We start from the raw sequence: 57,001 nt of genomic DNA on the forward strand, positions 1-57,001 counted from the left end.
GATGTCCCGGGCCCGCTCCATCTCCTCGCGACGGATCTTGGCGAGGTTGGCGAGGACCTCCGGGCGCTCCATCTTGGGGTTGAGGATCGAGCCGCGCTCGCCGCCGGTACAGGTCACCACGAGGACTTCCACGCCCTCGGAGACGTACCGCGCGGTGCTGGCGGCGCCCTTGCTCGACTCGTCGTCGGGATGGGCGTGCACGTGCATGAGCCGAAGCTGCTCGGGCGATCGCACCGTGGTCCTCTCCTCCATGGGTCAGGCTCGGTCCAAGCCTCAGGCGAGCACAAGGCTAGGAAGAGGCTAGAGATCGGGGTGGTGTCGCCTTCCCGTGGGTTGCCATGACCCGTATGGTGGAGATCAGGGCCCGACGAGCGCCGCACACCGCCCCCTGGACGACCGTACCGGGCGCATTCAACCGGCCCTGGCGCTTCGGGGCCCGACGTCCTGTCCCGCCCCACAATGGCCGGATCAGGAGTTCATTGTTAGCCTCGTGGCTCTGTCCGTACAGTTCCGGGCACACAGCGAGACCGAGACGGAAGCAGGCCAGCGCGAGGATCACGGCATTCCGGGACTACGGATGTCCGCACGATCAAGGAGCGAATCACCGTGACGCAGTCCACCGATGAGAACATCATCTGGCTCACCCAGGAGGCCTACGACCGCCTCAAGGCGGAGCTTGAGCATCTCATGGGTCCTGTGCGCGCTGAGCTCTCCCGACGCATCGCTGAGGCCCGCGAGGAAGGCGACCTCCGCGAGAACGGCGGCTACCACGCCGCCAAGGAGGAACAGGGGAAGACCGAGGCCCAGATCCGCAAGCTGCAGGACATGCTGCGGCGGGCTCGCGTGGGCGACACTCCACCGGACGATGGCATCGTCGAACCCGGGATGAAGGTGACGATCCGGTTCGAGGGTGAGGACGAGACCGAGACGTTCATCCTGGGCTCTCGGGAGCTTCTCTCGCTCGACTCGTCGGTGGACATCGAGGTCTACTCGCCTGACTCGCCGCTCGGCAAGGCCATCAGCGGAAAGCGGAAGGGCGACACGGTGACCTACACCACTCCCAACGGTCGCGCGGTCACCGTCGAGATCGTCGACACAGTCCCCTTCGGCGCATGATCCCCTTCGGCGCCTGACCGATCCGGGTCCCGGCGGCACCGTCAGCTATGAAACCTGGGCTGGTACCTCGAGGTACCAGCCCAGGCGCACAGTGGACCGTGCCTGGCCCAGGGGATCAGTCGAGGGCGCGGCGGAGCTGCTCGGCCGCGGTGTCGACGTCGATCTCGCCCCTGGCCAGACGGTTGAGGATCTCCTCCCTGCTCGAGCGAGGTTCGGGCGCGTTCGGCGCCGGCTCCAGGCCAAGTTTCGCCAGAAGATCGGCGTAGCGCTGGCGCGCGGTCGGGTAGCTCACGCCGAGGTGCCGCTCGACCTCGCGCATGTTGCCGCGTGAGACGAGGAACACCCGGAGCAGCTCACGCTCGGCGTCGGTCAGACCGCAGAACGCGCAGGACTCGAAGACGCCCGAGAGCTCGCTCCCGCAGGAGCCGCACCCCAGCCGGGTCACCCGCAGCCCGGATCCGCACACCGGGCAGTCCCTGGGCGGACGGTACGCGGGCGGACCTGCCTCGGGGTGGTAGCCGGCCGTACCGCTCACGGCGCCTCTTTCACAGTCGCCATCCCCATCACGACCTCGAGGTCGACGGTCGCGTCGCCGAGGCCGACGACGTGCTCCTCGCGGTCCTTGCCGGGGGGATCCCACTGGACGCGCCCAAGCTGCACGTCGGGTCGGATCCGGACGCTGGACTGCGGGAGCAGCCGGAGCTGGAGCGATCCGGACTCCACCCGCAGTCTGGAGCGACCCTTGGTGATCTTCCCCTCGACCTGCGCCGACCCGGCCTGGACCAGCAGGTCCACGGGCCCCACGACGTCACGGACGCGGGCCGACCCGGCAGTCACCCGAACCTGCTCGAGCTTGGGGATGCGCTCGGCGTTGACGCTGCCCGCCGTGACCTCCACCTCGACGGTCAGGCTCGGGTTCACCCGGACCGACAGCTCCCGACCCAGCTCGAAGACGCGGTCCTGCAGGTCGCGCAGGGAACGCGTCCGCATCAGGGTGAACCCGTCGATCGAGGCGCCGAACTCACCCTCGCTGCTGACCAGGAGCGTGTCGCCCTCCTGGCGGACGACGTGCGGACCGTCGACGGCGACCGTGGAGACGAAAGGCTCGCCGATGATCCGGACGCGGCGCCCCACGGCGCGGACGCGGAGGCGGTTGGCGGTCGCGGGCGCCGGCGCCGACGGACCGGCCTCGCTCGTCGAGGTGGTGTCGGTCGTGGTCGTGCTGCCACTCACCTCGTCGATGCGGGCCTTCGCCTCCTCGGGCGTGAGCCGTCCCGCCGCGACGTCCTCGAGAATCGCGCGAATCGTGTCCCCGGCGGATCCTGCCGCGCCGGCTGCGCCCTCCGTCGGCGACGTCGTCCTGTCGGCCGACGACGTGGCGCCCGCGGTCTCCGACCGCGAGTTCTCGGCGGTCTGGGACGTGCCGGTCTCGGACCTGGTGGTCTCCGACGTCGTGGTCTCAGACGGGGTGGCCTCGCTCGGCCCGCTCGCCGCGGGCTCACCCGAGTCCGCCGACACGGCACCGTTCGCACCGGACGCGCGCGAGGGGCTGTCGCTCGGAGGGGCGCCGTCGCTGGGAGAGCCGACCGGGTCGGTGGCCTCCTCCCATGGGTCAGGAGATGTCTGCTCCGACATGGGGTCCTCCCCTGGTCTCTGTGGTGGCGGGAGCTGACCCCGAAGGACCCGACCTCTCGCACGCCGGTTCCTCGGGGATGGTTTCTAGGGTCTAGGTCGATTCCATCCCGGACCAGCATCGAATGTCAATGTGATCTTCATAGATTGTGAAGATCGGTTACGAAAAACTGACTGGATAGCCGATCTTGCCCAACCGTTTGAGAATCTCCTCACGGTGGTGCCGGCCCCTGGTCTCGACCTGGAGCGCCACCTCGACCTCGTTGAGGTGCAGACTCGCGGAGGTGCGCTCGTGGACGACGTCCAACACGTTGGCGTCGGCCGCCGCGAGCTCGGTGAGCAAGGCGGCCAGCCCGCCAGGCTGGTCGGGGACCCGGACCCGAAGGGACAGGTAGCGCCCCGCCGCCGCCATGCCGTGGCGGAGCACGCGCATGAGGACGAGCGGGTCGATGTTCCCGCCGGAGAGCACCGCCACCACCGGCGGCTCCACGTCGAGGCTGGCCTCCAGCAACGCGGCGACGGGGGCGGCGCCCGCCGGCTCGACCAGCAGCTTGGCGCGTTCGAGCACCAGCAGCAGGGAGCGCGACAGCGCCTCCTCGCTCACCGTCACCACGTCCGAGACGTACCGCCGGATCAGCTCGAACGGCGCGTCGCCGGGACGTCCGACCGCGATCCCGTCGGCCATCGTCGCCATCGACTCCAAGGACACCGGATGCCCCGCGGCCAGGGACGGCGGATACGCGGCGGCACCGGCGGCCTGGACACCGATCACCCGAGCCCGTGACCCACGCGCCGCGAGAGCCGCGGCCACTCCGGCGGCCAGCCCGCCGCCACCGACCGGCACGAGCACGGTCGCGACGTCCGGACACTGCTCGAGGATCTCCAGGCCCAGCGTCGCCTGCCCGGCGATCACATCCGGGTGATCGAAGGGATGGATGAGCACGGCCCCGGTCGCCTCCGCGTAGGCCGTCGCCGCCCGGAGCGCCTCGTCCACCGTGGCGCCCTCGAGGACGACCTCCGCGCCGTAGCCACGGGTGGCCTCCTCCTTCGGGATCGGGACGCCCACGGGCATGAAGACCGTGGCCTTGGCTCCGAGCAGGCGGGCGGCCAGCGCCACACCCTGGGCGTGGTTGCCGGCGCTCGCCGCCACGACCCCCCGCTCACGCACCTCCGGCGCGAGCCGGGCGATCCGGACGTACGCCCCGCGAATCTTGAACGAGCCGGCACGCTGGAGGTTCTCGCACTTGAGGAAGACCGGACCCCCGATCCGGTCCGACAGCCAGCGCGAGCTCTCGAGCGGGGTGACGCGGGCGACGTCGCGCAAGGTCACCGCGGCGGCCTCGATGTCGGACAGCAGCCGCGACGGCTCGGGCGGTGCGCCTGCGACCGCCGACCCGGGAACCGTTGAGGACTCCGGATGGGGACTCATGCTCGCAGTCTTGCACCGCCGCGCTCGGTCCCCGCGACGGTGAGCCCCTCGTCGGGGCCGTGATGACGCCGCGTGATCCGGCGTCCCGCATCCGCGCTCGCGCGCGTGACATGTGACGAGAGTCGCGTACAACGAAGTCATGGAACGGACTGCCGCGTCGCGCCGGCGGGTACGCCGCCCACCGGGCCCGTCGGGCGTGGCCGTCCTGGGCGGGTTACTCCTTCGCCGAGACCCCCTCACCCTGATCGACCACGTCGTGCGCGAGCATCACCGCCTCGCGTACGTGCGGCTCGGCTCGGAGCACGTCTACCTGCTCAGCCACCCCGACCTCGTCCACGAGCTGTTCGTCACCCGGGGACGGCAGCTTCGCAAGGGGCGCGCTCTCGAACGCATCCGCCTGCTCCTCGGCGACGGCCTGCTCACCAGCGAGGGAGAACGGCACCGTGCCCAGCGGCGGCTCATCCAGCCCGCACTCCACGGTGACCGTCTCGCCACCTATCTCCCGGTGATGGTGGCGACGGCGCGGCGGTACGACCGCCGGTGGCGGGACGGCTCGGAGATCGACATGGCGCGGGAGATGTCGACCCTCACCCTCGAGGTCGTGGGTCGGGCGCTCTTCGGTTCGGATCTGACCGACATCGCCGATCCCGTGGCGAGCGCCTTGGGCACTCTCCTCGACGGCTCACCTCGACATCTCCTTCCGGGCATCGACCTGCTCCTGCGCGTGCGAACGCCCGCGCAGGCTCGCCTGATGCGGGCGGTCGACACGCTCGACCGGATCGTCCGCGAGGTGATCGCCCGTCGACGCGCCGCCCCGGCGGGCACCGACCTCCTCGCCACGTTGCTCACGCAGATCGACGACGACACGCTCGTGCGGGACGAGGCGATGACGCTGCTCCTCGCCGGACACGAGACCACCGCGACCGCGCTGACCTGGACGTGGTGGCTGCTGGCGAAGCACCCAGAGGTCGCCGCGTGGCTGCACGAGGAGCTGGACCAGGTGCACCTAGGCCACCAAGGACCGGACCATACCGGGTGCTCGGGCGCAACCGACCAGCAAGCCACGAACCTCGCGACGCGGGCGGGCCCTCCAGCCGCCGTGACACGGCCCGGCCCCTCGGCGCTCCTCGACCGCCTCCCTCGGACCCGCGCCGTCCTCGCGGAGGCGATGCGGCTTCGGCCGCCGTCGTGGATTCTCGGCCGTCGCACGCTCTGTGACGTCGAGCTCGACGGCTGGACGTTGCCGGCCGGGTCGCTCTGCGTGGCGAGCCAGTGGGCGCTCCATCGGGACCCGCGGTTTTGGTCCGAGCCCGAGTCGTTCCAGCCCCAGCGCTGGCTGACTCCGGACGGCCACTTCGACGAGTCCGCGCCGGGCCAACCGCGGGCGGCGTACCTCCCATTCGGGCTCGGCGCCCGGATTTGCGTGGGCCTGGCGTTCGCGTGGACGGAGGGGACGCTCGTGCTCGCGACCCTGGCGCGACGCTGGGCGCCGACTCCGGTGCCCGGCCAGGTGGTGACGCCGCGGCCCGCCGTGACCCTCCGGCCGAGCGCCATGCGCATGGTGCTGCGGGCGCGAACTTAGTTGCATGACACAAGCAACCCCCTATACTTGCGTCGTGCAAGGAACTGGAGTGACCGCCGACCGCGCCCAGCCGGAAGACTCCACCCGCGACGCCACCGAGACGCTGTTCGTCGCCCTGTGTCGGATGTTCCGGTTCTTCAAGCGCGTCCCGGGCACATCGATCGACCCGGCGCTCCAGTACGTCCTCCACGCCATCGGCGGGCGGGGACCACTGCGGCTCTCCGATCTGGCGAGCCTGGTGCAGCTCGACGTGTCGACGGTGAGCCGGCACGCGCGGGCGCTCGAGGAGGCCGGCTACCTCCACCGCACCGTCGACCCCGACGATCGGCGGGCCAGCCTCGTGTCGATCACCGAGGCGGGGCGGCAGGTGCTGGCCGAGATCGCCGATCGCCGCCGCGCCCTGCTCGACGCCGCTCTCGTCGAGTGGCCCGACAAGGACCGTCGAGACCTCGCTCGGCTGCTGACCCGTCTGTCCGACGACCTCGACTCGACAACACCCAGCTCGTGACCCGGGCCTACGCCACGGCCCCATCCGACGAACCATCCGGAGTTCGCCTCGATGACCAACGACCAACAAGCGGCGTCGTCCGCCCCCGCGGCCACACCGCGAGCGGACGACGCGCCCACCTACCTCCCCCACCGCCAGATCCAGATCGTCCTGATCGGGCTCATGGCCGGCATGTTCCTCGCCGCGCTCGACCAGAGCATCGTGGCGACGGCGCTGCCGCGCATCGTCAGCGATCTCGGCGGACTCGACCACCTCTCCTGGGTCGTCACCGCCTACCTGCTCACCTCCACCGCGTCGACGCCGCTGTGGGGCAAGATCTCCGACCTCTACGGGCGCCGGCTGATCTTCCAGGTGGCCATCGGCACCTTCCTCGTCGGGTCGGTGCTGGCGGCGCTCGCCCAGACCATGCTCCAGCTCGTCGGGTCGCGGGCGGTGCAAGGCCTCGGCGGCGGCGGTCTCATGGCACTCGCCCTCGCCGTGATCGGCGACGTCATCCCGCCCCGTGAGCGTGGCCGCTACCAGGGCTACGTGGGTTCGGTCTTCGGCATCTCCAGTGTCGCCGGCCCGCTGCTCGGCGGCTGGTTCACTGACGGACCCGGGTGGCGCTGGATCTTCTGGATCAACCTGCCGGTGGGGCTCGTGGCCCTGCTGGTCACGTCGTTCGCGCTGCGGATCCCCAGGATCCGCCGAGATCATCGCATCGACTACCTCGGCGCCACCACCATCGTCGCGGCCGCCTCGTGCCTGCTGCTCTACCTGAGCTGGCGCGGCGTGTCGTACGGCTGGACCGAGCGCGGAGCACTCGCTCTCCTGGCCGCGTCGATCGCGTTGACGGGGCTGTTCGTGTTCGTCGAGGCGCGGGCGGCGGAGCCCATCCTTCCGCTCGGGCTGTTCCGCGGCGCCGTCTTCTCGATCGGCAGCGCCTTCACCGTGCTGACCGGGTTCGTCATGCTCGGCACGGTCATCTACCTGCCGTTCTACCTCCAGGTCGTCAAGGGCATGTCCCCCACAAGGTCCGGCCTGGCCATGCTGCCGGCGGTGCTCGGCATCTTCATCGCATCCGTCGGCTCCGGCCAGCTCATCACGCGCACCGGCCGGTACAAGATCTACCCGGTCGCGGGCGGGGCCATCATCGCCGCGGGCCTGTGGCTGCTGTCGCACCTGCACGCCGACAGCACGATGTGGACGATCAGCGGCTACCAGTTCTTCATCGGGATCGGGCTGGGCCTGACCATGGCGACGGTCATGGTGGCCGTGCAGAACGCCGTCCCCCAGCGCGACATGGGTGCGGCGACGAGCGCGATGACCTTCTTCCGCTCCCTGGGCGGGGCTGTCGGGACGGCGGTCTTCGGCGCTGTCCTCACCAGTCGACTGAGCACGCACCTGAGCGAGACGGTTCCGCCTCAGGTCGCGGCCCGGGTCCCAGCCGGCACCACGCAGGACGTCCAGGCGATCCACGCCCTCCCGGCGGAGGTCAAGGCCCCCGTGATCGAGGCCTTCGTGCGAGCCCTGGACGACGTCTTCCTCACCGGGATCCCCTTCGCGCTGGCCGCATTCGTCGTCGTGCTGTTCCTCAAGGAACTTCCCCTGCGTACGGGACGAGGCGCAGAGGGCCAGCACGCGCCGATGGGCTGAGTGACCGACACTCGGTCGCGGTGCGCGCACCCGCTGGCCCTCGCGAGGTCGCGGGTGCGCGCACTGGTCAGACCTCCACGTCGCTCCGCTCGTTGGCCAGGTGGAAGGCGACGGCGTTGATGAAGGCCGTGAGCGGGACAGCGAACAGGGCGCCGACGATACCTGCCAGATAGGCGCCGGTGGTGATCGCCAGCAGGATGGCCAGCGGATGGATCCGCACGAAGTGGCCCATGAGGAAGGGCTGCAGGATGTGCGCCTCCGCCTGCTGGACCAAGAGCACGCCGCCGAGCATGACGATCGCGATCACGGGGCCCTTCACGACCAAGGCGAGGAGCACGGCGACCGCGCCCGAGACCAGGGCACCCACGATCGGCACGAACGACGTGAGGAACACCAGGACGCCGATCGGCACGACGAACGGCAGGCCGAGGATCAGCGCCACCAAGGCGATGCCCACCGCGTCGACAGCCGCCACCATGACGGTGGCTCGGACGAAGGCGGTCAGCGACATCCAGCCACGGCGCGCGGAGGAGTCGACCCGCCCGCGTGCTCGACGCGGGAACAGGCGCACGACCCACGCCCAGATGCGCGCACCCTCGTACAGCAGGAAGTAGGTCGCGAACAGCGTGAGGAGCAGGCCGGCGACGATGTGGCCGAGCGTCGTGCCGACCTGGAGTGCGCCCTGGGTGAGCTGATCGGTGGTGACGAGCGCTCCGAGGGAGTTGAACGCCTCATCGATGTCCCGTTCGGACAACCCGAGCGGTCCCCGGATGAGCCAGAGCTTGATCTCGTTGAGGCCGCGCACGAGCTGACGAGCCAGCCCGGCGTAGCCCGCGGCGACCTGTTGACCCACGAGCGCCAGCAGACCGAGGACTAGGAGCACGAGACCGAGCAGGGTCAGCCCCGCGGCGACACCTCGGGCGATCCCGACCCTGGACAGCGCGTTCGTGACCGGGACGATGAGCGCGGTGATCAGCACAGCGACGAGGAGCGGGACCACCACGACGCGTAGCGTCAGCAGCAACCAGCCGAGCAGCACGACGGCGAACCCGATGAGCAGCAGGCGCCACGACCACTCGCTCGCGACGAGGATGGCGGGCGGCAGCTCGACGGTGGGACGCTCGGGTGGGCGGGCGGAGCCCGCGCCAGGAGCGCCCATCCCACCGCGGGCGCCCTCGCCCGTTGACGGAGCACCGGCGGGTGCCTCGTGCGCCTCCTCGGGCGTGCTTGGTGGCCGCCGCCGGAGCCTGCGCAGCCACGTCGACGGCCGCTGGCGCCTCCCCGGGGTGATCACAGTCCGGCTCATACCCCGGCCGGCGAACGGCCAACGCCGCCGAGGCTCGGCCCTTATCCGGCCGAGCGCGAAAGGTCAGACCACCGGAGCTCGAGGCTCGATCACCCGGCTGACCAGTACCGGTCGCCCGCGAGGATGAACGCCGCCGCTCCCACGATGCCGGCGTCCTGGTCGAGCCCCGCGCGCACGACCCGGACCGTCCGGGCGAACTCGATGCGGGCGTACTGGCGGAGGTACCTGTGGAGCGGGTCGAACAGCAACGCGCCGACCTGCGAGACGCCTCCGCCGACCACGACCAGCTCCAGGTCACACAGGGCCACCGCCGACGCGATGCCGATCCCGAGGGCCCGCCCGGCGCGGTCGAACGCCTCGCGCGCGATCGCATCCCCGGCGAGCGCGTCGTCGGCGAGCGTCTTCGCAGTCGCCGACGCGTCGTCGGGACGCCAGCCTTGCTCCCGCGCCCACGCCACGAGGCCGGGTCCGCGCGCGATCGCCTCGACACATCCTCGGGCGCCGCAGCCGCACTGCGGGCCGTCGGGGTCCACGATGAGGTGTCCGACGTGTCCGGCGTTGCCGCTGCGGCCGTCGATCAACCGCCCGCCCAGGATGAGGCCCCCACCCACGCCGGTGGAGACCACCATGCCGAGCATGTTGTCGACACCGCGCCCGGCGCCACGCCAGTGCTCGGCGACGACGACGGCCACGGCGTCGTTGTGGACCCGCACGGGAACGCCGGGATAGGCCTCGGCGAGCCGCTCCCGGAGCGGGAAGTCACGCCAGGCGGTCAGGTTGACCGGCGACACCAGACCGTCCGGCCAGCGCATGGGTCCACCACAGCCGACGCCTACGCCGCGCACGCGCGGATTCCCAGCCGTGTCGAGGACCTCGTCACACAGCTTGCGCAGTCGGCCGAAGATCGTGTCGGCGTCGTCCGCTCCGACGGTGGTCGGCGCGCGCCGACTCGCCAGGACCTGGCCGTCGGCGTCCACCAGCCCGACGGCGAGTTTGGTACCGCCGATGTCGATGGCCAAGACGGGACGGCTGGGGTCGGCGGCTGGGGCGTCCGCTGTCTGGTCGGTCATGGGACGTCATCTTGCCCGGTGCGGTCCTGGACCGCGCGAGGAGGACCGCGCCCACGGACGGCGGGACGCGACCGACGTTCGAGCCGAAACCAGCCACCGGGTTCACACTGGGGCCATGCGGTGGGACAGCGGACCCGGCGACTCGCCCGTCGACATCGCCGAGATCGGCGGGCCGTCGCGACGGACCTGGCCCCGTTGGTTCCGGTCGGTGGCCCTAGGGGTGGCGGCGGTCGGTGGCGCCTGGCTGCTGCTCGCCGCCCTCACCCGCTCCGACGTGACGACGGCGGTGGAGCCGCCTCGCCTCACCGACCAGTTTCGGGCAGAGCTCGGCGTCACGGTCCGCAACGCCGGAGACGAGCACCAAACGATGACCTTGCTCGCCGTTCCCGAGCTGCCAGGGCTGTCCTTCCGCGGCGTCCGCGACAGCGCGGGCGAGACACTCCAGGACGACCTGCCCGACCTTCCCCCGCACGCGAGCGTCGCCTTCACCCTGCTCTGGCAGGTCGAGGACTGTGCCGCCGCGCTCACCCTGGACGACGCTCCCGTGCGCCTCGACCTCAAGATCGGGACGGGCTTCGGTGTGTCCGAGGTCGTCCACGTCACCGGAGGGCCGCGCCGAGAGCTCGTCCCCGCTGTCTGCCGGCGACACCCCGACCGAGGAATCCCCCAGGCGGTCGACCGGATGGTGACCCCACGCTGGAACACCGTGGACGTCCACATCACCGTTCGGAACGTCGGTGGCCGTGGGCTCGTTCTCCGCTCCGCCGAGCTGCCGGCCGGCTGGGACGAGGCCGGTCAGGTCACCGACCGCAGCGGCGTCCGCCACCTTCCCGTCGGTGAGGAACGGACCTTCGTCCTGCGGTTCCACGCGCACGACTGCGCGGCGCCGGTCCAGGGCCCGGCCCGACTGACGCTGCGGTTCGACACCGAGGGCTCCCGCCGGACCGAGGAGCTCGAGGTCGTCGTGGCCGACTCCTGGCAGAACGTCCTCGGCGTCTGCGCGGGGCCGTCGTAGCCGCCTCCGCGGCATCAGGGGGTCGACGCGGTCCCACGCGCCGCTCTCCGCGTGGCGACCTCGGCCATCACCGCAACGGTGGCGGTCACCGTGCCCGCTCGTCCACGTCGCGGGGGTCTGAGGAGGCACCCGCCTCGGGGGAGCGCATCGCGTTCACCATTCCCGCGTTGACAGGCCCCGCGTTCACGGGCCCCGCGTTCACGGGCATGCCGGTGTCCGCCACCTCCGCGGGGATCCCGGTCTCCGTCGACATCCCGACCCCGGGTGGCGCGCCGGCCGCGACGCCAGGCTCACCGCCCACGTCCGGGTGGCTCTGCTCCATCGCAAGCGGAGGTCCCTCGAACTGCGGCAGGTCGACGATCTCGACCATGGGCCGTGCCGCGCCGCGGGTGCGCCGACGCGCCGCGTCGACCGCCAGGTCGGCGACGTAGGTCGCGAGTCGCGCGTTGCGCAGCCGGGGATCCGGCGGGCGCGTGGCGAGGAGTTCACCGGCCCAGCGAGCCGTCTCCTCTGTCGTCGTCGCGCCACGCTGCTCGACGACTCTGCCGAACACCACCGCGTACTCGCTCGCGTCGAAGTCGTGGGTGCGGACCACCCGCCACCACGCGGCGAGGGCCGGGCTGACGTCGACCATGCGGCGGTAGCCGTCGCTCGCGGCGAAGGCCACGATCTGCAGCGCCGACCCGTGCACGCTGATCAGCCGGTGCAGCTCCGCGGCGAGCACCGCGCCGTTGTGCGGCCGGGCGATGAGCTGGTCGATGCCGTGGATGGCGAGCAGACGTCGTCCCAGGCAACCTTCGACGCACGCCCGTAGCTCGGCGACCGCGGTCGTCGGATCGGCGTTGGCGAAGTGCTCGTGACGGAGCCACACCGCCGTCCCGTCGAAGCCACGGACGGTGAGTGTGCGCGCGGCCACCTCGACGGCGAGGCTGCGGCCGGTCCCGGGCGGGCCGGCGACGACGAGCCGGATGTCGGCGTCCGGGTTCATGACGATCTCGCGGAGCGCGGACACGAGCGCCGCCTGGCCCACGATGCGGTCGATCAGCGCCATCGCGCGCGCTCGCGGGCTCATCCGCTCGACCCTGCCGTTGGCTTGGCCCGGCGACGGACCCAGCGGCGCGGCGCGGACGGCGCCCTCCGGCGTCCCGGAGGGACCCGGCGACCACACCTCCCCTGGTCCCGCGGCGGTGTCGTGGCCGTTGGGCCGGTGACCGGCCTGGTGGTCCGTCACGACATCAGGCCGCGGCGACGGTGGAGTCGCGGCACCGGGCCAACCATCAGCTGACACGGCACCAGCGAGGTTCGACCCGTCCTCACCGCCATACGTGGGGTCCGCGGCTCCCCACGAGTCCGCTCGGGCGGAGGGTGGGACGAGCTCAGACGACGCAGGCTCGGCCCGGCTGGTGGACTCGCCGTGAGCCTCCTCAGCCACCCCGACGCCCTCACCGTCAGCTCGACCGTCGGCATCGGCCCTTCCGTCGGTGGACGCCACGCCATTGACGCCATTGGTCGCGGTGGCGGGCTCGACATCGGCGCCAGGCTCGCCGCCGATGTCGGGCATGCCGCTGCCGCCGGGCACGCCGTTGGTGCTGTGCTCACGACGGGCGCTGTGCTCGCCACGACGATGAAGCTCGCCGCGGCGATGAGGCTCGCCCGGGGGATGGGACTCGCCGCCATAGACGCCAGGCACGTCGGTGACGCCGGTGACACCGACGACCGCGTCGGGATCGGCCACGCCGTTCGTGTGGGCCGGTGCCGCAGGATCTCGTGGCCCCTGGACGTCCCCTGGCTCCTCGATGTCCGGTCCCTCGGCGAGGGTGGACCCCTCCACCACGGGACGCTCCTCGACCGGCAGCGCCACCTCCACTCGTGCGGTCTCCGGTGGCGTCGGCGACGCGCCGTCAGGAGCGCTGTGCGACCCTGCAGCCGTCCCGGCCGGCTCTCCGCCGGAGGCGCCACCCGACTCCGGCTCGACGACGACCGGCGGGGCCGTCTCGGCTCCCTCCGCGCCGGGCCGCCGCGACTCGGCCTCGGCCGCTCCCGTGGGACGCGGCCGAGACCCCAGGGATGCACCCGGCGAGGCCTCCGCCTCGACCGCACGCACGTCGTGCTGAGTGCCGTTCACGGTGCCGTTCGCTCGGGCGCCGTTCGCTGATGTCGCGGCAGGCTCGCCCACCTGCGCGACGTTCGCGGCACCGGCGTCCGTGTCACCGTGCACAGGATCACCGTGCGGAGAATCACCGGGCAGAGAATCGCCGTGCAGAGAAGCACCGGGCGCAGGATCTCCGGGCGCAGGGTCGTGGCGCGCGGCGTCGTGGTGTGCGTCGTCGTCCCGGTGCGCAGCATCCTCCTGACCGGCATCTTCCTGGCCGGCATCCTCCTGGCCGGCCTGCTCGTGGCCGGCATCCTCGTGCGCGACGTCGACGTGGGCGGTGTCGACGTGACCGGTGTCGTGGTGACCGGTGTCGTGGTGGCCGGAGTCGTGGTGGGCGGTGTCGTCCGACGCGGTCTCGGCCACGTCCTCCGTCGTCACGCCGCCCCGCGCGGACGCCGCCTCGCCTTCGTGTCCACGCGTCTCCGGCGGCGTGTCCTCTCGTGTCGGGACAGCCTCGCTTGGTCGAGCGTCCTCGTCATCGGCCGACCGAGAGGGGGTGGCCACACCGGCGTCACCGACCTCACCTGGCCGCTCAGCCGGTCCCGCGTGTTCGGCCGGTCCTGTCTGGTCCTTCACCCCGGCCTGTGCGGCCGTCGGTGCGGCCACTCCAGCCTCCGTGGAGGGCCGGGACTGCTCGGAGGGCGAGAGCTGCTCGGCTGGGTGAGCCTCGCGCCCTGCGTTCGCCCCCGCCTCGTTCGCCTCTTGCCGCGGCTGTGCCGCGCGAGGACCTTCCTGGCTCGCTCGTACGACACCCGGTGCGGGGCCGAAGGGGAAGGCGTGCTCCACCGCCACCCATCCCGGCATCGCTGCCCCGCCCGTCAGCGGGTGCCGCACCCGGCGCACTCGCGTCAGCCGGCGTACGTCCTCCTGGAACGCGGTGACGGGCACCCGACAGTCGCGTGGCGTGACGGGTGTGCCGGGCAGCCCTTGCACGACGCCGGTGAGCCGGACCGCCAGGTCGAGCCAGGCCCGACACAGCTGGAACTGACCGGCGACCAGTGCACGAGACAACCAGGCCCGGATCTGACGCTGCCACGGCTCCGGCTTCCACTGGCGAGCCCGCACCGGCAGCTGGTCGCGGACGGACGCGTAGAGCTCGCCACGGATGCCGACCGCCAGCTCGGCGGGCGGCTCGACGACGCCCGCCTGAATCAGCAACTGGATGAAGGCCGCATCCGCGTCGCCCCCACCCGGGACCATCGCATTGAGGCGCTCGTGGGCGGCCATCCATCCGTCGACGATCCAGCTCAGGTATCCCACGGGACCGGTCAACTCGGGGACGAGCGCGACGACCTCGTCGTCCGCCGCCTCGGCCCACCGCTCCTCGAGGAGAGTCCAGTCCGGCGATCCCTGTGGTGCGGTGAGCGTCGCCTCCACCAGGTCGGGGTCGCGACGAGCCGCGGTGTGCAGCCGGAGCAGCGCCTCGCGGCGCGGCTCCAGCGGTGCCAAGCCTTCGAGGCGTCGCAGCAGCTCGATGGTGAGGTCCCAGGCGACCTCACGGCGTGCCCGGTCGTCCCCCGCGGCACGGAACAGCTGGCCCCCTGGCGGACGCCACGGCGCCGCCGGCGCGATCCAGCCCTGAGCGGGCAGGCTGTCCGCATTCGGCCCGAGGCGGAACCGGCGCACGACGTCGACGTCGATCCGCATGCGCGAGCCCGCCCTGATCGCGACGTCTCCGCACAGGAAGGCGACGATTCCTTGGGCGTCAGCAACGACGGCCGGCACCGGGGTCCGCAACTCGGGATGTTTGCTGACGGTGAACTGGGAGGACCGCTCGTCGGCTACCAGCGCGTCGATGCGGGCGGACAGCTCCTCGACGAGCCCGTCCCGCACCCTCCACGGACCGTAGGAGTACAGGTCGATGACGGGTTCATCGCCGAACAGCAGGTCGAGAGCTCCGCGCAGCCCGGCCTCACTCATGACCACCCTTGTCCTTCGTGCCTGCGGCGTCGCGTCGTCCGCGTCGAGTGCGCTTTTCCCGGCACGATCGAGGCGCGGCGACCATGATCCGCGGGCAGCCTAGCGAAGCGCGACGGCGAGATCATGTGGCGTCGTTCACGGTCACCGACGCCGACGACACCGGTCAACCGTCAGGCCGACGACGCCGACTCACCGTCGCCCGACGGGACCGGCCGAGCGTCAGGACGCGGCACCGGGCTCACAAGGTCGGGCTGGCGAGGATCGCCGCGAGCAGGGCGGTCCGGTCGACCAACGAGGACACCAGGATCGACTCGTGCACGGCGTGGGCGCCCGCGCCGTCCGGCCCGAAACCGTCGAGCGTCGGAACGCCAGCGGCGCCGGTGAAGTTCGTGTCGCCGGCACCCGTGGCCGGACGACCGCCGAGCCGCTGCCCGAGCCGCTCGGCGATCGCGACGACGGAGTCCAGCAGGGGGTTGGGGTCCGGCGCCGTCCACGCGGGGCGGTTCGACAACAGCTGGACGGAGACTGTCGCGTCCTGTCGTACCGGGGCGAGCGCACGGATCTTCGCCAGCACCGCGCGTTCGACGTCGAGGTCGGTGAAACGGAGGCCGAGCTCGGCTTCCGCGTGGCCCGCGACGACGTTGGTTCGGGTTCCCCCGGCGATCCGACCGATGTTGAGCAGGGTCGTCCCGTCGTCAGGGACCAGGGCGCGGATGGCGGCGAGCTGGTCGAGGAGCTCGTCGATCGCGGACACCCCCCTCGTCGGGTCGAGCGCGGCGTGAGCTTCCCGGCCCGTGACGTCCAGCCGCACCCGGGTGCTCCCCATGCGGCCGGTCTTGAGGATGCCGCGGCGATGCGGTGGCTCGAAACCGAGGACGGCCCGTGCGCCGACCAGGTGCTCCCGCACGACCCGACCGCCGTCGGGGCTACCCACCTCCTCGTCCGCGACGACCACGGCCCGCACCTGTCGGGCTAGTGGGATGTCGAGGGCGGCCAGCGTCCGCAGCGCGGCCTCGATGACGACCAGGCCACCCTTCATGTCGTAGGTCCCCGGTCCGCTGATGCGCGTGCCGTCGTCGGCGTAGGGCATGCGCGCGAGCTGGCCGACCGGCCACACCGTGTCGTAGTGGCCGAGCAGCATGAGGTGCTCGCCGTCGTCGGGTCCCCACCTGGTCACCAGGTGGTCGCCCGCGGGTCCGGGGACGCGTTCGGTGCGACCGCCGACCTCACGGTGTCCCCGCAGGATGAGGTCCGCGCAGGCGGCGAGGGCGGCCGCGTCGCCGGAGGGGGATTCGGCGAGGACGTAGGTCCGCAGCCGTTCCCGCGCGAACGGCAGCTGCTCAGCCGCCGCGGCGGCCAGGTCCGCGTAGGGCAGGTCGTCGTCGAGCCGGGCCGGGTTCGGCAGCGGGTCAGTCATGGCGCTCCCAGGACGCTAAGGGCGGTGGCGTCACGCCCGTGCGACACGAGCGTGTGGGGGTCGTCGCCGGATGGTGGGCGACATCGCCGGGTCCTAAGGACTTGGCCCGGGCCCCCACCGTGAGTGTGTACGAGCCGGCGAGGACGACACAGGTTTCGTCGCCGGCGTGGCGTCCCGGGTGTCCCTCAGGCGGCTCTGGCCCTTCGACCAGCGTGGCCCGCAACGAGACGGCACCCAGCGCGGTCCACTCCCGGACCCGGAAGCGATGGGGAGCCGGCAGGCCGCCCGCTCGTCCAGCGTCGGGACGCTGCGGCGCGGGAACGGCAGTCGACGGCCGGCTTGACCCTGTCATGCGGCCGATGTTACAAACCGGCGCGACAAACAGTTCAAATTTTTCGGTGATCTTTTACTTTCAACGAAAGAGTTGGATGTACCCATGACCACACCCGCCCGCGTCGTCGTCCGCCCGCTCGAGACGCCGGAGGAGATGCGGACCGGTGTCGCCCTGTACCGGCGGGTCCTCCGGCTCGCAGCGACCGACCCGGCGGTCAGCCCTCGACTGTTGTGGGCGCTGCGGCGGAATGGCGGATCGGTCATGGGGGCCTTCGCCGGAGAACAGCTGATCGGTTTCGCCTACGGCTTCCTCGGCAAAGACCCCGAGTCGGGCGAGCTGTACCACTACTCGCAAGCCGCCGTGGTCGACGACGACTGGCAGGGACGCGGCGTCGGCCGTGCCCTCAAGCTCGGTCAGCGCGACTACGTTCTCGCCACGACGGGGATCACTCGGATGCGCTGGTCCTACGACCCGGTCCGAGCCGCGAACGGCCACTTCAACCTCGACGTCCTGGGCGCCCGGGGCCGGTGGTTCGTCCGGAACCTCTACGGCGTCGACGACATGGGACGAGACATCGGTCACCCCAGTGACCGGCTCATCGTCGAGTGGGATCTCGCCGGGGAGCCCTCCCCGGCCGCGACCGGTCGCGTGCCGAGCCGCACGCCAGGCTGGGGCGAGACCACGGTCGAGGGCGATGACCTGTTCATCGGTGTTCCCCGGGTCTGGTCCTCCGTCGCGGGCGACCATGAGCGAGCGCTGGCGGTTCGGGCGGCGGTCAGCGCGGCGTTCGAGGAGGCGATCGCCGCCCGCTACGTCGCCGTCTCGTGCCGCGTGGCGGACGAGAGCTCCGCCTGGTACCACCTGCGGCGGACGTCGACCGACGCTCAGCCCTCCGCCGACGCCGGCTCCGGCGCATCCACCGGGACGACCCGGCCATGAGCATCCCACGGGCAGGATGGTCTTTCGTGAACGCTCCTCTCGCGACCGCCGACGCCGCCCGCCTGGCCAAGGTGGAGGCCTTTCGGGTCCGCCTGCCGCTCGTCCACGAGTTCGAGACCAGCTCGCACCGCAAGGCGTGGCTGGAGCACATCCTGGTCCGGCTGGAAGACGCCGACGGCGCCGTCGGCTGGGGCGAGATCGCCTCGCCAAGCGACCCGTACTACTCGTCGGAGACCGTCGACACCTGCTGGCTGCTGCTGACGCGCTACCTCGCGCCGGCGATCCTCGCCCACCGCTGGACGCACCCCGACGAGGCCGGACGAGCGTGGGAACGGATTCGCGGTCACCACTTCGCGAAGGCGGGCGTGGAGATCGCTTGCTGGGACCTCGCCTGCCGGCGCGCGGGCATGTCGTTGGCCCGGGCGCTGGGCGGCAGCCGGGCGACCGCCCCGGCCGGCGTGAGCCTGGGCATCGAGCCGACCATCGACGATCTGCTCGCCCAGGTGGAACGTCACGTGACCAGCGGCTACCGCCGGGTCAAGCTCAAGATCGCGCCCGGCTGGGACACCGAGCCCGTCCGCGTCGTCCGCGACACCTACCCCGACCTCGCCCTGCAAGTGGACGCGAACGGCGCCTACACCGAGGACCCCGACCACCTGCGTGCCCTGCGCGCGCTCGACGCGTACGGGCTCTTGCTGATCGAGCAGCCTTTCGCTCCGGGGGCGCTGTCCGCGCACGCCCGGTTGCAGGCTCAGCTGGAGACCCCGCTGTGCCTGGACGAGTCCGTCGACGACCTGGACCAGCTCGACACCGCGATCACCCTCCGGGCGGCGAGGATCCTCAACATCAAGGTCTCCCGCATGGGCGGGCTCTCCACGGCACGCCAGGCCCACGACCGCGCGCTCGAAGCGGGCTGGCAGGTGTGGTGTGGAGGGATGCACGAGTTCGGCGTGGGCCGGGCCGCCAACGTGGCGCTCGCCAGCTTGGCCGGCTTCAGCCTGCCCAGCGACGTGTCGGGTTCCGACAAGTACTACGAACGTGACGTCGTCGACCCGCCGATCAGGGCGTATGACGGCGAGGTCCCCGTGCCGTACGACCGACCCGGCATCGGTCACGAGGTCGACGAGCCGTTCGTCCGGTCACTGGCCAGCGACACCTTCGTCCTGACCTGACGGACGAGGCGGAGCCGGGCGCGGGACGCGACCTGCCGTCGCCACCGCGCACAGGGCCGGCACCCGCGCCACGTCGGCGAGACGGTCGGGGTCCACCACACCCGTGACGCGCCGCGACACCGGCTCGCGATCCACCCACGGTCAGTGCCGAAGCGATGGCGACGGCTCGTCGGCTCCCGGCTCGCCGATGCGCCGCGAGCACGGTATGACTGCCTCATGACGTCCAGGACCCCGATGCGCGTAGGCATCAAGCTCTCACCTCAGCACACCACCATCGACGAGCTTCGCGCCGTGTGGCGGCTCGCCGACGAGGCGGGCTTCGACAGCTGCTGGACCTTCGACCACTTCGCGTCGATCGGCAGCGACGACCCCAGCGGAGACGTGTTCGAGGGATGGACGCTGCTCGCCGCCATGGCCGAGGGAACCGAACGCGTCCGGATCGGCTGCATGGTGACCGGAGTGACCTACCGTCACCCCGCTGTGCTGGCCAAGATAGCCGTGACCGTCGACCACCTGTCCGGCGGACGTCTGGACTTCGGTCTGGGCGCGGCCTGGGCCGAGGTCGAGCACCAGATGCTCGGCTTGGAGCTGGGCAGCCTGCGCGAGCGGATGGACAGGTTCGAGGAAGCCTGTCAGATCATCACCTCGCTGTGGACCCGTCCGACCACGACGTTCTGCGGCCGCTACTACCGGCTGACCAACGCGTTGTCCAACCCCAAGCCCGTCCAGCGCCCCTACCCTCCGTTCTGGATCGGGGGCAGTGGTCGCAAGCGCACCTTGCGGATCACCGCGCAGTACGCCGACGCGTGGAACGCCTCGGGTGGGTCGCCTGAGGAGGTGGCCGAGCTGTCCGCGGTGCTCGACCAGCACTGTGCCGACGTCGGTCGAGACCCGAGCGAGATCAAGCGGACGGTCCAGCTGCGCTACACCGGCGACGCGGACGAGCTGCTCACCACGGTCGAGCGGTTCGCTCAGGTCGGCATCGGCGAGGTGATCGTCATCCTCCGCGGTGGCGAGGCGATCGCCCAGGCCGAGCAGGTGGCGGCCTTGCTTCCTCGGTTGCGCGCGGTCGGCTGACGCGGTCGACGGAGCGCGGGCCAGGGTCAGTCGAGGGCTTGGGCGAGGTCGTCGAGCAGGTCGTCCACCGTCTCGATGCCGACCGACAGGCGCACCAGGTCGTCCGGCACCTCCAAGGGGGAGCCGGCCGCGCTCGCGTGGGTCATCCGGCCCGGATGCTCGATCAACGACTCGATCCCGCCCAGCGACTCGGCGAGGGTGAACAGCTTGGCCCGTTCGCAGACCCGGATGGCCTCCTCCGCGCCACCACGCACACGGAACGACACGATGCCGCCATACCTGCGCATCTGCTTCGTCGCGATCTCGTGGCCTGGATGGTCAGGCAAGCCGGGATAGAGCACCTGGCGCACCTTCGGGTGCTCGGCCAGGAAGGCCGCGACCCGCTCGGCGTTGTCGCAGTGCCGCTCCATGCGCACCGCGAGCGTCTTCAGCCCGCGCAGCACCAACCACGCGTCGAAGGGGCCGCTCACCGCGCCCATGGCGTTCTGGTGGAACGCCAGCCGCTCACCCAGCTCGGCGTCGGCGGTGATGAGCGCGCCGCCGACCACGTCGGAGTGGCCCCCGGCGTACTTGGTGGTGGAGTGGACGACGACGTCCGCGCCGAGGGTCAGCGGCTGCTGCAGGTAGGACGAGGCGAAGGTGTTGTCGACGACGAGCAGCGCGCCCGACTCGTGAGCGACCTCGGCGAGCTGGGCGATGTCGGCGATCGTGAGGAGCGGGTTCGTCGGCGTCTCGACCCACACCATCGCGGTGGGACGGCTGCGCACCGCCGCGCGCACCGCGTCGACGTCGGAGATCGGCACGGGGGTGTGACTCACCCCCCACGGCTCGGCGACCTTCGCGAACAGCCGATACGTCCCGCCATACGCGTCGTTCGGGATGACGACGTGGTCGCCGGGCCGGCAGACGGTCCGCAGCAGGGTGTCCTCAGCGGCCATGCCGCTGGCGAACGCCAGCGCGCGGCTCCCTCGCTCCAGCGCCGCCAGGCATTCCTCCAACGCGGTGCGCGTGGGGTTCTGCGTGCGGGAGTACTCGTAGCCCTGCCGGGGGCGTCCGACGCCGTCCTGGCGGTAGGTGCTCGTGGCGTAGATCGGCGTGATCACCGCCCCGGTCGTGGGGTCGGCCGGTTGGCCCGCGTGGATCGCGAGGGTCTCGAAGCCGTGGTGGCGCTGCTCGCTCATGCGCTGAGGCTATCGCCGCTGGTCACCGGGGTTGTGGGACGCGCCGGCGGACGCGGCGCCACGGTGCACAGCGGAAGCAGGACGTGGACGAGAGGACCGATGGTGAACGCGTAGAGCAGGGTGCCGATCCCGATCGTGCCGCCGAGGAGCACCCCCACCACGACCACGCTCAGCTCGATGGTGGTCCGCACCAGTCGGACCGATTTGCCGGTCCGTCGGACGAGGCCGGTCATGAGACCGTCTCGGGGCCCGGGACCGAGCCGCGCGCCGATGTAGGCCGCGGTGGCCACGGCGTTCAGCACGACGCCGCTCACGACCAGCACGCCACGGGCGAGGAGGGACGTGGGCGTGTGGAGCACGGCGAGAACCACATCCGCCACGAGCCCGATGACGACGGCGTTGCAGATGGTGCCGACGCCCGGCCACTGGCGCAGCGGGATCCAGGCCAGGAGCACCACCACGCTCGTGAGAATCACGATCGTCCCGAACGACAGGGGCACGTGGTGCATGAGGCCCTGGTGGAGGACGTCCCACGGGAACAGACCGAGGTCCGCTCGCACGAGCAGGGCGAGCGACACACCGTACACGCCGAGCCCGACGAACAGTTGGGTGAGCCGGCGGACGAGGCGTCCTTCCCGCAGCGTGGCCAGCGGTGACGCCGCGAAGTCAACGTCGGAGGTCGCAGTCGACATGACTCCGATCCTGGGCGAGAACTGGCCTGGATTCCCAGAGCCAGTTGTGAAAGAGTGGCCTGGTGGTGGACCGATCCGCGAGTGCCACGTACGTCGTGAGACTGCTCGGGAGCTGGCGCGGCGCCGGCCCGTCCTACCGGGCCCTCGCCGAGCGGATCCGCGCCCTCGTCCTCGACGGCCGGCTGCCTCCCGGCACTCGCATGCCGAGCGAACGCGAGCTCGCTCGCGCGCTGCCCGCCAGCCGCACGACCGTCGCCGCCGCCTATGCGCTGCTCCGCGAGTGGGGCTTCCTGGCCAGCCGGCGTGGCGCGGCGAGCCGCGTCGTCATCCCACCCGGCGCCGGGACAGGCGGGCCCTATCCCGGAGGGGGCGCGATCGTGCCGGTGTCGGACCCGGACGGGGGCGTCCTCGACATGTGCGCGGCGGCGTTGCCGGCCCCGCCCGGTCTCGCGGAGGCGGTCGACGCGGCGACCCGCGCGCTGCCCGCGTACCTCGGCGGGCACGGGTACACGCCGCTCGGCGCGCCCGGCCTGCGGGAGCTGCTCGCCCAGCGCTACAGCGCGCGGGGTCTGCCGACCACACCCGACCAGATCCTCGTCACCGGCGGAGCCCTGCAGGCGTTCGGCTTGATCCTCCGCACCTTCGTCAGCCCAGGGGACCGGGTGCTCGTCGAACACCCGACCTACCCCAACGTCTTGGAGGCGGTGCGCCAGGTGCCAGCGCGCGCTGTGCCGGTGCCCTTCGGCCCGGACGGGTGGGACATCGCGATGCTGGAGGCGACGTTCCGCCAGGCGGCACCCCGCCTCGCCTACCTCGTGCCGGAGTTCCACAACCCGACCGGATCGCTCATGCCCGAGGCGACCCGAGAGCGGGTAGCCGCCGTCGCCGCCCGCACCCGCACGCTCACCGTCGCTGACGAGACGCTGGTCGACCTCTCCCTCGACGTCGACCAGACGCCGCCTCCGCTCGCCGCGTACGACCGGAGCGATCGGATCCTGCTCATCGGCAGCGCCAGCAAGTGCTTCTGGGGCGGCCTCGGCGTCGGCTGGCTGCGCGCACCGGCGTCCCTCGTCCCCACCCTGCTCAGGGTTCGCGCGGTGACCGACCTGGGAACGTCGCTGCTCAGCCAACTCACGGTCGCCGAGCTCCTGGCGCGCGAGGCGGCGATCCTCGCCGAGCGCCGGGCGCTGGTGCGGGCCCGACGCGCGAGCCTTGCCGCCGCGCTCGCCCAGCACCTGCCACAGTGGCGGTTCACCATGCCGGCGGGTGGTCTGAGCCTGTGGTGTGAGCTCGAGGCGCCGGTCTCGAGCACGCTCGTGGCGCTGGCCCGACAGCACGGCGTGCGGCTGGTGGAGGGACCGCGGTTCGGGCTGGACGGCGCCTTCGAACGGTTCATCCGGCTGCCGTACACCCTCGCCGAAGCCGATCTCACGCGGGCCGTCGAACGCCTGGCGATGAGCTACACGGCGCTCGCATCCACCACCGCGGGCGCTCCCGACACCACCGTCACGACCGGCCGTGCCACCAGCGACCCCACTCCCGTCGTCACGTGAGCAGTCGTCACGTGAGCATCGCCCGCGACCCTTCCAACCTCGAGCCGCCCATCCAGCCGGCCGCGAGAGGCCGACCGGCGAGGTCGTCGCGTGAGCCCAGCGCCTTCATGAGGGACGGAATGGGTCGGGCGGACCTCGGGTTGACAATGGGGGAGTACGCCGATGAACCCGAGTGAGGCCACCGTCATGATCTTCCAGCGTCGGACACCCACGATGCCCACACAGGACGAGGCGCTGCCCGGCCGGGCCGAGCGTCCGTTCACGGTGCCGGAGCGCCACGAGGTCCTCGGCACACCTCTCGAGGGCCCGGTGCCCGAGGGCTACGAGCTCGCGGTCTTCGGGATGGGCTGTTTCTGGGGTGTCGAGCGGCTCTTCTGGCAGACGCCAGGCGTCTGGTCGACCGCCGCCGGATACTCAGGTGGTTTCACCCCGAACCCGACGTACGAGGAGGTCTGCACCGGCCTGACCGGGCACGCCGAGGTGGTCCGGGTGGTCTTCGACCCCGCGAAGGTCACCTACGCCGACCTGCTGCGGATCTTCTGGGAGAACCACGACCCCACCCAGGGGTACCGTCAGGGCAACGACGTCGGCACCCAGTACCGCTCGGCGATCTACTACACCAGTGACGCCCAGCGCGAGGCCGCGGAGGCGTCGAGGAAGGCTTACGCGGAGCGGCTCGCCGCCGCCGGCTACGGCGCGGTCACCACCGAGATCGCCCCGCTCGGCGACTTCTGGCTGGCGGAGGACTACCACCAGCAGTACCTGCACAAGAACCCCGACGGCTACTGCGGCATCGGCGGCACCGGGGTGAGCTGCCCCGTCGGGCTGGCGCTCGGCGAGTCCTGACCCGCCGCCTCGGCGAGTCCTGACCCGCTGGTCCGCGGCGTTCGAAGCTGGCCGGTCAGGACGTCCCACGCGTACGCGGCGCGGTCTGGTCCCGCAGGTCGAACAGGGCCAGGTCGAGCTGCTCACGGGTGAGCGGCGGTCGGGGAAGCGGGTGCGCGGCCTCAGGCCGCAGCCCGTCGAGGATGAGGCCGAGCTGCCGACGCCACAGGTCAGGGGCCACGTTCTTGGTCGCCGCGGTGAGCCGGGAGATCGACCAGATGATGAGGACGATGTCGGTCGGCGCGAAGTCGGCCCGCAGCACACCCTGCTCGCGCGCGCGACGGACGAGGCGGTCGCCGGTGTCGTAGACGCGCTGTGTCGCCGCGGTGAGCGTGGTCGCTTCGGGGAAGCGCATCGACAGCAGGTCGCTGAGTCCGCGGTCGGCGGCGAGCAGCTCGCAGATCCGCTCCAGGCACCACACCAGCCCCTGCCAGGCGTCCTCCTGCAGCAACGCCTCCTCGACGATGCACTGGAACGTCCCGACCATGTCGACGAAGGCCGCTTCGATGAGCGCCTCCCGGGTGGGGAAGTGCCGGTAGAGGGTGGCGTTTCCGACACCGGCGCGGCGGGCGATCTCGTCGAGCGACGCCCCCAGACCGTGCTCGGCGAAGGCGGCCCGGGCCGCGGCGAGCAACCGCTCCCGGTTGCGCCGGGCGTCCCGCCGAGCCGGCCTTCCACGCTCACGGCTCATGGTCTCGCACTCTACAAAACGTGGACTACTCCCCGCTTTACCGCTACCGTGTGGGACAGAAGTGGGGATGACTCCCCGCTTTGTCGTCTCGCAGCCACCGGAGTGCGTGATGAAGATCGGGCTCGCCCTGTATCCACGGCACCTTCCGTACCGCCCGGAGCCGCTCGAGGAGCTGTACGGGTCGTTCCTCGACAACGCCGTGTACGCCGAGGAGCTCGGCTACTCCCACGTGTGGATGGGAGAGCACCACTTCTCCCCCGACGCCTGGCCGCCCTCCACGCTCGTGCTGCTGACCCACGTCGCGGCACGGACGAGCCGGATCCGGCTTGGTACCGGCATGTTGCTGATGCCGTTCCACCATCCGTTGCGCGTGGCCGAGGACGCCATCGTCTTGGACGTGCTCTCACACGGTCGGCTCGACCTCGGCTTCAGCGTCGGCTCCGCGTTCCACGAGTACCGGACGTTCAACGTGCCGATGTCGGAGCGACTGGGGCGAACCCAGGAGGGAGTGGAAGTCGTCCGCCGGTGCTTCACCGAGGACCGCTTCGACCACCACGGGAAGTACTACGACTTCCCCGACGTGCGCATGGAGTGGTACCGGCCGGTCCAGCGCCCTCACCCTCCCATTTGGATCGGGGCGTTCGGCCCCAAGGCCTTCGCCTGGGCGGGCCGGAACGGCTACCACATCAACCTGGGGTACACGCCGCTGTACGAGCAGGTGTATCTCCCCGCACTCGAGGCCGCCGGGCACGATCCCCGGCAGGCGATGCTCAACCAGCTCGTCTACTGCCACGTCGCGCCCACTCGCACACAGGCGTGGGACGAGGCCGAGGAAGGATTCCGCTGGGTCATCGAGTACTACCAGACCATGACCGGTGCCCCAGGCATCTCGGATGCCGGGCCGCTGCCCCCGGGCACCCTCCCACCGCTGGGTGAGTTCCGGAACACCCCGGGGATCGGGTTCGGCGGGAAGTTCATCGTCGGCACCCCCGACGACCTGACCCGCCATCTCGAGCAGGTGGCCAAGACCCCGGCCACCCACGTCGCACTCGCCCTCGGCGTCGCCGGCATGTCGAAGGAGCAGATGCGGCGGTCGATGGAGCTGATCGCCGAGCGGGTGCTCCCTCGCTTCCACGACACCTGAGCGACCCGAGAGGACCGGCCTCGCCAGGCACGCGCCGTCCGTCGAGTCCCAAGCGTCCACACTGCGAAGGATGGAGGCGTACGCCTCCATCCTGACGAGAGCCGAGTACGCGAAGGAACACGCGTCTTCGGGTTGCGGAGCTACTTCCTCGACCGGTGGCGCCGCTCCCACTCCGCGACCTTGGAGGAGACGCGCCGCATCAGACGAAAGGGGACCACCGTCGTCCTCGCCTGGTCGTTGCTCAGCGGCCTCGGCACCGGCCTTCCGTTCCGCTACGTCGTGCTGAAGACCATCGCAAGGAGTTCTCCCTGGGGGATATCGCGTTGTTCTCCGGCCTGGTCTTCGACGTTCGGCGTGGCCTGCTCGTGCTTCTCGGCAGCAGCTCGGCCTTGCTCGAGTCGACGCTCCAGGTGCGGCCGTTCATCGACGTCATGGCCTATCAGGACGACGGCCCCAAGCCTTCACGGACATCACGTGAGGAGACACCTTCGGCCACCCGGCCGCCAGTCAGACGAGACGACGGTCTGGTGCTCGACAACGTCTCGTTCTCGTACCCCGGCCGTGCCGAGCCCGCGCTCAAGGATGTGAGCCTGCGGATCGGCTCGGGTGAGATCGTCTTGGTGGTCGGCGAGGACGGCGCCGGCAAGACCACGTTGGCGAAGCTGATCTGCCGCCTCTACGACCCCTCGGCCGGGCGCATCCTGTGGAACGGAACCGATTACCGGGACATTCCTCTGGCGGAGCTTCGTCGAAACATCAGCGTCGTCTTCCATGACTACGCGCGCTTTCCCACGACGCTGCGAGAGAACGACGCTGCGAGAGAACGTGGCCGCCGGATCGGTCGACCAGCGTGACGAGCGCGCGGCGATCGTCTCCGCGCTCGACAAGGTAGGTCTCCGGCCGCTCGCCGATCGCTCAACGCTCGGCCTCGACGTCCCACTGACCAAGGAGCTGGAAGGCGGTATCGACCTGTCCGAGGGCCAGTGGCAGCGCCTCGCGATCGCGCGGGCGCTCATGCGCGTCGCGCCAGGGCTCGTCGTGCTCGACGAACCGACGTCCGCGATCGACCCGCAGACGGAGCACGAGGTGCGTGCCTGCCTTCGGGACATGGCGGAAGGCCGAAGCGCGCTGATCGTGAGCCACCGCCTAGCGCTGGCCAGCATCGCCAGCTCGATCATCGTGCTGAAGGAGGGGAGGATCGTCGAGCAGGGACATCATGCCGAGCTGATGGAACGACGCGGCCTGTATCGGGAGATGTTCCTGCGCCAGGCGAGCGGCTACCTCGCGGCCGCGAACGCGCCGGTCGCGCACCCTCCTCTGGACGGGTAGCCGCGGCAAGCGCGGAGACCGCACCACCCTCGCACCGCCAGGACCAGGACTCGTCCTCGTACGCTTGTTCGGTGCCGTTGGTGTGGGTGACCGGAACCGCGGGCGTCGGCAAGTCGACCGTGTGTGCCGTGCTGAGGAGCAGGGGCCACCTGGCGGTCGACGCCGATTGGGACGGCTACAACCGCTGGGTCGACCGCAGCAGTGGCGAGGTTGTCGCCGATCCTCCGTATCCGGTGCCAGCCGGGTGGCTGGATCGCTACGCCTGGCGGATCACCCGGGCGAAGGTCGAGACCCTCGCGGAGCGGGCACGCGGGTGGACGACGTTCCTCTGCGGATACGTCGAGAACGAGGACGAGGTTCGGGACCTCTTCGACCTCATCGTCTGCTTGGTCGCCGACGCCGAGACGATTCGACATCGCCTCCAGACCCGTGCGACGAACGCGTTCGGCCGGCGCCCCGAGGAGCTCGCCGCGGCTCTCGACCTAGCCGAGCGAATCGAGGCCATGTATCGAAGCCTCGGCGCCACGATCATCGACGCTCGGCGGCCGGCGGAGGACGTCGCCGACGCGGTCCTCGCGGCGGCCGGGACGGTCGACTCTCCCTCGACCCGCACGGCGTGACCTCCTCCGACGAGCCCGTCGGTCGCCGCGCGCTCACGCAGGTCACGCACGGCGCACAGCGATCAGGTCACCACGAGCGCGCCCAGCCGCCAGTACTCCTCGTGGGCCTCTCCGTCGAGGACGAGGTCGACCGTGCGCCCGGCGTCCCCGCCCTCGATGGTGAAGGTCAGCCAGGCGAACTCACCGGGCCCGAGGAGGTGGTCCGTCTCAGCGACCCGGCTGCCGTCGAGGTAGACGACGGTGTGACTGGAGGTGAACTGTGGATCCCCGGTGAGGACGTAGGCGCGATGGACACCCGGAGGGACGGCGAGCCGGAGTGTGCCCACCTCGCGGTTGAACACGAAGTCTCGTCGCAGCGGATCGAGAACCTGCCGGTCTCGTGCTTGTGGCGGCGCTCCCACCCAGCCATAACCGCGCGTGGGGTCCCAGGTCGTGTCCGGCGTGAGCACCGCGTACCCCTCCAGGACCGGGCTGCCCGGCGGCCCCGCGTCCAGGGCGAGGACCACGTCGCCGGCCGACCAGACGGCGGTGACCCCCGCCGTCGCGGAGTCGGTCGCCACGCCTCCACCGCCCGCCTTGTCGGTCTGTCCGACGAACGTGAGCGTCTGCTCGGTGAGGAGGTCGGCGTCGGCGAGCGGGGTCGCCGAGACCGTGTAGACGCCGTGGACGGGCAGGCCGTCGCTGTCGAGCTCGAACCGCTGCGATGCGGGCGCGAGCTCCCAACCGTCGGGGCCCGCAGCAGTCAGCGTGCCCCTGACCCGCTTGCGTCCCTGCGCCCAGATCGTCACCTCGAAGGTCCGAGAAACTCCGCGCGGCATGAAATTCTCGGTGGGGGACACGCGCACGGCGATCTTCGTCGGCATCACGTCGCGGGCCACCACCCGACCCCACCACTGTCCGGTCACCGCGAGGTCCTCTCCTTCTCCGCTCGAACCGGCAGCCGGTACAGCGCCGCCGCGGCGGTGTCGAGCCTGATGTCCAGGCGCTTCCGCGGCGGGGGCACCTCGACGTAGCGCTCGGTCGACGGGTCGAAGACGGCGATGCCGCGACCACGGACCCGTCGGCCAAGGTTGACACGGACTCGGCAAGGCTCCTTGTAGGAGTAGTTGACGACCAGCAGCCAGCGGTAGTTCGGCTCATCGGGCTTGCTGAACTGGCTGAGGATGACCGGGTCGCCCCACGACTCGGCGACGTACTCGTCCGGTGCGAACGCGGGTAACCCAGGCGGCGGGAAGTCCAGCAGGTTGGCGATGCCGAGAACCTCCGGGCGCAAGGGCTTGAGCTGCCGGCCCACGCGCGCCAGCCAGTTGTTGTTGATGTCCTTGGCGGCGTAGTACAGGTCGGTGCGTTGGCCGTCCAGTGTGATCAACCCGGGGCCGAACTCGGCGTAGACCTCTGGAGTCCAGTAGGTGAAGTACTGGATGCCCTTGCAACCGAAGGCGAGGCTGACGTTGATCTGCCACAGCAGCTCCTCCGGGGTGGGGCGTCGGTAGTTGGTGCTGGTGAACGACTGCACGTAGACCCACGTCGGGAGGTCGTACGTCAGGCCGGCCGCGCGCACCTCGCCCCACTGTTCCAGGAAGCCGAGGTTGTCACCGGTCCGCCGGAACGGGTAGTTGTCGAACGACACCATGGGGGTGACAGCACCTCGATGAGCTCCCGCAGCGCATCCCCCGTGTGCCAGGGAGCGGCGTTGGTGTGGAACAGGACGTCCGGGGCCAGCTCCCGACCCAGGCGGAAGACTTCGGCCATGCTCGGGTACCACTCCTCGGTGGGCTCATCCTTCAGGTGTAGGCCGGCGAACGCCGGATATGGCCGGTACTCGGCGAGCGTGTCGATGAAGATCTGCCGCCACTGGTCCCGGGGGTAGTCGCGGATTCCGTAGATGCGGAAGTCGGTGGGGACGCCGTAGAGGCCGTGCTCCTCGCACAGCCTCAACATCGTGTCGTTGACGGGGAAGTCGACGATGTCGTTGACGCCGAGGACCCACGTGAAGCCGGCTTCGGCGATCTCGGCGTACCGCTCGCTGGTGGTGAACGGCTGAGGCGGTGGCCAGAAGAAGCCGATCGGCAGGTCGGGTCCGCTCAACAGCGGCAGCTCGGCCGCGCCGACGAACGGCGCCGGACCTGCCAGTCCCGGCACACGCGGGGAGAGACGGTGCGCGGTCGGCGCTTCTTCGCCAGCGGACGAGCTGGCGAAGGCGGGACGCCCCGTTCCCAAGGACAACGCGGCACCGAGGCCACCTGCGGCCAATCCCAGGAAGCGCCGGCGCTCCAGGTTCCCCGACGATGCGAGGACTGACGATGGGGAGCCTTCGTGCCTGAGGGATCTGCCTCGAACACCATGGGAACTCCTCCGGCGCTCCGGTCGAACTCGATGTGGAGTCGCGTGTCTGACTCGCCTCCACCACTGTCCGGAGAGCTACCGGAGGCACGTAATGAAGCCTTGGATCATGGGCAAGGTCCTGGATCGGTCAGAGCGCTGCCACGATGTGGCCGCCTAGGACGGCTCGGCCACTTGGAACCCGACACGGCGCACGTCCGTTGACTCCCACGACAGCCTCCGATGACGAACTCGGGAGAACCTTCATGTCCGACACCACCGTGCCGTCGTCTCCGATCACCGTTCGCCGTGCCACGGCTCACGACCTCGATGAGGTGACCGCTGTCTTCGCGGCGGCGGTCTGGGACGAGGCGGTCGCGGCGTGGATGCTGCCCGATGAAGAGCGGAGGCGCGCGTGGGGTCACGCCACCGCCTTTCGGCGTTACCTGGGCGCTCAGATCGACGACGGTGCGCTCGTCGTCGCCGGTGGGGCACAGATCGCCGGCGTCTCCGTCTGGTCCCGCGTCGACGGATCGGACCCCGACGACGATCAGGGCGAGCTGATGACGACCGTCCGGACGATCTACGGACCCTACGTCGATCGTTTCGTCACGGTGATGACGGCGACGGCCCACGCCCACCCGTCCGAGTACCCCTACCTCTACCTCGCGCAGATGGCGGTCTTACCGAGGCATCGCGGTCGTGGGCTGGGAAGCGCGATGCTGCGCCACGGTCTCCGGACCGCGGACGACGACGGCCTCGCCACCTACCTCGAGGCGAGTACGACTCGCAACCGCGCGCTCTACGCCCGCCACGGGTTCGTCGACTACGGTCCCCCGATCCGGCTGCCCGACAACGGGCCCAGCCTGCAACCCATGCTGCGCGAGCCAGCCTGAGTCGCGGCAGCCCGGATGCGCCAGCCAATCATCCACACTTTTCGGCGAACTGGTCCTTGGATACCTGAACCGTCGATATGGGTGTGGTCAGACGCCCACGATGGTTGGCATGCCGGAGCCACGCGAAGACGAGCAGATTTCGTCGCACGAGCCCTCCACCAGTCGGTCAGCCAGCGCATCACCAGCGAGAATCTTCGGCCGGGCGCTGGTTCTGACAGTCGTTGGCGGACTCGTTCCCGGCCTTGGCCTGATCAAGGCAGGTCGACGCAAGGTCGGATTGACAGTGCTCGCCCTCTTCGCGCTCCTCGTCGGCGCTGCCGTCTACGCCGTCATAGCGGAGCGACGGACGTTGCTGCACTGGGCTGTCCAGCCCAAGGCGTTGCGGCTCGCCGCGATCATCCTCCCCGCCTTGGCCGTCGCGTGGGCGGTCGTCATCCTCGCGACCTATCGGTCGCTGCGACCCAGCACCGCAAGGGCATGGCAACGGCTTGTCGGTGTCGGCGCGGTCCTCGCCTTGATCGGCGTCGTCGCGGCCCCGCTGAGCGTGGCGAGCCGATACGCCATGGTCCAGAAGGACATGGTCGAGCACATCTTCGCCAAGAAGGAGAGCAAGAGCGCGACCAGACCGACCAAGGTGACCGTCGAAGACCCGTGGGCAGGTCAGGATCGTGTCAACGTCCTGCTGCTCGGCGGTGACGGTGGTCACGACCGAATCGGCATTCGACCCGACAGCATCATCACCGCCAGCATCGACACCCGCACCGGCGACACGGTGCTGTTCAGCCTGCCGCGCAACCTGCGCAAGATCCCGTTCCCCAAGGACTCCGTGCTCGCCGACGCCTACCCCAACGGCATCTACGCGGGACCCGGTGACCAGCTGGAGTGGATGCTGAACTCGATCTACGAGAACGTCCCCGACCAGCATCCTGACCTGCTCGACAGCGACAACCCGGGCGCCGACGCGACCAAGCTCGCGGTGAGCGGTGCCCTCGGGTTGCGCATCGACTACTACGTCCTGGTCAATCTCAAGGCGTTCGAGCAGCTCATCGACGCCTTCGGCGGCATCACCGTCAACGTGAACTACCCGGTGCCCAAGGGTGGCAGCGAGGAGGAGGGGCTCAAGCCAGGAGGCTGGATCCAGCCGGGGCCCAACCAGCACCTCGACGGCTTCGACGCGCTGTGGTTCGCGCGTGGACGGTGGGGCCTCGACGACTACCAACGGATGCTGCGCCAGCGCTGCGTCATCAAGGCGATCATCGACCAGGCCGACCCCATCAAGGTGCTCACCCGGTTCGAGGCGATCGCCAAGTCCTCCAAGGACCTGGTCTTCACCGACATCCCACAGTCGATGCTGCCGGCGTTCGTCGACCTGTCGCTGAAGGTGAAGCGAGCGAAGGTCACGAGCGTCGCCTTCACCAACAAGATCATCTCTCCGTGGGAGCCGAACTACGACGAGATTCACGCCATGGTCCAAGAGGGCCTGAGGAAGAGCGCGAACGCCTCCTCCTCGTCCTCCTCCATCACCGACTCCCTCGAGGATGCCTGCGCCTACCGACCGCGTCGCCCGTGAGGCTCTCGACACCCACCCATCCCGTCGTGGCCTGAGCGTGGAGTACGGCGCTCAGGCCACGACATGTTCCCCGCGCGCGTACGCCGCCCACAGCTGGGCGTAGCGGCCACCCGCGCCCAGCAGCTCCGCGTGGGTGCCGTCCTCGACGACGCGCCCGTGGTCGAGGACGACGATGCGGTCGGCCCGCTCAGCCGTGGTGAGCCGGTGGGCGATGAGCAGCGTCGTCCGCGACCGGGTGAGCGTCTCGGTCGCCCGGATGACCAGCGCCTCCGTCGCCGGGTCGAGCGCCGCCGTGGCCTCGTCGAGCAGGAGGATGTCGGGATCGACGAGGTAGGCGCGCGCCAACGCGATGAGCTGGCGCTGTCCGGCTGAGAGATTGCGGCCTCGCTCTCCCACCGGGTGGAAGTAGCCTCCGCGCATTCGCGCGATGACCCGGTGGGCACCGACGGCACGGGCGGCCGCCTCCACGTCCTCGTCGGTGGCGTCCGGTCGGCCATAGGCGATCGCGTCGCGGATCGTCCCTGGGAAGAGGAACGGCTCCTGTGGCACGTATCCAAGCCGCTGGCGGTACGCCTCGAGGTCGAGGTCGCGAAGGTCGTGGCCGTCGACTCGAACCGCTCCTGACGTGGGGTCGTAGAACCTCGCCACCAGCTTCACCAGCGTCGTCTTGCCGGCACCCGTCTCGCCCACCAAGGCGACCGTCTCGCCCGGGCGTACCCGCAGGCTCACTCCGTCCAACGCATTCGTCTCAGCGTTCTGGTAACGGAAGGAGACGTTGTCCAGCACGACCTCGCCGCGGAAGCGGGTCACCTTCATCGGCCGCTCCGCCTGAGGTGTGGACGTCGGGGTACGCAGCAGCTCCGCGATCCGCCGCAGACCCACGCGCGCCTGCTGGTACCCGTCGAAAACCTGGGACAACTGCTGGACCGGGGAGAAGAACAGGTCGAGGTAGAGCAGGTAGGCGATCAGCTCGCCAGCGGTCAGCTCGCCGCCACGGACGAGTCCGGCACCGACACCGAGGACGACCGCCGCGGCGACGACGTTGAGGAACTGCACGAACGGGAAGTACGTCGCGATGTAGCGCTGGGCCCGCAGCCGGCTCACCCGGTAGGCGTCGCTCTTGCGGACGAATCGGTGGGCGTTGTGCTCCTCCCGCCGGAACGCCTGGGCCACGCGCATCCCGGCGACGTTCTCCTGCAAGTCCGCGTTGACGACACTGATGCGCTCACGCGCCTCCTGGTAGGCCGCGGACGACTTGGCCCGGAACACCAGCGTGGCGAGGATGAGCGCCGGCATCACCGCGAGCACGCACAGTGCCAGCTCCGCGTTGATCCACACCAGCGCGACCAGCACACCGACGAACTGCAGGAGCGCGACGACCGCGGTGAGGAGCGAGGTCTGCAAGAACGTCGACAGCGCGTCGATGTCGGTCGTCATGCGGGTCATGATGCGACCGCCCATCTCGTGCTCGTAGTAGTCGAGACCGAGCCGTTGCAGGTGGGCGAAGAGCTTGACCCGCAGGGTGTAGAGGACCCGCTCACCGGTTCGTCCGGCCACGCGGGTCTGCGCCACGTTGACCGCCCAGTTGGCGATGACCACGCCGAGCGCCACGGCGGTGACGACGAGCACCACCGAGTACGCGTCCTTCGCGATGCCCGCGTCCACGCCGTGTCGGATCAGCAACGGCAGGGTCAACGAACCCAGGGCGTCCAACATGACGAGCAGCACGGCCACCAGCAGCGGCCGACGGAAGGGCCGGAGCGTCCGCCGCAGGCTGAAGGCCGGATCCGGCTCGCGGGCCCGGGCCGCGTCGGCGTCGGGTGAATCGGTGATCGGCGGCAGCTTGGCGACCTGGGCCAGCAGGCCGGGTGTCGGCGGCAGGTTGGACAGCCAGCCGCCGCCGGGACCTCCGCCTCGTCCCCCTCCCCCGAAGCCGCCGCCTGGCCCCGTCGGCATCCGCACCCGGGTCAGGTGGCTCGGTTGGGTGGACACGGGACGTGTCGCCCACGCCGAGGGATCAAGCCTCCCCGCGGGCTGACCATCGGAGGCGTCGGTCGTCTCGGTGGTCGCGAGGAACGCGTCGAGCTCCCCGGCGTCGATGCCTTCGGCGTCCTCACCCGGCCCCGACAGCAGCAACCGATACAGCGGGCAGCGCGCCTCCAGCTCCGCGTGCGTGCCGACATCGACCAGACGGCCCGCGTCCAAGACCGCGATCCGGTCCGCCAGCTGGAGCGTGGACCGACGGTGGGCGATGATGATCGTCGTTCGCCCGCGCATGACCCGACGCAAGGTGGCGTGAATCTCCGCCTCGGTGCGGGGGTCCACCGCTGAGGTCGCGTCGTCGAGCACGAGCAGAGTCGGGTCGGACAGCAGCGCGCGAGCCAACGCGATGCGCTGTCGCTGACCCCCGGACAAGGTGAGGCCCCGCTCTCCCACCACGGTGTCGAGACCCTGGGGAAGCGCCTCGATGAACTCCATCGCCTCAGCGGCGCGAGCGGCCGCGCGGATCTGCTCGTCGGTGGCGTCGGGTCGTCCGTAGGCGATGTTGGCGCGAACCGTGTCGGAGAAGAGGAAGCTCTCCTCGAAGACCAGACCGATCCGCGCCCGCAGGCTGGCGAGGGTGACGTCACGGACGTCGTAGCCGTCGATGCGCACGGCCCCGTCCCAGACGTCGTAGAAGCGGGGCAGCAGTTGGGAGATCGTCGACTTTCCTGATCCGGCGGTCCCGACCAGCGCGAGCGTCTCGCCGGGCCGCACCCGCAACGACAGTCCACGCAGGACTGGGTCGGAGTCGACGTAGCCGAACGTCACGTTCTCCAGCTCGACACCACCCGGTCCGCGGGGCAGCTCGACCGCCCCCGGCTTCTCCCGTACCTCCGGCTGGGAGTCGATGACCTCGAACACGCGGACGACGCTGGCTCGGGCCTGCTGCCCGAGAACCAAGAAGTTGGAGAGCATCCGGGTCGGCGCCACGAGCTGACTCAGGTAGCTGGAGAAGGCCAGGAAGGTTCCCAGCGTGATCGAGCCGCGCAGGGTCAGCCAACCACCGAGGGCGAGGATGCCGACCTGGCCGACGAGCGGCACAGCCTGCAGCGTCGGGCTGAACCGACTGGTCAGTCGGATGGCGCGCATCCGCGAGCCGAACAGCTGCCTGGCCTGGTGGTCCAGTCGGTCGAGCTCCCGGCGCTCCTGCCCGAAGCCCTTGACGACCCGGACACCGCTCACGGCGGCCTCCACGATCGCGGCGACCTCGGCAGCCTGCTGCTGTGCCTCCCAGGTGGCGGGGAACAGCCGGCTCCGACTGCGGTAGCCGATGACGACGAGCGCCGGCACCACCGCGAGAGCGACGAGGGTGAGCAACGGCGACAGCCATGCCATGAGGGCCAGGGAGATGGCGAAGAGCAGGAGGTTGCCGAGGCTGTTCGGCAGCATCTGCAGCAGGCCCTGCACGACCATGATGTCGCTGATCGAGCGGCTGACCACCTGGCCGGTGTGCAGCTCGTCCTGGCGCGCCCCGTCCAAGCGCAGCAGGGCCCGGAAGAGGTCCTCGCGCATCGCGTGCTGGACGTCGAGTGCCAGCTTGCCGGCGAGGAAGCGCCGGACGAATCCAGCGCCGAACACCAGCAGACCGACCCCGAGCAACACCGTCACCCACGGCAGCATCGCGGCGCGGTCGGTGAGGATCACCTCATCGACGATCTGTCGAAGGATCAGTGGAACCAACGCGGTGCCGCCCATCCCAACGACCGCGCCACCGAACGCCGCGACAACGAGCCACTTCGAACGCCAGCAGTAGCCGGCCAGACGACGGATCCACCGGTGCGTGGGAGAGGTGGAGGACGTGATGAGCGGGTGCGTGCTGGCGCGAGCGTCGTTCTCGGTGAACGTGGCGGCTGTGTCGTCGGTGGGAGTCTCTGGCGTCATTGACCGCGCGGCACCTCTTCCAGCGTCGTCGGCGGTGGAGCGGGTCGCGTCGCGCGTCGCTCGGCACGTCGAGCCCACCGAGCGTCCAGCGCAGCGTCGATCTCGGCGAGCTGGGTGAGCAGCGCGTGAGGATCGGAGATCTCGGCGAGCAGCGGCTTCAGGCGTTCGCAGTAGGCCTCCTCGGCACGAGCGAGCGCCTGCCGTCCCCGCGGCGTGAGGGTCAGGCGAATCGCGCGACGGTCCCCCGCGACGCTCTCCCTGTTCAGCAAGCCGGCGTTGACCAGTCCATCCACCACGAGGGTGACCGCCGGCTTGCTGGTGGCTAAGCGGCTGGCGATCTGGCTGGACCGCTCGGTCCCTCGAGCGACCAGCTCGAGAATGCGGAACTGGGCGAGGCTGACGCCGGCGTCCGCACGCTCGAGCAGTCGAGCCAGGCGCACCAGCGTGCGGGCTCCTTGCGCGACGGATGGTTCAGGGACCCTCACAGTTATGCACCTTAACGACCAAGTGTGACTCAGGACCGAGGCCGCGCGCTCGGAGTGTCCGGATCCGGACCGTGGTCGGCCGGTCTCGATGTCCGCCGGCATCGCCGTCGACCCGTCGGGACGACCGATGGCGAAGCTCACCTCGACGGTGACCGTCGACGTTCGACGTGACGGTTCGACCGGGAGGAGGTCGGTCAGGAATCGACCAGCATCAGGTAGCCGTCGGCGGTCAAGGGTTCCGACGTCAGGGACCCGTCGCCCAGGGGCGCCTCGATGGGGCGGCCCGCGCTCGCGAGCCGCACCCGGTCGACTTCGGGCAGCGCGGTCACCGACAAGACGACCTGTGCCACAGTGAGCGTGCCCTGCTCGGCCGACAGCCCCGCGACGTCGCCGGACAAGTCGATGGTGGCGGTGCGGTCGGTCAGCGAGACAAGCCGCAGGCGAAGACCGGGCGGGATGGCCGAGGTGAGACCTTCCGCCTGTTCGGAGTCCGAGGGGCCCTCGACGAGCGCTCGCAGGACCGCCGTCAGCCGTCGAGTGGCCGGTCCGACACCGATGTCGCGGCGGACACCGGTGAGTCGGTCGTGGGCGACGAAGTACACCGTCGTGGACGCGGGCATCCGCTCGACGCGCAACTCCGACGGGCTCGTCGGGCTCGTGGACTCGAGCAGGCCGAACGGAACGCTCCTCGGGTCGATGAGGGTCGGCTTCTCCTGCTCGGGGATTCCACATCCGGTGAGTGTGAGGAACCCCGTGAGCGTGAGGAGCAGGGCCACAGCGGTCAGCGACCGCGTTCGCGACGTCCTCATGTCTCCCCTCCCGCCGTCGTCGCGCCATCTGGCCGCGCATCGGCACGAGGCAACGACACGACGAACCGACCGCCTCTTCCTGGCCGGTCGGCGCACCACACCGCCCCACCGTGCGCCGCCACGGTCTCCGACACCAGCGCCAGGCCGAGTCCGGTGCCCGAGGACGAACCACGTGCGGTCCGGCCGGTCGCGAAGCGGTCGAAGATGCGCTCCCGCTCCGAGATCGGTACACCCGGCCCGTCGTCATCGACGAGCACGAGCGCGCGATCCCGCTCGCCCACGATGGTCACCGCCGCCAGGCCGCCGCCGTGGCGCTCGGCGTTGTCGATGAGGTTGGCGAAGACGCGTTCGAGCCGCAGCTTGTCGCCAGTCACCTGGACGTCACGCGCGCCGGACAGCACCGCGGTGGTCTGACCAGATCGAGCGAGCGTGTGCTCGAGCAGCTCCCACAGCGACATCGGCTCCGCCGCCTCCGGAGCCAGGCCCGCCCCGACGCGCGCCAGCTCGAGGAGGTTGTCGAGCAGCCGGCGGAACCGATCCAGCTCCTCGATCACCAGGTCCAACGCTCGTTGCGACCTCGGTGACAGCTCGTCCCGTCGCTTGTCGAGGACCTCGACGCTCGCGACCAGCGTCGTCAGCGGCGACCGCAGCTCGTGGCTCACGTCGGCCGCGAGTCGCGCGTCGCGCTCGATCCGCTGGTGCAGCGTGTCCACCATGCTGTTGAACGAGCCGACGATCGTGGCGAGCTCTGGATCGCGCGTGGGTGGGAGCCGGGTGTCCAATCGGCCACCAGCGATCTGGGCCGCCGCCCCCGCCACGTCGTTGAGCGGTCGCACCACCGATCGGCTGGCGTAGACGCCCAGTCCCGCGCCGGCCAGCGCGGCCACGAGCGCCCCACCGGTGAGGACGACGCCCAGGGTCCGCAGGTTCTCCTGGAGCTCCCGTAGCGGCGCCACCTCGTAGTAGGACGCCTGCACCGACGGCAGCGGCACCCCGATGACGATCGCCGGCACGCCGTCGATCCGGGTGCGGATGGACGCGGGTCTGCCGTCGGCCACCACGTCGCGAAGCGAGCGCGGAATCGACGAACGACCGACGTCGAGCGAGGACGAGAACCACCGGTCGCGCCAGTGAACGACCAGTGCCGAGCCCGACGTCGGCGCCATGGCGGTGAGGATGGCCGGCACGTCCGCGCCGGCGCTCTCGAGCCGGCCGCGAACGTAGTTGGCGTCGAGGTACGCCTGCCGCAGCACCGCCCGCTCCCGCTGGCTGAGGAGGTAGCTTTGCGCCAGCGCGTACGTGGTGACGGCGAAGATGGCCGACACCAAGAGCGCTCCGACCCCGAAGGCGACCGTGACCCGCCCTCGGAGCCCCGCCGGTCGGAGCCTCGGGAGACGTCTCACTGCGGATCCAGGCGGTAGCCGAGTCCTCGGACGGTCACGATGAGCCGAGGCGCTCCCGGATCCTGCTCGATCTTGGTTCGCAGGCGGCGAATGTGCACATCGACGATGCGCTCGTCACCGAAGAATCCGTGCTCCCAGACCGACTCCAGCAGCGCCCGCCGGCTCTGGACTCGGCCTGGCGGATTGGCCAGCTCGCTCAGCAGGCGGAACTCGGTGAGCGTGAGGTGGACGTCCTGCCCGTCGCGCAGCAGCGTTCCCCTGGACGGTGACAGCACCAGCTGCCGCGTCGAGTCGAGCACGATGTCAGGCGGCACCTCCGGGTCTCCAGGAGTGCGGGCCCGACGTCGAAGCGCGCGGAGGCGTGCCGTGACCTCCTTGATTTGGAACGGCTTGGTGACGTAGTCGTCGGCCCCGGCCTCCAATCCCGCGACGATGTCATGGGTGTCCGCGCGGGCGCTAATGATGATGATCGGAATGTCGCTGACTTTGCGGATGTCGCGAATACAGGTGAACCCGTCCACCTCGCCGAGCATGAGATCGACGATCATCATGTCGACTGGCTTGGTGCGAAACTGACGCAGCGCCGCTTCGCCCGAGGTTGCCTCGCTGACCTGGTATCCCTCGTCCTCCAGGGCCAGTCGGAGCACGGACCTGATCCGATCGTCGTCCTCGACCACGAGTAGACGTGTCGCCATGCGCCCAATGCTGCCAAAGTGAGCTTCCTCATCCCGGGGCGGCGTCGGACGGGACGTTGTCCTGAGACGTTGTCATGAGATCGCAAAGTCTTCGTCGGCTCAACCTCAATGTGAAGATCGCACGATAGACCCGAATAGTTGTCCGTTTTTTGCCTTTTGGAGGCGGCGGCGATGCGCACCCCCGCACACGTCCTGCTGCATGACGAGGCCGTCGTGACGCTCACCGAGGCCGACGTGGCGGAGGGCACGGCGGAGCTGCGGTGGCAGCTGCGCGACCTGGTGCTCTCCGGCGTCCGCCGCATCGTCGTCGATGTCGCCGCCATCGATCGGCTCCCTTCCACCACCCTCGCCGCACTGCTCAGCGCCCACCGCGCCTGCCGCGCCCGCGGGGGCGGGGTACGGATCCGCAATCCCAACCGCGCGACGCTTGACCTGCTCCGTCACACCGGTCTGCACCGAGTCTTCGCCGTGGAGCCCGCGCCCGCGGCCACGGATCGCTGACCAGGCCTACGACACGCGCCGCCCAGTGCGTGCGGCACCATGGTCGGCGGTGCGCACCCGCCACGCGGACCGGCGGGTCGCGAGGTCGCCGCGGAAGGAGCTGGGATGCGTCTCGACGACCTGGTGCGACGGGCGGAGTCCTTGGCGTCCGCGGGTGGACGGCGCGTCCTGGGCATCGTGGGTCCCCCGGGCGCCGGGAAGTCCACTCTGGCGACGATCCTCGTCGAGCGGCTCGGCGACCGCGCCCGCTACGTGCCCATGGATGGCTTCCACCTGGCCAACGTCGAGCTCGTGCGGTTGGGTCGCCGCCAGCGCAAGGGAGCACCCGACACCTTCGACGGCGCGGGCTACGTCGCGCTCCTCCGCCGCCTACGCGACCCCGCCGAGGAGACGGTCTACGCCCCCACGTTCCGACGGGACCTGGAAGAGCCGATCGCCGGTGCGATTCCCGTCCCTCGCGAGGTGCCGCTCGTCGTCACCGAGGGCAACTATCTCCTCCTCGACACGCCGCCGTGGTCGGAGATCCGCCACCTCCTCGACGACGCCTGGTACCTCGACCCGCCGGAGCCGGAGCGTCTCGACCGGCTGATCCGACGACACCAGCGCTACGGCAAGTCGCCGGAGGAGGCACGTGCCTGGGCGCTCGGCAGTGACCAGGCGAACGCCGAGCTGGTCGCGACGTCTCGGGGACGCGCGGACCTTGTCCTCCACGGTTTCGACGCGGTCGACGCCGTGACCCACTGAGGTTGGCGGAGTCTCTCGGCCGGCACCGTGTTCCCTCGGCACAACACGAGCTGTTCCCGACGCTCACGTCGCTCCACCCGGCCCCTCGTGGCCGCCGGCACGCTCGTCGTAGCGAGCCAGTACGAGGTCCACGAGCTCCGGGCGCGCCGCGAGCGGAGACGTGACCCCGTCGGCGCCGACCCCCTGGAGCGCGCGGTAGAACCATCCGTCCGCCAACAGGTACGCCGCCACGAGGACGCGACGCGCGCCGTCGGCTCGCATCGCGGTGACCGCCTGAGGCACACTCGGCTGCGCCGCGGTCACGTACGCGGCTCGCACCGGTCCCGGCACCAGGCCGTCCAGGTAGCCCGCCACGGTCTCCACGTCTCGCTGGGCTCGCGGGTCGCGCGACCCGGCGGCGGCCACCACGACCCCGTCCGTCGGCTCGAGGGAGGCCACCTCCCGCAGTCCGTCCACCAGGAGCGCGGCGAGCGCAGAGTCCGGGCCCAGCGGCCGGCTCACGAGGACCTGAGCGTTGGCGGCCACGGCGGTGGGAATGTCGGTGTGGACGTGGTAACCGGCGGCCAGCAGCAACGGCACCGCCACCGTGGGCCGGTCGGTCGACGTGACGACCTCCTCGAGGCGAGGTTCTTGGACGTCGAGATAGGCCACGTCGACCTCGAGGCCGGGGCGTCGGGCCCGCACCCGTTCGACGAGGTGCCGCACCTGACGCTGGCCGGTGCGGTTGCGAGTGCCGTGCGCCACGGCGAGCAACCGCGGCGTCGTCGGCGGTTCTCCCGTGGTCACGTTTCAATGGTCGCATGACGACGGCTAGCACCCACCTCACCGTCACCGTGTGGGAGCGCCCCGGCGCGCCACCGCGGGTGTGGACGCTCACCGCCGACCCGCCGGGCGGTACGCACCCCGATCCGGAGGCGGCGATCCGCGCGATCGAGGAGGCGCAACGGCCGTTCGACCCGGTGCCCCGTGGCGCCCTGTGCGCCCAGGTCTACGGCGGCCCGCAGCGCGCCGTCATCGAAGGCCATTGGCGAGGTCGGCCGGTCTCCGCCCGGTACGACAAGCGCAACGCCTGCGAGATCGCTCGCTGGAAAGCGCTCAGCGCCGTCCTCGACGCCTCCGACGCCTAGGTCGTGCCGGACCGATCCCACGGACGCCTGGTGGCGGACGGACCAGGAGACCGCGAGGTCTCCGGTCCGTCGCACCCGCCTCCCTCGCCACGCTCGGCACCGCCCTCAGGTCGACACCGCCGAACCGAGCCGAGCGGACGGGGAGAGCCCACGGTCAGAAGGGTGGGGCGCCCGGAGGACGGACCTTCTCGAGGGCGGCCAGGTCGTCGTCGTCCAAGGCGATCTGCCCGGCGGCCACGTTCTCCTCGAGGTGGGCGACCGAGCTCGTACCGGGGATGAGCAACATGCGGTCATAGTGGGCCAGCAGCCACGCCAAGGCGATCTGGGAAGCCGAGGCGTCGTGCTTGGCAGCCACCGACGCGATCACCGGCTCCTGCGCGAGGGCCCGCGGGCCGCCGGTGAACGCCGAGCCGAGCGGGTAGTACGGGACGTAGGCGATGCCGTGCTCGCGACAGAGGTCGAGGACCGGCTCGTCCGCTCGGTTCCCGACGCCGTACGGGTTCTGCACCGCGGCGATCGGGGTGATCTGCAGAGCCGTCGTGAGGTCGTCGACCGAGGCCGCGGACAGGCCGATGAGGCCGACCTTGCCCTGGTCACGGAGCTCGGTCAGGGTGCCGAGCTGCTCGGCGAGCGGGACAGGGTCCGGCCCGCCACCCCCGACCCCCAACCGCATGTACACCAGGTCGATCCGTTCGAGCTGCAGCGTGCGCAGGTCCTGCTCGAGAGTCACCCGGAGCTGCTCTGGGCGGGAGGCGCGGACCCAAGCACCCGTCTCATCGCGGGTACCGCCGACCTTCGTCGCGATGAAGAGGTCCTCCGGGTAGGGGTGCAGCACCTCGGCGATGAGCTCGTTGACGACGTCGGGGCCGTAGACCTGCGCCGTGTCGATGTGGTTGACCCCGAGCTCGACGGCGCGCCGGAGGACGGTCCGGGCCGTGTCGGGGTCCTTCGGCGGTCCGAACACCCCGGGGCCGGCGAGCTGCATCGCACCGAACCCGATGCGTCGCACGGTCTTGTCGCCAAGGGAAACGGTTCTGTCACCGGGGAAGGCAGTCTGCTGAGTCACGGCTCGACTGTCCGGCCCGCCCGCCGCCCTCAACCAGAGGTGGAAGGACCCTGGGACGCACAGACCCACCCTCCTCGGCTCACCGGCGCCTACTGTGGAAGCGTGAGCAAGAACGGCGAGCTGCGCGAGTTCCTGCGTACCCGGAGGGCACGGCTCCGGCCCGAGGACGTGGGCGTCCAGACCACCGGCCGGCGCCGCGTCCCGGGACTGCGGCGCGAGGAGGTCGCGATGCTGGCGGGCGTCAGCCTGGACTACTACACGCGTCTTGAGCAGGGTCGCCGGAACCTGCAGCCGTCCGACCAGGTACTCGACGCGATCGCACGCGCGTTGCGGCTCACCGAGATCGAGCGGCTGTACCTGCACAACCTCGTCCGCTCGACCGTCGCCGGGTCCGAGTCGACCGAACCCCGGCTTTGGCCCCTTGACGCGGGCACCCGGCTGATGGTCGACAACCTCGGCATTCCCGCGATCGTCGTCGACGTGCGCGGCGACGTCCACGCGATGAACCGCCTGGGACGCGCGCTCCTGCCCGGTCTCGAACCGGGGACGAGTCACCCACGATGGGTGTTCCTGAATCCCGCGACGCGCGACCTCCTGGTCGACTGGGAGATGGTCGCGCGCCTGACCGTCGGCGTCCTACGCGAGGCCGCGGCCCGGTACCCACGCGACACCCGGCTGCACACGCTGATCGGCGAGCTGTCCGTCGCCAGTCCGGAGTTCCGCACCTGGTGGGCCGAGCACGAGGTCGACACCCGGTGCCGGGGTCCCAAACGGTTCCGTCACCCCGTCGTCGGCGACCTCACTCTGCACGTCGAGGCGCTGCAGCTCCAGGACGGGGAGCGCTGGCTCTACGCCTACGCAGCGGAACCCGGATCCTCTTCCGACGAGGCTCTGCGGCTCCTCGGCACGTGGGCCGCGACCGAGGACGCGGCTCCGACGCAGCGTCCCACCCCTCGGACGGCCTTACCGTGAGACTCCGGCCGGTCGGGTCCTAGCCGTCGCTCGACCGGTCAGGTGTGGTCGCGAGGTACTCGAGCAGATCTTGCCGGGTCAGCACACCGACAGGCTTGCCGTCCTCGAGAACCAGCAGCGCGTCCTCGGTCTCGAGCAACCGAACCGCCGCGGAGACGGGCTCTCCCGCTCCCAGCATCGGAAGCGGCGGCGACATGTGCAGCTCGACCCGGTCCGCGAGCCGGGCCCGCCCGGAGAAGAGCGCCTCGAGCAGCGCGCGCTCGTGAACCGCTCCGGCGACCTCCGCCGCCATCACCGGAGGCTCCGCTCGTACCACAGGCATCTGCGAGACGGCGTACTCCTTCAGGATCTCGATCGCCTCGGCGATGGTCTCGTTGGGATGGGTGTGCACCAAGGACGGAATGTCGCCGCTCTTGGTGCGCAACACCTCCCCCACGGTCTGCGGGCCCTCGGTCCGCAGGAATCCGTAGTTGAGCAGCCACGAGTCGTTGAAGACCTTGGACAGGTACCCGCGGCCACCATCGGGGAGCAACACGACGATCACCGCGTCCGGACCCGCCTCGCGTCCCACGCGCAACGCCGCCGCCACGGCCATGCCCGACGACCCGCCGACGAGCAAGGCTTCCTCGCGTGCCAGCCGACGCGTCAGCTCGAACGACTCGTGGTCGGAGATGGCGATGATTCGGTCGCAGACCGACCGGTCGAAGGTCGTCGGCCAGAAGTCCTCCCCGACGCCCTCGACGAGGTAGGGACGACCCGTGCCGCCGGAGTACACCGAGCCCTCCGGGTCGGCGCCGATGACCTGCACGCGCCCACCGGAGACCTCCTTGAGGTAGCGGCCGACCCCGGTGATCGTGCCGCCGGTACCGATACCCGCGACGAAGTGAGTGATCCGCCCCTCCGTCTGCTCCCAGATCTCCGGGCCGGTCTGCTCGTAGTGCGACAAGGGGTTATTGACGTTGGAGTACTGGTCGGGCTTCCAGGCGCCTTCGATCTCCTTCACCAACCGGTCGGAGACCGAGTAGTAGGAGTCCGGGTGGTCGGGAGGAACCGCCGTCGGGCACACGACGACCTCCGCCCCGTACGCCTTGAGGACATTGCGCTTGTCCTCACTCACCTTGTCGGGACAGACGAACACGCAGCGATACCCCTTGGCCTGTGCGACGATGGCCAGCCCGACACCGGTGTTGCCGCTCGTCGGCTCCACGATCGTGCCGCCCGGTCGGAGCAAGCCCTCGCGCTCGGCAGCCTCGACCATCCGGAGCGCAATACGGTCCTTCACGCTCCCGCCGGGGTTGAAGTACTCCACCTTGGCCAGCAGCAGACCCTCGACACCCTCGGCGCACTTGGACAGCCGGACCAAGGGCGTGTTGCCGACCAAAGACAGCAGCGACTCGTGGTAACGCACGCCTGCACTCTAGTGCGATGCGGGGCCGCGACCACAGGTGTCGCGATCGCGTCGTTGCGGGCATAACTGTGCCGCTTCGTGTGCTCACGCCATTGATGTGCTATCTCCCTTTGCGGAGGGCTGAAGACACGGCAATGCCGGACACCGGGCCGTCGGCGGACGCATGCTGAAATGGCGAGGCAGGGACGGCCGAGCTCCGTTGGTCGCCACGTCATCGTTCGCCGAACAGCGGGAACCGACCGTTCGCGGGTAACCGAGAAGCCACGTCTTCGACCCGTTCGACAGAGGCGTCAGAAGGAGGTCTCGTGGGCAAGGCTCGAGCCGCGCGCAAGCTGGCCGCCGTCGCCGCGCTCGGAGGTGGCGGAGCGGGGGTGCTCGGCGGGACACTCGTCGCGATTCTCATCGCGGAGGCGATTCTGGCGAAGCGGACGATCGGCCCACCCGATGGCGACCCGCCCTGCGCCGACGGGATCTACGGCGAGGGTCCTGGAGAACCGATCTCCTTCGTGGTGCTCGGTGACTCCACCGCGTGCGGTCTCGGCGTCAAAGAACCGGACGAGACCCCGGGAGCGCTCCTGGCGACGGGCCTGGCCGCCTTGTCGGGGCGCCCCGTCCGGCTGACCGTCGTCGCCAAGTCCGGCGCCGAGACGCGTCACCTCGACGAGCAGATCGACCGCGCGCTGCCCGTCCACCCCGACCTCGCGTTGATCATCATCGGCGCGAACGACGTGACACACCGCACTCTCCCGTCCGAATCCGTGCGTCTCCTGGTGCACGGGGTGCGTCGACTCCGTGACGCCGGCGCCGAGGTCGTCGTGGGCACCTGCCCGGACCTCGGAACGGTCGAGCCTCTGGCGTTCCCGCTGCGCCAGCTGGCGCGGGCGTGGAGCCGGCGCCTGGCGGCCGCGCAGACCATCGCCTGCGTCGAAGCGGGCGCACGGACCGTCTCGCTGGGGTCCCTGCTCGGGCCTGAGTTCGCCGCCGCGCCGCGTGAGCTGTTCAGCTCCGACCGCTTCCATCCCTCGGCGACCGGCTACGCCAGCGCCGCCGTCGCGTTGCTGCCCTCGATCGCGGCGGCCCTGGGCTACTGGCCGGAGGACGAGAGCGACGTCTCGCTCAGCGACGGCGAGATCCTGCCGATCTCCTTCGCCGCCGTCCGAGCCGCGAAGGACGCAGGCACCGAGGTCGCGGCCACCGAGGTCGCCGGGGCCGAGCGCGGACCCCGGGGCCGCTGGGCGTTGCTGCGGCGACGGCGCCACCGCGACGTTCCTCTCGACGAGCGACAGCTGTCGCCTGAGCCCAAGAGCGCGTGACCGTGCGCCGCCGGTCACCGCGTCGGGCCCGGGGACGGCCTCCGCGTCGAAGTCAGTGCCGGGAGCCGGTGCGATGAGCTGGCCCCCTGACCAACGCTTCGCCGGGATCCGGGTCGTGGGCCACGGGGTGGTGCGCGCCACGCCCGACCTCGCGACCTTCCGGATCGCGGCGGTGGCGTCCGCGCCGACGGCGACGCAGGCCACCGAGCAGGCCAGTGCCGCGATGCGGGCGATGCTCGCGGAGATCGACGCCGCCGGCATCGCCCGCTCCGACCGGCAAACCCACGGAATCCACGTGACGTCCTGGCGCGAGTACGAGGGGCAGCCTGTGCGCTACCAGGCCAGCCAGCACCTCGTCCTCCACGTGCGGGACGTGCCCAGCGCGGGGGAGACGATCGGTCGCGTCCTCGCGGCGGGTGGCGACTGCGCCCGCGTCGAGCAGTCCACGTTGTCGTTGGCGGACGAGGCCGCGCACCAGGACCAGGCTCGGGAGGCCGCGATGGCGGACGCGACCCGAAAGGCGCGCCAGCTCGCGCGGCTCGCGGGGCGGTCGCTTGGCGCCGTCGTCGCCGTGTCGGAGGCCCCGGGCGCGGTGCCGATGGTCGCCCAGAGCCGGGACCTCGCCGCGCCCGCGGCGTTCACCGTCCCCGTGGAGTCGGGCGAGGTGGAGATCGCGGTCACGCTGGCGGTCGAGTTCGCCTGGGGCGACTGACGGGTGGAAATCTCGTTGCGGTTCGCGACGGGCCTCCGAAAGAATCCTCGGCATGTGATGCGCTGACCCACCCCGCCGCGCTGCGCACCAGACGCGTGCCATCGAGCGTGTGCCGGCGTCACCTCGGGGGTGGGATCTCCTCGGCGCTGACTGACGTCTGGGCGTCCCTCCCCGCGCGCTGTTCGTGACCTGTCCGTCCGCCTTCCGACTCGTGGAGGCCCTCACCACCATGCGTGTCCTGACATGCGTCCGGCTCGACACGCGGCGAGCCGCGACCACGATCTGCGGGAGTTCCTGGCCCACGCCGGAGAGCCCGCCTACCGCCTGACCCAGCTCCTCCATGCGGTCTATCGGCGCGGCGTCACCGAGTTCGCCCACATGGACGAGCTCCCGCGCCGGCTGCGCGACCAGCTGGCGGCCCGGTACGGCGAGTCGGTGCTGACGATCCGCCCGATCGCCACCCAGCGCGGCCCTCAAGTCGAGAAGCTGCTGTTCGAGAGCCGGCAGGGAGCGCGGATCGAGACCGTGTTCGCGCGGTACCGCTCGGGCTGGACGTCGCTGTGCGTGTCCACCCAGGTCGGGTGTGGTCTGGGCTGCACCTTCTGCGCCACCGGCGCGGTGGGGTTGGTGCGCAACCTGACCGTCGACGAGATCTGCGACCAAGTGCTCTACGTCGCCTGCCGCGAGCGCGTCGACAGCGTGGCGTTCATGGGCATGGGTGAGGCACTGGCCAACCCGCACACCTTCGCCGCCCTGCGGCAGCTGGCCGACCCTGCCCACCACGCTCTGAGCCCGCGCCGGCTCACCGTGTCCACGGTGGGCTTCGTGCCGGGGTTGCGTCGGCTCGTCGAGGAGCACCCACGGGTGACCATCACCGTGTCCGTGCACTCGCCGTACGAGGAGGAGCGGGCCCGGCTCATCCCCCTGCAGCACCGTTTCCCTCTCTCGGAGTGCCTCGCCGTTCTGGACGAGCACGTCGCCGCCACCCGACGCAAGGCCTACCTGGCGTACCTGGTGATCGACGGGCTCAACGACACCGACGCGCACGCCCGGGACCTGGCTCGGCTGGTCGCCCGGCGACGGCGTCCCGAGCTGTTCCACGTCAACGTCATCCCGTACAACCCCGCGGCCGGGGTCGACGCCGCCTACCGACGGCCGACGCCCGACCGAGTGCGGCGCTTCCTGCGCGTCCTGCGCGAGCGCGGCGTGCGCGCCACACGCCGCACGCAGTTCGGCGACAGCATCGACGCGGCGTGCGGCCAGCTCCACGCCCGCTACCTGGGCGATGCGCGCCAGTCGACCGGCAGCGCCGAGGCCACCGACTGAGCCCGGGGCCCGCCGTCGGGGTGACCCTGCCGGTCGCCGAGACCCTGGGACATGCCGTGGCTGGGCATGGGGGCGGGCGCTGGTCACGTTGACGGCGACAGGCTTGTCGGATGGTTCGGACTCGTCCGGAGGCGAGGGCTTGTTTCCCGCCGTTCGCTCAGGCAGGCTCAGGCATATGAAGATGTGACGTCGAGCCGCAGGAGGCCGCCATGGCTCTGCACCACTCCCAGAAGACCCACGAGGATCTGGTTGCTCGTCTCCCGCGCGTGACAGGACGTGATCTCAGCGAGTGGTTGCGAGCCTTAGACGAAGGACCCGCCTTCCTCCGCTTCGACGATCGAGTGAACTGGCTCCGTAGCGAGTTCGGTCTTCCGCACGGCCACGCGACCGCGATCGTCCACGAGTACGACCTCCAGCGCGCCCAGCGCAACTTGGGCTGACGGTCGTGGTGTTCGCCCGGGTGTAGAAAGCGTTCATGAACGCGAACGACGTCCGGGCCTTCTTGCGCGAGAACCACCACGCCGTCCTCGCGACGTTTCGACGTGACGGCATGCCCCAGCTCTCCCCCGTCACCGTCGGCGTCGACGGCGAGGGCTACGCGGTCATCAGCACCCGGGAACCGGCGTACAAGGTGCGCAACCTACGCAGGGACCCACGGGCCGCACTGTGCGTCTTCACCGACGCCTTCTACGGATCCTGGTTCCAGGTGGAGGGCACGGCGCACATCGTGTCCTTGCCCGAGGCGATGGAACCGCTGGTCGACTACTACCGCCGGGTCGCCGGTGAGCATCCGGACTGGGACGACTACCGCGCCGCGATGGAACGGGAGCGGCGTTGCCTCATCCGCATCGCGATCGAGCGTGTGGGGCCGACGGTCGCCGGATGACTGCTCGTGCCGACTGACGGTCGTCGGGGTCCGGGTTCCTCTCCGCTGATCCGGGACTCGTTGACTGGGGACGACGAAGGGCCGCCACCGGGCGGCCCTTCGTGGCTTGGTCACTCGGAGGTTCAGTCGTCCCCGCGGAGGATGGCGATGATCCGCAGGATCTCGATGTAGAGCCAGACCAGGGTGACGGTGAGCCCGAACGCCGCGTACCACGCGTCCTTGCTCGGGGCTCCCATGGCGATGCCCTGCTCGACGTAGTCGAAGTCGAGCAGCAGATTCAAGCACGCGAGAGCGACACCGAGGATCGCGAAGATCAATCCGATGCCGCCGAACCCGCTCACGCCCAGCGACACGCCAAACAGGCTGAGCAGCAGATTGGCCACCAAGATCAGGCAGAAGCCCAGGGTCGCGCCGACGACGAACCGCTGGAACTTGGGCGTGACCCGGATGACCTGGAACTTGTAGACGGCCAGCATGCCCGCCGAGGCGCACAGCGTGCCGAGGACGGCCTGCGCCACGATGCCGCTGTCGCCACCGACGGCGAGGGAGAGCACCTTGCTCGCCAGACCGACGAACACGCCCTCGATCGCGGCGTAGGTCAGGATGACCGCGGGGTTGGTGACGTGCTTGAGCCCGATGAAGAAGCCGACGGCCATCCCCACGAGCGCGGCGCCGACCAGGAAGCCGAAGTGCGACGGGGTGATCGGATCAGCGAGATACCAGGTGGCGGCGGCCGCGACGATCAAGACGCCGAGGGTCATCGCGGTGCGGGCCACGACGTCGTCGATCGTCATCCGGTCCCGCACCCTGACGCCCTCGTAGGCGGGCGCGTTGTAGAGCTCGCGAAGCTCCTCGGCGCTCATGGTCGCCGCCTGCGCGGCGTAGGCCGCCGATGTCGAGCCGAACGCATCGGTACGCGTGAAGACCGGGTTTCTGCTCTGCATCCTCAGCTGTCCTCCTCCGCCCACGGCCGATCCGAGGCGTGCGCTCATGGTAATGAACAGGTAAAGCGCCTGTCGTCACCTTGCGGAGGGATTGTCCGACCAACGGCACGCGGTGTGGCGGACCGGCGCGGCACAGGTGAAGCAGCACCGCCGGGTTGGCGGCGACCGTCTGCCGGGCACGGCTGAGCGGGATGTGGCGCACGTGGGGCGACGAAGCGTGAGCCGTGAAGGCAGCGCTGCTGTGACGGCATCGGCCACGAGGCCACCGTCGGGCACGACAGACGCGATGAGACAGGCTCGGTGACACGGCCGCCGTGGCCGCGGCGGAGTTCGACGTGTCGCCGAGAGTGCCCCCGGTGGGATTCGAACCCACAGAGTGTCACCCATTTTAAGTGGGCCGCCTCGACCAGTTGGGCTACGGGGGCGGCACGACGTCCAGCGTCAGCGTAGTGCCTTGTCGGACGGGCGCCTCGCGGCGTCCGCCAGCGGCACGGGCCCTCCGGGGGTCGTTCGCCAGGCGCTGGCCGCGGCGTCCAGGTGCGGGAGGGTCCTACGAGAGGCTCACTCCGTGCGCGCCCACGGCATGTCCGCCCGTCCGTCGGCGTGAGGGCGGACCGCCACCAGCTGGTACACCGTGATCCGTGCGAGCTCGAACGCCAGGGCCGCCAACGCGAGGTAGAGATGCCACACCCGCAGCCGACCGGGTGAGGTCTGGGACAGGCATGCGTCCCACGCGTCCTCGAGGTTGGCGATCCAGGCGCGCAGGGTGCGGGCGTAGTGCTCGCGGAACGTCTCGAGGTCACGGATCTCCAGACCAGCGCCCTCGAACGTGTCGACGATCGTGCCGAGCGTCAGCAGTTCCGCGCCGGGGAAGACGTAGGCGTCGATGAACGACCGTTCCTCAACGACTCGCTCACCGCGGGCGCTCACTTGGTGGACGAGCAGCCGACCACCGGGGCGCAGCAGCCCGTAGAGCGTGCGGGCGTACTCCGCGAGGCGCGCCGGCCCGACGTACTCGGCCATCCCGCTGCCCGCGATCGCGTCGAACGGGCCGTCGCCGACGTCGCGCCAGTCGGCGAGACGGAACTCCACCTGGTCGGAGAGCCCGGCCTCGACCGCGCGCTTCGTGGCGATCTCCGCCTGGTGGGGCGACAGCGTCACACCGATCCCGGTCACGCCGTAACGTTCGGCCGCGTGGATCAGGAAGGAGCCCCACCCGCATCCGACATCGAGGACACGCATGCCGGGTGACAAGCCGAGCTTGCGGCAGGCGTGCTCAAGCCCCGCGTGCTGCGCCTCGTCGAGACTGGCGTCCGGCCGCGTCCAATACCCCGTGGAGTGCACCATCGTCGAGCCGTAGATGCGGGCGAGCAGGGGCGGCCCCAGCGAGGAGTCGGGGGCGGCGGTGAGGGTCTTGTCGCGGACGAGACCGTGCCGGCGTTCGGCGCCGGTGATCTCCTCCGCCGGAGGCTTGGGCTGCGGGCCCACGGCGCCGAGGAGCGCCGCCGTTCGCAGGAGCTCACCGCGGTCGGCGGCGGTGAGCTCCGGTCGGCGACCGATCGCCCGGCCGAAAGGGGCGAGGCGCTCCAAGGCGTCCAGAAGCTTGCCCTCAACCTCCACCTCGCCCGCGACGTAGGCACGGGCCAGACCGAGCTCATCGGGCCGCCACAGCAACCGACGCAAAGCCCGCCGGGAGTTCACGGTGACGACGGGAGCGTCGGGTGGGCCAGCGATCGACCCATCCCAGGCGCGAATGCGTACCGGCGCCTCCCGACCGAACAGGCGCAGGAGGACGTCGTGCAAGCGCTCTGCCACGACATGACGCACCACGATCTCTTCCCCCATGAAAGCTCCGACACCCCCCGTGGCGATGGGTCGTTCGAAGGCTATCCCCCGCTGCCGACCCGCGCTCGCTCCGGCGCGCCAGGTTCATATTGACGTGGCAAGGCGCTCCTGCGGAACTCTTCCCGCGGACGCTGCAAGCTGCCGAGGGAGACGATCTCGCGCGGGAAGAACAGCGCCAGCGTCCAGTCGCCGATGATGTGAACTTTACGGTTGAGCGTCGGCATCCGCATGACGTGGTACGTCCGGTGCATGAACCACGCGGGCCAGCCACGCAGCTTGATGCCGTAGACCTGGGCCACGCCCATGTGCAGTCCGAGGCTCGCCACCGACCCGGCGTTCTTGTGTCGGTACTCGCGCAAGGGCTTGCCGAGAAGCGAGCGCGCGACGTTGTCGCCGAGCAGCTTGGCCTGTCGGACGGCGTGCTGGGCGGTGGGCGCACAGGTCGCACCGGGTGCGCCGGTCAGGTCGGGCACGGCTGCGGCGTCACCCGCCGCCCACGCGTTCTCGACGCCGGCGATACGCAAGTCGGCGGTGGTGACGACGCGGCCCTTCTCGTCCAACGGCAGGTCCGTCGCACTGAGCACCGGATTGGGCTTCACCCCGGCGGTCCACACGATGGTGTCGGCCTCGAAGCGTGAACCGTCGGACAGGACGACGTGGCCGTCGACGCAGGACTTGAGCAGGGTGTTGAGGCGGACCTCGATGCCGCGGTCGCGGAGGCAGGCGACGGTGTAGCGGCCCATGTCCTCGCCGACCTCCGGGAGGATGCGGTCGGCGGCTTCGACGAGCACCCAGCGCATCTCGGCGGGGTCAACGTGCTCGTAGTAGCGGCAGGCGTACCGGGCCATGTCTTGGAGCTCGCCGAGGGCTTCGACACCGGCGTAGCCGCCCCCGACGAACACGAACGTCAGCGCCCGCCGTCGGACGGCCTCGTCGGTGGTGGACTCGGCGAGGTCGAGCCGGTCGAGCACGTGGTTGCGCAGCTGGATGGCCTCCTCGACCTGCTTGAAGCCGATCCCGACCTCGGCCAGCCCGGGAATCGGCAGCGTGCGCGACACCGAGCCGAGCGCGACGATGAGCTCGTCGTACTGCAGGGCGTACTCGCCGCCCGAGCGAGGCGCGACGAGCGCGGTGCGCTGCTCGTGGTTGATGCCGGTGATGCGACCGGTGATGACGTGCACGTCGCGGAGGACGGCGCGGAGGGGGACGACCACGTGGCGGGGCTCGAGGTTGCCGGCCGCCGCTTCGGGAAGGAACGGCTGGTACGTCATGTAGGAACGGGGATCGACGACGGTGATGCTCACGTCCCCGTTGCGGATCTGGCGCCGCAGCGCCTTTTGGAGCCGGTACGCGGCGTACATGCCGACATAGCCACCGCCGGCGACGAGAACAGACTTCTTGGGCACCGTCCCCTCACCTCCTCCGTCCACGGCCCAGGCTATCGGCTCGTGAATGCTTTCACAAAGTGGTTCTTGGCGACAAAACGATCCGTGTTGGGTCGACTCCTCCACGTAGCGGAGCCTCTAAGCTCGAAGGATGGGAGGCACGCCGTGGGGACGCTGATCGCCGTCAGCGTCATCGCGCTCATCGCGGTGGTCGTCACGCTGTCGGTCCCGCTCATCGCGCTCACCCAGCGCCGTGAGCAGCGGCGCCTGGAATCCCTCGCCGCCTGGGCGACCACGCTGGGCTGGACCGTGTACGCGGGGAACGTCGAGGTGCCGTGGACCGCCCGGCTGCCTGGCGCCAACCCGCGTGGGGTCCGCTGCCTCTTCACCGGCATCTACCGGGACCTGCCCATCTCGGTCGCGGAGTACACCTACCAGACGACCCAGGTCACCCATCTCAACGGACAGACGCAGGTCATGACCGACCACCACGACTTCGTCGTGTGCGTCGTCCACCTTCCCTACAGCTATCCGGCCATTGAGGTCAGCGGACGCGGCTCCGGCTCACGCGCGTGGCGATGGCTCACCGGCCCCGACACCACCGAGATCGGGATCCCGGCATTCGACAAGAACTACCGCGTTCGAAGCACCCACCCGGAGCTCGTGCGGCACATCATCGGACCCGCCTTGGTCCGCGCCCACCTCGCCGGAATGGTGCCGAACTGGAGCCTCCACGGCACCGATCTCCTCGTCTACTGGCCCGGTCGGATGGAGCCGGCGCGCGTGCTACCCGCCCTCGACGCCGTCGTGCGGGTAGGGTCGCTCCTCGGCCGCTGACGCGGGTCGTCAGCGCACCTCGTTCGCCGTGGCCGCGACGTCCTTGGCTCGCCGCAGGACATCGACGAGCATCTGGCGGGTCAGCTTGCCGGTGAAGGTGTTCTGCTGGCTGGGGTGGTAGGAGCCGATCACGACGACGTCGTGCTCGGTGCCCGGCAACGACACCTCGGCACCGTGCCCGAACTTCGGCCTGGGGCGTGGCACGGAGAACCCCGCCGCGGCGCACCCGCGGAGCGCGGCGTCCCAGGCGTACGACCCGAGCGCGACCACCGCGCGCAGAGTCGGCACGCAGAACCGCACCTCACGGGCCAGCCACGGAAAGCACGTGTCACGCTCGACCGGCAAGGGCTTGTTCGCCGGAGGCGCACACCGGACCGCGGCGACCACACGGGTGTCCCGCAACCGCTGGCCGTCGCCGGCGTAGGTGCTGGTCGCGATCTCCGCAAGACCCACGTGGTGCAGCGCGGCGAAGAGCCAGTCACCAGACCGGTCACCGGTGAAGATCCGGCCGGTGCGGTTCCCCCCGTGGGCGGCCGGCGCCAGCCCGACGATCAGGATGCGCGGCGCCTCGTCGCCCCACCCGGGGACGGGGCGTCCCCAGTACGGCTCGTGGGCGAACGCGCGGCGACGTTCGCGCGCGACCTGCTCCCGCCACGCCACCAGTCGCGGGCAGGCTCGACACACCGACTCCAAGGCGCACAGCTCGCTCACGCTCGTCGCCGCGTCGGCCAACCTGGCCACCTCGGCGCCATCGCGGGCCGCGGGAGTGTCCGGGCTCGCGGGATCCTCCGGCCAGCCGGCACCCGGAGGAGCGGGACTGACGAAGGGCTCCCCGGTCACCGGGTGCGGCGACGCGACGTCCTCTCCGCTCATCCGCGGCCTCGCACGTCGGACCCCGCGTCCTCGCGGACGCACGAGAGCGCGATGCCGTCGAGGATGTCGTGCTCGCTCACGACGACCTCGTCGTCGGCCAGGCTCGGGCCCACCCGAGCGACGATCCGGTCCAGGATCAACGCTCCCCCGCCGATCACGTCGACGCGTCCGGGATGCATGAACGGGAGCGCGCGCCGCTGTCCGCGGTCCATCCTCAGCAGGCGCTCGGTCACGGCGTGGATCTCGCTCGCCGCGACGCGCGCGTGGTGGATCCGCTCGGGGAGGTACGCCGGAAGGTCCAGCGCCATCGCCGCGACCGTGGTCACCGTTCCGGCCAGTCCGACGAGCGTGCGAGCCTGATCGAGCGGGACAGCCGCCGCGGCCCGGTCGAGCTGTCCCTCGATCTCCGCGCGAGCCGCCGCCACCTCGTCCGGCGTGGGCGGGTCGCCGGCCAGACACCGCTCGGTCAAGCGGACACAGCCCATGTCGACCGACACGGCGGCGAGGGGGTGCCCGTCCCCGAGCACGAACTCGGTCGAACCACCGCCGATGTCGA

53 protein-coding genes and 1 tRNA gene (2 of these 54 only partly in view) are annotated in these 57,001 nt (G+C 70.6%); 26 read left to right on the forward strand and 28 right to left on the reverse strand.

Annotated elements, in window-relative coordinates:
* Positions 1–252, reverse strand: partial view of a mycothiol conjugate amidase Mca gene (mca, locus tag DFJ64_RS05000; RefSeq protein ID WP_115849384.1) — the beginning only. It extends 645 nt beyond the left edge of the window; the window shows 252 of its 897 coding nt (coding positions 1–252); its start codon is at positions 250–252; its stop codon lies off the left edge, out of view.
* Positions 253–606: 354 nt separating this feature from the next.
* Between mca and greA the strand changes: the two genes are divergently transcribed.
* The gene (greA, locus tag DFJ64_RS05005; RefSeq protein WP_115849385.1) at positions 607–1,116 is read left to right on the forward strand and encodes a transcription elongation factor GreA; all 510 of its coding nucleotides are present in this window, start codon (positions 607–609) and stop codon (positions 1,114–1,116) included.
* Between the two features lie 115 nt (positions 1,117–1,231).
* On the opposite strand, the gene DFJ64_RS05010 is transcribed toward greA, so the two are convergent.
* The 3 genes from DFJ64_RS05010 to ilvA all read right to left on the reverse strand — a co-directional run bounded on the left by DFJ64_RS05010 (position 1,232) and on the right by ilvA (position 4,177).
* Positions 1,232–1,651, reverse strand: a complete 420-nt coding sequence (locus DFJ64_RS05010) for a DUF2089 domain-containing protein (protein WP_115849386.1) — start codon at positions 1,649–1,651, stop codon at positions 1,232–1,234.
* Positions 1,648–2,751 carry a hypothetical protein gene (locus DFJ64_RS05015; protein ID WP_245940949.1) on the reverse strand — a complete coding sequence of 368 codons (1,104 nt, stop codon included), beginning with the start codon at positions 2,749–2,751 and terminating at the stop codon, positions 1,648–1,650. Before DFJ64_RS05015 ends, DFJ64_RS05010 begins: the two co-directional genes overlap by 4 nt.
* A gap of 157 nt (positions 2,752–2,908) precedes the next feature.
* Positions 2,909–4,177 (reverse strand): threonine ammonia-lyase, encoded by a 1,269-nt coding sequence (gene ilvA, locus DFJ64_RS05020; protein WP_115849387.1) that lies wholly within the window; start codon positions 4,175–4,177, stop codon positions 2,909–2,911.
* Between the two features lie 139 nt (positions 4,178–4,316).
* On the opposite strand from ilvA, the gene DFJ64_RS05025 reads away from it, so the two are divergent.
* The 3 genes from DFJ64_RS05025 to DFJ64_RS05035 are packed head-to-tail and all read left to right on the forward strand — an operon-like array spanning position 4,317 to position 7,902.
* Complete coding sequence (locus DFJ64_RS05025; RefSeq protein WP_115849388.1) at positions 4,317–5,759, forward strand: cytochrome P450; 1,443 nt, start codon at positions 4,317–4,319, stop codon at positions 5,757–5,759.
* Positions 5,760–5,793: 34 nt separating this feature from the next.
* A complete protein-coding gene (locus tag DFJ64_RS05030) occupies positions 5,794–6,267 on the forward strand; it encodes a MarR family winged helix-turn-helix transcriptional regulator (RefSeq protein WP_170152498.1) in 474 nt (157 codons plus the stop codon).
* A 51-nt stretch (positions 6,268–6,318) separates the two neighbouring features.
* The gene (locus tag DFJ64_RS05035) at positions 6,319–7,902 is read left to right on the forward strand and encodes an MDR family MFS transporter (RefSeq protein WP_115849390.1); all 1,584 of its coding nucleotides are present in this window, start codon (positions 6,319–6,321) and stop codon (positions 7,900–7,902) included.
* 67 nt (positions 7,903–7,969) lie between these two features.
* Here DFJ64_RS05035 and DFJ64_RS05040 read toward each other — a convergent pair whose 3' ends face one another.
* Complete coding sequence (locus DFJ64_RS05040) at positions 7,970–9,061, reverse strand: AI-2E family transporter (RefSeq protein WP_115849391.1); 1,092 nt, start codon at positions 9,059–9,061, stop codon at positions 7,970–7,972.
* Positions 9,062–9,297: 236 nt separating this feature from the next.
* Positions 9,298–10,278, reverse strand: a complete 981-nt coding sequence (locus DFJ64_RS05045; protein WP_115849392.1) for an ROK family protein — start codon at positions 10,276–10,278, stop codon at positions 9,298–9,300.
* Positions 10,279–10,393: 115 nt separating this feature from the next.
* Between DFJ64_RS05045 and DFJ64_RS05050 the strand changes: the two genes are divergently transcribed.
* Entirely contained in the window at positions 10,394–11,293 is a 900-nt protein-coding gene (locus tag DFJ64_RS05050; protein ID WP_115849393.1) for a hypothetical protein, read from the forward strand.
* A gap of 85 nt (positions 11,294–11,378) precedes the next feature.
* Here the strand turns inward: DFJ64_RS05050 and DFJ64_RS05055 are convergent, their stop codons facing one another.
* Together DFJ64_RS05055 and DFJ64_RS05060 are read right to left on the reverse strand one after the other, a co-directional pair.
* Positions 11,379–15,368 (reverse strand): hypothetical protein, encoded by a 3,990-nt coding sequence (locus DFJ64_RS05055; RefSeq protein WP_147304603.1) that lies wholly within the window; start codon positions 15,366–15,368, stop codon positions 11,379–11,381.
* Positions 15,369–15,606: 238 nt separating this feature from the next.
* A complete protein-coding gene (locus DFJ64_RS05060) occupies positions 15,607–16,785 on the reverse strand; it encodes a M20/M25/M40 family metallo-hydrolase (protein ID WP_115849395.1) in 1,179 nt (392 codons plus the stop codon).
* A gap of 436 nt (positions 16,786–17,221) precedes the next feature.
* On the opposite strand from DFJ64_RS05060, the gene DFJ64_RS05065 reads away from it, so the two are divergent.
* From DFJ64_RS05065 to DFJ64_RS05075, 3 genes are all read left to right on the forward strand, one after another.
* Complete coding sequence (locus DFJ64_RS05065; protein ID WP_115849396.1) at positions 17,222–18,058, forward strand: GNAT family N-acetyltransferase; 837 nt, start codon at positions 17,222–17,224, stop codon at positions 18,056–18,058.
* A 26-nt stretch (positions 18,059–18,084) separates the two neighbouring features.
* Positions 18,085–19,230, forward strand: a complete 1,146-nt coding sequence (gene menC / locus DFJ64_RS05070) for an o-succinylbenzoate synthase (RefSeq protein WP_245940950.1) — start codon at positions 18,085–18,087, stop codon at positions 19,228–19,230.
* A gap of 216 nt (positions 19,231–19,446) precedes the next feature.
* The gene (locus DFJ64_RS05075; RefSeq protein ID WP_115849398.1) at positions 19,447–20,307 is read left to right on the forward strand and encodes an LLM class F420-dependent oxidoreductase; all 861 of its coding nucleotides are present in this window, start codon (positions 19,447–19,449) and stop codon (positions 20,305–20,307) included.
* A 26-nt stretch (positions 20,308–20,333) separates the two neighbouring features.
* Here DFJ64_RS05075 and DFJ64_RS05080 read toward each other — a convergent pair whose 3' ends face one another.
* The gene (locus DFJ64_RS05080) at positions 20,334–21,488 is read right to left on the reverse strand and encodes a cystathionine gamma-synthase (protein ID WP_115849399.1); all 1,155 of its coding nucleotides are present in this window, start codon (positions 21,486–21,488) and stop codon (positions 20,334–20,336) included.
* Positions 21,485–22,180: a membrane protein YczE gene (gene yczE / locus DFJ64_RS05085; protein WP_115849400.1), complete on the reverse strand. Its 696-nt coding sequence runs from the start codon at positions 22,178–22,180 to the stop codon at positions 21,485–21,487. Before yczE ends, DFJ64_RS05080 begins: the two co-directional genes overlap by 4 nt.
* A gap of 65 nt (positions 22,181–22,245) precedes the next feature.
* Here yczE and yczR point away from each other — a divergent pair, with 65 nt between their 5' ends.
* A complete protein-coding gene (yczR, locus tag DFJ64_RS05090) occupies positions 22,246–23,733 on the forward strand; it encodes a MocR-like transcription factor YczR (RefSeq protein ID WP_484417997.1) in 1,488 nt (495 codons plus the stop codon).
* Positions 23,734–23,895: 162 nt separating this feature from the next.
* The gene (gene msrA, locus DFJ64_RS05095) at positions 23,896–24,579 is read left to right on the forward strand and encodes a peptide-methionine (S)-S-oxide reductase MsrA (protein ID WP_245940952.1); all 684 of its coding nucleotides are present in this window, start codon (positions 23,896–23,898) and stop codon (positions 24,577–24,579) included.
* A gap of 55 nt (positions 24,580–24,634) precedes the next feature.
* Here msrA and DFJ64_RS05100 read toward each other — a convergent pair whose 3' ends face one another.
* The gene (locus DFJ64_RS05100) at positions 24,635–25,309 is read right to left on the reverse strand and encodes a TetR/AcrR family transcriptional regulator (RefSeq protein WP_115849402.1); all 675 of its coding nucleotides are present in this window, start codon (positions 25,307–25,309) and stop codon (positions 24,635–24,637) included.
* Positions 25,310–25,376: 67 nt separating this feature from the next.
* Between DFJ64_RS05100 and DFJ64_RS05105 the strand changes: the two genes are divergently transcribed.
* The 4 genes from DFJ64_RS05105 to DFJ64_RS05120 all read left to right on the forward strand — a co-directional run bounded on the left by DFJ64_RS05105 (position 25,377) and on the right by DFJ64_RS05120 (position 28,402).
* Positions 25,377–26,453: an LLM class flavin-dependent oxidoreductase gene (locus DFJ64_RS05105; RefSeq protein WP_170152499.1), complete on the forward strand. Its 1,077-nt coding sequence runs from the start codon at positions 25,377–25,379 to the stop codon at positions 26,451–26,453.
* A gap of 323 nt (positions 26,454–26,776) precedes the next feature.
* Positions 26,777–27,307, forward strand: coding sequence for an ABC transporter ATP-binding protein (locus DFJ64_RS20060; protein ID WP_115849404.1), 531 nt, complete (start codon positions 26,777–26,779; stop codon positions 27,305–27,307).
* A complete protein-coding gene (locus tag DFJ64_RS20065) occupies positions 27,279–27,782 on the forward strand; it encodes an ATP-binding cassette domain-containing protein (protein ID WP_170152500.1) in 504 nt (167 codons plus the stop codon). The genes DFJ64_RS20060 and DFJ64_RS20065 overlap by 29 nt, the downstream gene beginning before the upstream one ends.
* A 71-nt stretch (positions 27,783–27,853) precedes the next feature.
* Positions 27,854–28,402, forward strand: a complete 549-nt coding sequence (locus tag DFJ64_RS05120; RefSeq protein WP_115849406.1) for an AAA family ATPase — start codon at positions 27,854–27,856, stop codon at positions 28,400–28,402.
* A gap of 62 nt (positions 28,403–28,464) precedes the next feature.
* On the opposite strand, the gene DFJ64_RS05125 is transcribed toward DFJ64_RS05120, so the two are convergent.
* The 3 genes from DFJ64_RS05125 to DFJ64_RS05135 are packed head-to-tail and all read right to left on the reverse strand — an operon-like array spanning position 28,465 to position 30,544.
* Complete coding sequence (locus tag DFJ64_RS05125) at positions 28,465–29,307, reverse strand: hypothetical protein (RefSeq protein ID WP_115849407.1); 843 nt, start codon at positions 29,305–29,307, stop codon at positions 28,465–28,467.
* A complete protein-coding gene (locus DFJ64_RS05130) occupies positions 29,304–30,035 on the reverse strand; it encodes a hypothetical protein (protein ID WP_115849408.1) in 732 nt (243 codons plus the stop codon). The genes DFJ64_RS05125 and DFJ64_RS05130 overlap by 4 nt, the downstream gene beginning before the upstream one ends.
* Positions 29,945–30,544 carry a hypothetical protein gene (locus DFJ64_RS05135; RefSeq protein ID WP_147304604.1) on the reverse strand — a complete coding sequence of 200 codons (600 nt, stop codon included), beginning with the start codon at positions 30,542–30,544 and terminating at the stop codon, positions 29,945–29,947. Before DFJ64_RS05135 ends, DFJ64_RS05130 begins: the two co-directional genes overlap by 91 nt.
* A gap of 446 nt (positions 30,545–30,990) precedes the next feature.
* Between DFJ64_RS05135 and DFJ64_RS05140 the strand changes: the two genes are divergently transcribed.
* Complete coding sequence (locus tag DFJ64_RS05140) at positions 30,991–31,620, forward strand: GNAT family N-acetyltransferase (RefSeq protein ID WP_170152501.1); 630 nt, start codon at positions 30,991–30,993, stop codon at positions 31,618–31,620.
* Between the two features lie 109 nt (positions 31,621–31,729).
* Positions 31,730–33,190 (forward strand): LCP family glycopolymer transferase, encoded by a 1,461-nt coding sequence (locus DFJ64_RS05145; protein ID WP_115849411.1) that lies wholly within the window; start codon positions 31,730–31,732, stop codon positions 33,188–33,190.
* Between the two features lie 51 nt (positions 33,191–33,241).
* Here DFJ64_RS05145 and DFJ64_RS05150 read toward each other — a convergent pair whose 3' ends face one another.
* The 5 genes from DFJ64_RS05150 to DFJ64_RS05170 all read right to left on the reverse strand — a co-directional run bounded on the left by DFJ64_RS05150 (position 33,242) and on the right by DFJ64_RS05170 (position 40,506).
* The gene (locus tag DFJ64_RS05150) at positions 33,242–37,114 is read right to left on the reverse strand and encodes an ABC transporter ATP-binding protein (protein WP_115849412.1); all 3,873 of its coding nucleotides are present in this window, start codon (positions 37,112–37,114) and stop codon (positions 33,242–33,244) included.
* Positions 37,111–37,599 (reverse strand): MarR family transcriptional regulator, encoded by a 489-nt coding sequence (locus tag DFJ64_RS05155; RefSeq protein ID WP_170152502.1) that lies wholly within the window; start codon positions 37,597–37,599, stop codon positions 37,111–37,113. Before DFJ64_RS05155 ends, DFJ64_RS05150 begins: the two co-directional genes overlap by 4 nt.
* 194 nt (positions 37,600–37,793) lie before the next feature.
* Positions 37,794–38,408: a GerMN domain-containing protein gene (locus tag DFJ64_RS05160; RefSeq protein ID WP_115849414.1), complete on the reverse strand. Its 615-nt coding sequence runs from the start codon at positions 38,406–38,408 to the stop codon at positions 37,794–37,796.
* Positions 38,405–39,811 carry a HAMP domain-containing sensor histidine kinase gene (locus tag DFJ64_RS05165; RefSeq protein WP_115849415.1) on the reverse strand — a complete coding sequence of 469 codons (1,407 nt, stop codon included), beginning with the start codon at positions 39,809–39,811 and terminating at the stop codon, positions 38,405–38,407. Before DFJ64_RS05165 ends, DFJ64_RS05160 begins: the two co-directional genes overlap by 4 nt.
* Complete coding sequence (locus tag DFJ64_RS05170) at positions 39,808–40,506, reverse strand: response regulator transcription factor (RefSeq protein WP_115849416.1); 699 nt, start codon at positions 40,504–40,506, stop codon at positions 39,808–39,810. The genes DFJ64_RS05165 and DFJ64_RS05170 overlap by 4 nt, the downstream gene beginning before the upstream one ends.
* Before the next feature lie 171 nt (positions 40,507–40,677).
* On the opposite strand from DFJ64_RS05170, the gene DFJ64_RS05175 reads away from it, so the two are divergent.
* Together DFJ64_RS05175 and DFJ64_RS05180 are read left to right on the forward strand one after the other, a co-directional pair.
* Positions 40,678–41,007, forward strand: a complete 330-nt coding sequence (locus tag DFJ64_RS05175; RefSeq protein ID WP_115851836.1) for an STAS domain-containing protein — start codon at positions 40,678–40,680, stop codon at positions 41,005–41,007.
* A 105-nt stretch (positions 41,008–41,112) separates the two neighbouring features.
* Positions 41,113–41,751: a nucleoside/nucleotide kinase family protein gene (locus tag DFJ64_RS05180; protein ID WP_115849417.1), complete on the forward strand. Its 639-nt coding sequence runs from the start codon at positions 41,113–41,115 to the stop codon at positions 41,749–41,751.
* Between the two features lie 63 nt (positions 41,752–41,814).
* On the opposite strand, the gene DFJ64_RS05185 is transcribed toward DFJ64_RS05180, so the two are convergent.
* Positions 41,815–42,537, reverse strand: a complete 723-nt coding sequence (locus DFJ64_RS05185) for a sirohydrochlorin chelatase (RefSeq protein WP_115849418.1) — start codon at positions 42,535–42,537, stop codon at positions 41,815–41,817.
* A 14-nt stretch (positions 42,538–42,551) separates the two neighbouring features.
* Between DFJ64_RS05185 and DFJ64_RS05190 the strand changes: the two genes are divergently transcribed.
* Positions 42,552–42,878 (forward strand): SSI family serine proteinase inhibitor, encoded by a 327-nt coding sequence (locus DFJ64_RS05190; protein ID WP_115849419.1) that lies wholly within the window; start codon positions 42,552–42,554, stop codon positions 42,876–42,878.
* Between the two features lie 154 nt (positions 42,879–43,032).
* Here DFJ64_RS05190 and DFJ64_RS05195 read toward each other — a convergent pair whose 3' ends face one another.
* Positions 43,033–43,944, reverse strand: coding sequence for an aldo/keto reductase (locus DFJ64_RS05195; protein ID WP_115849420.1), 912 nt, complete (start codon positions 43,942–43,944; stop codon positions 43,033–43,035).
* 102 nt (positions 43,945–44,046) lie between these two features.
* On the opposite strand from DFJ64_RS05195, the gene DFJ64_RS05200 reads away from it, so the two are divergent.
* The gene (locus DFJ64_RS05200; protein WP_115851837.1) at positions 44,047–44,916 is read left to right on the forward strand and encodes a helix-turn-helix domain-containing protein; all 870 of its coding nucleotides are present in this window, start codon (positions 44,047–44,049) and stop codon (positions 44,914–44,916) included.
* Positions 44,917–44,935: 19 nt separating this feature from the next.
* Here the strand turns inward: DFJ64_RS05200 and DFJ64_RS05205 are convergent, their stop codons facing one another.
* On the reverse strand, positions 44,936–46,324 hold the full coding sequence (locus DFJ64_RS05205) for a cystathionine beta-synthase (RefSeq protein WP_115849421.1): 1,389 nt from the start codon (positions 46,322–46,324) through the stop codon (positions 44,936–44,938).
* Between the two features lie 305 nt (positions 46,325–46,629).
* On the opposite strand from DFJ64_RS05205, the gene DFJ64_RS05210 reads away from it, so the two are divergent.
* The 5 genes from DFJ64_RS05210 to DFJ64_RS05230 all read left to right on the forward strand — a co-directional run bounded on the left by DFJ64_RS05210 (position 46,630) and on the right by DFJ64_RS05230 (position 50,561).
* Positions 46,630–47,637: an SGNH/GDSL hydrolase family protein gene (locus tag DFJ64_RS05210; RefSeq protein WP_115849422.1), complete on the forward strand. Its 1,008-nt coding sequence runs from the start codon at positions 46,630–46,632 to the stop codon at positions 47,635–47,637.
* Between the two features lie 73 nt (positions 47,638–47,710).
* Positions 47,711–48,349: an SIMPL domain-containing protein gene (locus tag DFJ64_RS05215; protein WP_115849423.1), complete on the forward strand. Its 639-nt coding sequence runs from the start codon at positions 47,711–47,713 to the stop codon at positions 48,347–48,349.
* A 243-nt stretch (positions 48,350–48,592) separates the two neighbouring features.
* Positions 48,593–49,675 (forward strand): radical SAM protein, encoded by a 1,083-nt coding sequence (locus DFJ64_RS05220; protein WP_115849424.1) that lies wholly within the window; start codon positions 48,593–48,595, stop codon positions 49,673–49,675.
* 209 nt (positions 49,676–49,884) lie between these two features.
* On the forward strand, positions 49,885–50,115 hold the full coding sequence (locus tag DFJ64_RS05225) for a DUF4287 domain-containing protein (protein ID WP_115849425.1): 231 nt from the start codon (positions 49,885–49,887) through the stop codon (positions 50,113–50,115).
* A 35-nt stretch (positions 50,116–50,150) separates the two neighbouring features.
* Entirely contained in the window at positions 50,151–50,561 is a 411-nt protein-coding gene (locus DFJ64_RS05230) for a PPOX class F420-dependent oxidoreductase (RefSeq protein WP_115849426.1), read from the forward strand.
* A gap of 122 nt (positions 50,562–50,683) precedes the next feature.
* On the opposite strand, the gene DFJ64_RS05235 is transcribed toward DFJ64_RS05230, so the two are convergent.
* The 4 genes from DFJ64_RS05235 to DFJ64_RS05250 form a co-directional block, all read right to left on the reverse strand.
* Positions 50,684–51,505, reverse strand: coding sequence for a Bax inhibitor-1/YccA family protein (locus tag DFJ64_RS05235; RefSeq protein ID WP_115849427.1), 822 nt, complete (start codon positions 51,503–51,505; stop codon positions 50,684–50,686).
* A 348-nt stretch (positions 51,506–51,853) separates the two neighbouring features.
* Positions 51,854–51,930: transfer RNA gene (locus tag DFJ64_RS05240), tRNA-Leu, on the reverse strand.
* Between the two features lie 136 nt (positions 51,931–52,066).
* Entirely contained in the window at positions 52,067–53,350 is a 1,284-nt protein-coding gene (locus DFJ64_RS05245) for an SAM-dependent methyltransferase (protein WP_115849428.1), read from the reverse strand.
* Between the two features lie 41 nt (positions 53,351–53,391).
* Entirely contained in the window at positions 53,392–54,756 is a 1,365-nt protein-coding gene (locus tag DFJ64_RS05250; protein ID WP_115851838.1) for an NAD(P)/FAD-dependent oxidoreductase, read from the reverse strand.
* Positions 54,757–54,900: 144 nt separating this feature from the next.
* Between DFJ64_RS05250 and DFJ64_RS05255 the strand changes: the two genes are divergently transcribed.
* Positions 54,901–55,572, forward strand: a complete 672-nt coding sequence (locus DFJ64_RS05255) for a hypothetical protein (RefSeq protein WP_115849429.1) — start codon at positions 54,901–54,903, stop codon at positions 55,570–55,572.
* 9 nt (positions 55,573–55,581) lie between these two features.
* Here the strand turns inward: DFJ64_RS05255 and DFJ64_RS05260 are convergent, their stop codons facing one another.
* Complete coding sequence (locus DFJ64_RS05260) at positions 55,582–56,445, reverse strand: uracil-DNA glycosylase (RefSeq protein WP_115849430.1); 864 nt, start codon at positions 56,443–56,445, stop codon at positions 55,582–55,584.
* Positions 56,442–57,001 carry the 3' portion of a Ppx/GppA phosphatase family protein gene (locus DFJ64_RS05265; RefSeq protein ID WP_245940953.1) on the reverse strand. 412 nt of this gene lie beyond the right edge of the window, so only the last 560 of its 972 coding nucleotides appear in the window; its start codon lies beyond the right edge, outside the window; the stop codon is at positions 56,442–56,444. The genes DFJ64_RS05260 and DFJ64_RS05265 overlap by 4 nt, the downstream gene beginning before the upstream one ends.

Source organism: Thermasporomyces composti (genome assembly GCF_003386795.1).
Lineage (GTDB): Bacteria > Actinomycetota > Actinomycetes > Propionibacteriales > Actinopolymorphaceae > Thermasporomyces > Thermasporomyces composti.

Coding starts and splice junctions, on each gene's coding strand:
- DFJ64_RS05015 (WP_245940949.1), bottom strand. CDS start 2,751: ATGTCGGAGCAGACATCTCCTGACCCATGGGAGGAGGCCACCGACCCG.
- ilvA (WP_115849387.1), bottom strand. CDS start 4,177: ATGAGTCCCCATCCGGAGTCCTCAACGGTTCCCGGGTCGGCGGTCGCA.
- DFJ64_RS05025 (WP_115849388.1), top strand. CDS start 4,317: ATGGAACGGACTGCCGCGTCGCGCCGGCGGGTACGCCGCCCACCGGGC.
- DFJ64_RS05035 (WP_115849390.1), top strand. CDS start 6,319: ATGACCAACGACCAACAAGCGGCGTCGTCCGCCCCCGCGGCCACACCG.
- DFJ64_RS05040 (WP_115849391.1), bottom strand. CDS start 9,061: ATGGGCGCTCCTGGCGCGGGCTCCGCCCGCCCACCCGAGCGTCCCACC.
- DFJ64_RS05045 (WP_115849392.1), bottom strand. CDS start 10,278: ATGACCGACCAGACAGCGGACGCCCCAGCCGCCGACCCCAGCCGTCCC.
- DFJ64_RS05050 (WP_115849393.1), top strand. CDS start 10,394: ATGCGGTGGGACAGCGGACCCGGCGACTCGCCCGTCGACATCGCCGAG.
- DFJ64_RS05055 (WP_147304603.1), bottom strand. CDS start 15,368: ATGAGTGAGGCCGGGCTGCGCGGAGCTCTCGACCTGCTGTTCGGCGAT.
- DFJ64_RS05060 (WP_115849395.1), bottom strand. CDS start 16,785: ATGACTGACCCGCTGCCGAACCCGGCCCGGCTCGACGACGACCTGCCC.
- DFJ64_RS05065 (WP_115849396.1), top strand. CDS start 17,222: ATGACCACACCCGCCCGCGTCGTCGTCCGCCCGCTCGAGACGCCGGAG.
- DFJ64_RS05075 (WP_115849398.1), top strand. CDS start 19,447: ATGACGTCCAGGACCCCGATGCGCGTAGGCATCAAGCTCTCACCTCAG.
- DFJ64_RS05080 (WP_115849399.1), bottom strand. CDS start 21,488: ATGAGCGAGCAGCGCCACCACGGCTTCGAGACCCTCGCGATCCACGCG.
- yczE (WP_115849400.1), bottom strand. CDS start 22,180: ATGTCGACTGCGACCTCCGACGTTGACTTCGCGGCGTCACCGCTGGCC.
- msrA (WP_245940952.1), top strand. CDS start 23,896: ATGAACCCGAGTGAGGCCACCGTCATGATCTTCCAGCGTCGGACACCC.
- DFJ64_RS05100 (WP_115849402.1), bottom strand. CDS start 25,309: ATGAGCCGTGAGCGTGGAAGGCCGGCTCGGCGGGACGCCCGGCGCAAC.
- DFJ64_RS05105 (WP_170152499.1), top strand. CDS start 25,377: ATGACTCCCCGCTTTGTCGTCTCGCAGCCACCGGAGTGCGTGATGAAG.
- DFJ64_RS05130 (WP_115849408.1), bottom strand. CDS start 30,035: ATGGTGTCGTTCGACAACTACCCGTTCCGGCGGACCGGTGACAACCTC.
- DFJ64_RS05140 (WP_170152501.1), top strand. CDS start 30,991: ATGTCCGACACCACCGTGCCGTCGTCTCCGATCACCGTTCGCCGTGCC.
- DFJ64_RS05145 (WP_115849411.1), top strand. CDS start 31,730: ATGCCGGAGCCACGCGAAGACGAGCAGATTTCGTCGCACGAGCCCTCC.
- DFJ64_RS05150 (WP_115849412.1), bottom strand. CDS start 37,114: ATGACGCCAGAGACTCCCACCGACGACACAGCCGCCACGTTCACCGAG.
- DFJ64_RS05160 (WP_115849414.1), bottom strand. CDS start 38,408: ATGAGGACGTCGCGAACGCGGTCGCTGACCGCTGTGGCCCTGCTCCTC.
- DFJ64_RS05170 (WP_115849416.1), bottom strand. CDS start 40,506: ATGGCGACACGTCTACTCGTGGTCGAGGACGACGATCGGATCAGGTCC.
- DFJ64_RS05175 (WP_115851836.1), top strand. CDS start 40,678: ATGCGCACCCCCGCACACGTCCTGCTGCATGACGAGGCCGTCGTGACG.
- DFJ64_RS05180 (WP_115849417.1), top strand. CDS start 41,113: ATGCGTCTCGACGACCTGGTGCGACGGGCGGAGTCCTTGGCGTCCGCG.
- DFJ64_RS05190 (WP_115849419.1), top strand. CDS start 42,552: ATGACGACGGCTAGCACCCACCTCACCGTCACCGTGTGGGAGCGCCCC.
- DFJ64_RS05215 (WP_115849423.1), top strand. CDS start 47,711: ATGAGCTGGCCCCCTGACCAACGCTTCGCCGGGATCCGGGTCGTGGGC.
- DFJ64_RS05220 (WP_115849424.1), top strand. CDS start 48,593: ATGCGTCCGGCTCGACACGCGGCGAGCCGCGACCACGATCTGCGGGAG.
- DFJ64_RS05225 (WP_115849425.1), top strand. CDS start 49,885: ATGGCTCTGCACCACTCCCAGAAGACCCACGAGGATCTGGTTGCTCGT.
- DFJ64_RS05230 (WP_115849426.1), top strand. CDS start 50,151: ATGAACGCGAACGACGTCCGGGCCTTCTTGCGCGAGAACCACCACGCC.
- DFJ64_RS05235 (WP_115849427.1), bottom strand. CDS start 51,505: ATGCAGAGCAGAAACCCGGTCTTCACGCGTACCGATGCGTTCGGCTCG.
- DFJ64_RS05245 (WP_115849428.1), bottom strand. CDS start 53,350: ATGGGGGAAGAGATCGTGGTGCGTCATGTCGTGGCAGAGCGCTTGCAC.
- DFJ64_RS05260 (WP_115849430.1), bottom strand. CDS start 56,445: ATGAGCGGAGAGGACGTCGCGTCGCCGCACCCGGTGACCGGGGAGCCC.